Source organism: Sorangium sp. So ce124 (assembly GCF_051525235.1).
Lineage (GTDB): Bacteria > Myxococcota_A > Polyangia > Polyangiales > Polyangiaceae > Sorangium > Sorangium atrum.
This window is the reverse complement of the sequence record NZ_CP150312.1, coordinates 13,774,285-13,831,955: the sequence shown is the minus strand read 5'-3', so window position 1 is coordinate 13,831,955 and position 57,671 is coordinate 13,774,285. Positions and strand designations below refer to the sequence as shown.

46 protein-coding genes and 1 pseudogene (2 of these 47 only partly in view) are annotated in these 57,671 nt (G+C 70.2%); 9 read left to right on the top strand and 38 right to left on the bottom strand.

Annotation, left to right across the window (positions count from 1 at the left end):
* Window positions 1-1,794: the 5' portion of a protein kinase domain-containing protein gene (locus WMF19_RS51915; protein WP_437897129.1), read on the bottom strand. Its footprint begins 834 nt before the window's first position; only the first 1,794 of its 2,628 coding nucleotides appear in the window; its start codon is at window positions 1,792-1,794; the stop codon falls past the left edge of the window.
* 58 nt (window positions 1,795-1,852) lie between these two features.
* Between WMF19_RS51915 and WMF19_RS51910 the strand changes: the two genes are divergently transcribed.
* Window positions 1,853-2,782, top strand: a complete 930-nt coding sequence (locus WMF19_RS51910) for an FHA domain-containing protein (RefSeq protein WP_272096984.1) — start codon at window positions 1,853-1,855, stop codon at window positions 2,780-2,782.
* Between the two features lie 364 nt (window positions 2,783-3,146).
* Window positions 3,147-3,662 carry a hypothetical protein gene (locus WMF19_RS51905; protein ID WP_437897128.1) on the top strand — a complete coding sequence of 172 codons (516 nt, stop codon included), beginning with the start codon at window positions 3,147-3,149 and terminating at the stop codon, window positions 3,660-3,662.
* 90 nt (window positions 3,663-3,752) lie between these two features.
* Here WMF19_RS51905 and WMF19_RS51900 read toward each other — a convergent pair whose 3' ends face one another.
* The 9 genes and pseudogenes from WMF19_RS51900 to WMF19_RS51860 form a co-directional block, all read right to left on the bottom strand.
* Complete coding sequence (locus tag WMF19_RS51900) at window positions 3,753-4,601, bottom strand: mechanosensitive ion channel family protein (protein WP_437897127.1); 849 nt, start codon at window positions 4,599-4,601, stop codon at window positions 3,753-3,755.
* An 84-nt stretch (window positions 4,602-4,685) separates the two neighbouring features.
* Window positions 4,686-5,342 carry a hypothetical protein gene (locus tag WMF19_RS51895; protein ID WP_437897126.1) on the bottom strand — a complete coding sequence of 219 codons (657 nt, stop codon included), beginning with the start codon at window positions 5,340-5,342 and terminating at the stop codon, window positions 4,686-4,688.
* Between the two features lie 301 nt (window positions 5,343-5,643).
* Window positions 5,644-5,946, bottom strand: a pseudogene (locus WMF19_RS51890) (hypothetical protein); the annotation flags it as partial.
* A gap of 383 nt (window positions 5,947-6,329) precedes the next feature.
* Window positions 6,330-8,111 (bottom strand): cytochrome-c peroxidase, encoded by a 1,782-nt coding sequence (locus WMF19_RS51885; protein ID WP_437897125.1) that lies wholly within the window; start codon window positions 8,109-8,111, stop codon window positions 6,330-6,332.
* 307 nt (window positions 8,112-8,418) lie between these two features.
* Window positions 8,419-9,396, bottom strand: coding sequence for a hypothetical protein (locus WMF19_RS51880; protein ID WP_437897124.1), 978 nt, complete (start codon window positions 9,394-9,396; stop codon window positions 8,419-8,421).
* Between the two features lie 395 nt (window positions 9,397-9,791).
* A complete protein-coding gene (locus WMF19_RS51875) occupies window positions 9,792-10,019 on the bottom strand; it encodes a hypothetical protein (protein WP_437897123.1) in 228 nt (75 codons plus the stop codon).
* Window positions 10,016-10,594 (bottom strand): sigma-70 family RNA polymerase sigma factor, encoded by a 579-nt coding sequence (locus tag WMF19_RS51870; protein ID WP_437897122.1) that lies wholly within the window; start codon window positions 10,592-10,594, stop codon window positions 10,016-10,018. Before WMF19_RS51870 ends, WMF19_RS51875 begins: the two co-directional genes overlap by 4 nt.
* Complete coding sequence (locus WMF19_RS51865; protein WP_437897121.1) at window positions 10,587-11,492, bottom strand: helix-turn-helix transcriptional regulator; 906 nt, start codon at window positions 11,490-11,492, stop codon at window positions 10,587-10,589. Before WMF19_RS51865 ends, WMF19_RS51870 begins: the two co-directional genes overlap by 8 nt.
* Before the next feature lie 116 nt (window positions 11,493-11,608).
* Window positions 11,609-12,694, bottom strand: coding sequence for an RNA polymerase sigma factor (locus tag WMF19_RS51860; protein WP_437897120.1), 1,086 nt, complete (start codon window positions 12,692-12,694; stop codon window positions 11,609-11,611).
* A gap of 351 nt (window positions 12,695-13,045) precedes the next feature.
* Here WMF19_RS51860 and WMF19_RS51855 point away from each other — a divergent pair, with 351 nt between their 5' ends.
* The 3 genes from WMF19_RS51855 to WMF19_RS51845 are packed head-to-tail and all read left to right on the top strand — an operon-like array spanning window position 13,046 to window position 17,267.
* Window positions 13,046-14,038, top strand: coding sequence for a hypothetical protein (locus tag WMF19_RS51855; protein WP_437897119.1), 993 nt, complete (start codon window positions 13,046-13,048; stop codon window positions 14,036-14,038).
* A gap of 30 nt (window positions 14,039-14,068) precedes the next feature.
* Window positions 14,069-15,697, top strand: coding sequence for a hypothetical protein (locus WMF19_RS51850; RefSeq protein WP_437897118.1), 1,629 nt, complete (start codon window positions 14,069-14,071; stop codon window positions 15,695-15,697).
* Window positions 15,698-15,734: 37 nt separating this feature from the next.
* The gene (locus WMF19_RS51845; RefSeq protein WP_437897117.1) at window positions 15,735-17,267 is read left to right on the top strand and encodes a hypothetical protein; all 1,533 of its coding nucleotides are present in this window, start codon (window positions 15,735-15,737) and stop codon (window positions 17,265-17,267) included.
* 11 nt (window positions 17,268-17,278) lie between these two features.
* Here the strand turns inward: WMF19_RS51845 and WMF19_RS51840 are convergent, their stop codons facing one another.
* The 11 genes from WMF19_RS51840 to WMF19_RS51790 form a co-directional block, all read right to left on the bottom strand.
* Window positions 17,279-18,382, bottom strand: a complete 1,104-nt coding sequence (locus WMF19_RS51840) for a hypothetical protein (protein ID WP_437897116.1) — start codon at window positions 18,380-18,382, stop codon at window positions 17,279-17,281.
* Window positions 18,379-19,101, bottom strand: a complete 723-nt coding sequence (locus tag WMF19_RS51835) for a hypothetical protein (RefSeq protein WP_437897115.1) — start codon at window positions 19,099-19,101, stop codon at window positions 18,379-18,381. Before WMF19_RS51835 ends, WMF19_RS51840 begins: the two co-directional genes overlap by 4 nt.
* Window positions 19,098-19,637 carry a hypothetical protein gene (locus WMF19_RS51830; protein ID WP_437897114.1) on the bottom strand — a complete coding sequence of 180 codons (540 nt, stop codon included), beginning with the start codon at window positions 19,635-19,637 and terminating at the stop codon, window positions 19,098-19,100. The genes WMF19_RS51835 and WMF19_RS51830 overlap by 4 nt, the downstream gene beginning before the upstream one ends.
* Window positions 19,638-20,404: 767 nt before the next feature.
* Window positions 20,405-20,680, bottom strand: a complete 276-nt coding sequence (locus WMF19_RS51825; protein ID WP_437762411.1) for a hypothetical protein — start codon at window positions 20,678-20,680, stop codon at window positions 20,405-20,407.
* 322 nt (window positions 20,681-21,002) lie between these two features.
* The gene (locus tag WMF19_RS51820; protein WP_437897113.1) at window positions 21,003-21,857 is read right to left on the bottom strand and encodes a carbohydrate ABC transporter permease; all 855 of its coding nucleotides are present in this window, start codon (window positions 21,855-21,857) and stop codon (window positions 21,003-21,005) included.
* Window positions 21,854-22,735, bottom strand: a complete 882-nt coding sequence (locus WMF19_RS51815; protein ID WP_437797964.1) for a carbohydrate ABC transporter permease — start codon at window positions 22,733-22,735, stop codon at window positions 21,854-21,856. Before WMF19_RS51815 ends, WMF19_RS51820 begins: the two co-directional genes overlap by 4 nt.
* On the bottom strand, window positions 22,732-24,060 hold the full coding sequence (locus WMF19_RS51810; RefSeq protein ID WP_437897112.1) for an ABC transporter substrate-binding protein: 1,329 nt from the start codon (window positions 24,058-24,060) through the stop codon (window positions 22,732-22,734). The genes WMF19_RS51815 and WMF19_RS51810 overlap by 4 nt, the downstream gene beginning before the upstream one ends.
* Window positions 24,057-25,184 (bottom strand): ABC transporter ATP-binding protein, encoded by a 1,128-nt coding sequence (locus tag WMF19_RS51805; protein WP_437897111.1) that lies wholly within the window; start codon window positions 25,182-25,184, stop codon window positions 24,057-24,059. Before WMF19_RS51805 ends, WMF19_RS51810 begins: the two co-directional genes overlap by 4 nt.
* A 9-nt stretch (window positions 25,185-25,193) precedes the next feature.
* On the bottom strand, window positions 25,194-25,997 hold the full coding sequence (locus tag WMF19_RS51800; RefSeq protein WP_437897110.1) for an HAD family hydrolase: 804 nt from the start codon (window positions 25,995-25,997) through the stop codon (window positions 25,194-25,196).
* 243 nt (window positions 25,998-26,240) lie between these two features.
* Complete coding sequence (locus tag WMF19_RS51795) at window positions 26,241-27,572, bottom strand: aspartate kinase (protein ID WP_437326797.1); 1,332 nt, start codon at window positions 27,570-27,572, stop codon at window positions 26,241-26,243.
* A 139-nt stretch (window positions 27,573-27,711) separates the two neighbouring features.
* The gene (locus WMF19_RS51790; protein ID WP_437897109.1) at window positions 27,712-28,893 is read right to left on the bottom strand and encodes a YkgJ family cysteine cluster protein; all 1,182 of its coding nucleotides are present in this window, start codon (window positions 28,891-28,893) and stop codon (window positions 27,712-27,714) included.
* Between the two features lie 575 nt (window positions 28,894-29,468).
* On the opposite strand from WMF19_RS51790, the gene WMF19_RS51785 reads away from it, so the two are divergent.
* Window positions 29,469-30,884 (top strand): hypothetical protein, encoded by a 1,416-nt coding sequence (locus WMF19_RS51785; protein WP_437897108.1) that lies wholly within the window; start codon window positions 29,469-29,471, stop codon window positions 30,882-30,884.
* A 75-nt stretch (window positions 30,885-30,959) separates the two neighbouring features.
* Here the strand turns inward: WMF19_RS51785 and WMF19_RS51780 are convergent, their stop codons facing one another.
* From WMF19_RS51780 to WMF19_RS51740, 9 genes are all read right to left on the bottom strand, one after another.
* The gene (locus WMF19_RS51780) at window positions 30,960-32,546 is read right to left on the bottom strand and encodes an MSCRAMM family protein (RefSeq protein WP_437897107.1); all 1,587 of its coding nucleotides are present in this window, start codon (window positions 32,544-32,546) and stop codon (window positions 30,960-30,962) included.
* Between the two features lie 249 nt (window positions 32,547-32,795).
* Entirely contained in the window at window positions 32,796-33,299 is a 504-nt protein-coding gene (locus tag WMF19_RS51775; RefSeq protein WP_437897106.1) for a hypothetical protein, read from the bottom strand.
* Window positions 33,300-34,100: 801 nt separating this feature from the next.
* A complete protein-coding gene (locus tag WMF19_RS51770) occupies window positions 34,101-37,613 on the bottom strand; it encodes a DVUA0089 family protein (RefSeq protein WP_437897105.1) in 3,513 nt (1,170 codons plus the stop codon).
* Window positions 37,614-37,802: 189 nt separating this feature from the next.
* Window positions 37,803-38,444 (bottom strand): NAD(P)-dependent oxidoreductase, encoded by a 642-nt coding sequence (locus WMF19_RS51765; RefSeq protein ID WP_437897104.1) that lies wholly within the window; start codon window positions 38,442-38,444, stop codon window positions 37,803-37,805.
* A gap of 103 nt (window positions 38,445-38,547) precedes the next feature.
* The gene (locus tag WMF19_RS51760) at window positions 38,548-39,321 is read right to left on the bottom strand and encodes an endonuclease/exonuclease/phosphatase family protein (protein ID WP_437897103.1); all 774 of its coding nucleotides are present in this window, start codon (window positions 39,319-39,321) and stop codon (window positions 38,548-38,550) included.
* 236 nt (window positions 39,322-39,557) lie between these two features.
* Window positions 39,558-40,124: a cytochrome c maturation protein CcmE gene (locus tag WMF19_RS51755; RefSeq protein WP_272096963.1), complete on the bottom strand. Its 567-nt coding sequence runs from the start codon at window positions 40,122-40,124 to the stop codon at window positions 39,558-39,560.
* A gap of 474 nt (window positions 40,125-40,598) precedes the next feature.
* The gene (locus WMF19_RS51750; protein ID WP_437897102.1) at window positions 40,599-42,416 is read right to left on the bottom strand and encodes a hypothetical protein; all 1,818 of its coding nucleotides are present in this window, start codon (window positions 42,414-42,416) and stop codon (window positions 40,599-40,601) included.
* Window positions 42,417-42,921: 505 nt separating this feature from the next.
* A complete protein-coding gene (locus WMF19_RS51745) occupies window positions 42,922-43,257 on the bottom strand; it encodes a hypothetical protein (protein ID WP_437897101.1) in 336 nt (111 codons plus the stop codon).
* A 93-nt stretch (window positions 43,258-43,350) separates the two neighbouring features.
* Window positions 43,351-44,853 (bottom strand): sigma-70 family RNA polymerase sigma factor, encoded by a 1,503-nt coding sequence (locus WMF19_RS51740; protein ID WP_437897100.1) that lies wholly within the window; start codon window positions 44,851-44,853, stop codon window positions 43,351-43,353.
* A gap of 178 nt (window positions 44,854-45,031) precedes the next feature.
* On the opposite strand from WMF19_RS51740, the gene WMF19_RS51735 reads away from it, so the two are divergent.
* Window positions 45,032-46,621, top strand: coding sequence for an IS1182 family transposase (locus WMF19_RS51735; protein ID WP_437894432.1), 1,590 nt, complete (start codon window positions 45,032-45,034; stop codon window positions 46,619-46,621).
* 167 nt (window positions 46,622-46,788) lie between these two features.
* Here WMF19_RS51735 and WMF19_RS51730 read toward each other — a convergent pair whose 3' ends face one another.
* Together WMF19_RS51730 and WMF19_RS51725 are read right to left on the bottom strand one after the other, a co-directional pair.
* Window positions 46,789-47,325 carry a sigma-70 family RNA polymerase sigma factor gene (locus WMF19_RS51730; protein WP_437897099.1) on the bottom strand — a complete coding sequence of 179 codons (537 nt, stop codon included), beginning with the start codon at window positions 47,323-47,325 and terminating at the stop codon, window positions 46,789-46,791.
* Between the two features lie 989 nt (window positions 47,326-48,314).
* On the bottom strand, window positions 48,315-48,749 hold the full coding sequence (locus WMF19_RS51725; protein ID WP_437897098.1) for a hypothetical protein: 435 nt from the start codon (window positions 48,747-48,749) through the stop codon (window positions 48,315-48,317).
* 744 nt (window positions 48,750-49,493) lie between these two features.
* Between WMF19_RS51725 and WMF19_RS51720 the strand changes: the two genes are divergently transcribed.
* A complete protein-coding gene (locus WMF19_RS51720) occupies window positions 49,494-50,579 on the top strand; it encodes a hypothetical protein (protein WP_437897097.1) in 1,086 nt (361 codons plus the stop codon).
* 1,323 nt (window positions 50,580-51,902) lie between these two features.
* Here the strand turns inward: WMF19_RS51720 and WMF19_RS51715 are convergent.
* The 6 genes from WMF19_RS51715 to WMF19_RS51690 form a co-directional block, all read right to left on the bottom strand.
* Window positions 51,903-52,676, bottom strand: coding sequence for a phosphoenolpyruvate--protein phosphotransferase (locus WMF19_RS51715; protein ID WP_437897096.1), 774 nt, complete (start codon window positions 52,674-52,676; stop codon window positions 51,903-51,905).
* A gap of 340 nt (window positions 52,677-53,016) precedes the next feature.
* Window positions 53,017-53,502: a hypothetical protein gene (locus WMF19_RS51710; protein WP_437897095.1), complete on the bottom strand. Its 486-nt coding sequence runs from the start codon at window positions 53,500-53,502 to the stop codon at window positions 53,017-53,019.
* A gap of 47 nt (window positions 53,503-53,549) precedes the next feature.
* Window positions 53,550-54,059, bottom strand: coding sequence for a hypothetical protein (locus tag WMF19_RS51705; RefSeq protein ID WP_437897094.1), 510 nt, complete (start codon window positions 54,057-54,059; stop codon window positions 53,550-53,552).
* Between the two features lie 133 nt (window positions 54,060-54,192).
* Entirely contained in the window at window positions 54,193-54,477 is a 285-nt protein-coding gene (locus WMF19_RS51700; protein WP_437897093.1) for a hypothetical protein, read from the bottom strand.
* Window positions 54,478-54,633: 156 nt separating this feature from the next.
* Window positions 54,634-55,119: a hypothetical protein gene (locus WMF19_RS51695; RefSeq protein ID WP_437897092.1), complete on the bottom strand. Its 486-nt coding sequence runs from the start codon at window positions 55,117-55,119 to the stop codon at window positions 54,634-54,636.
* 698 nt (window positions 55,120-55,817) lie between these two features.
* Complete coding sequence (locus tag WMF19_RS51690; RefSeq protein ID WP_437901774.1) at window positions 55,818-56,969, bottom strand: AraC family transcriptional regulator ligand-binding domain-containing protein; 1,152 nt, start codon at window positions 56,967-56,969, stop codon at window positions 55,818-55,820.
* 498 nt (window positions 56,970-57,467) lie between these two features.
* On the opposite strand from WMF19_RS51690, the gene WMF19_RS51685 reads away from it, so the two are divergent.
* Window positions 57,468-57,671, top strand: partial view of a hypothetical protein gene (locus tag WMF19_RS51685; protein WP_437897091.1) — the start only. The gene runs 462 nt beyond the window's last position; only the first 204 of its 666 coding nucleotides appear in the window; it begins with the start codon at window positions 57,468-57,470; the stop codon falls past the right edge of the window.

Genomic DNA, 57,671 nt, shown 5'->3' with positions numbered 1-57,671 from the left:
GGGCACAACGAACGGCTCTGCGCCGCCCGGACGCACGCCGTCCCAGTGCTCGCCGCGGCCGATCTTCACGGGGTACCGCGCCTCGCGGTACCCGGGCGCGCGGATCAAGAGCAGGTAGCTGCCGCGCGCGAGCGGGACCTCGCAGAGCGGCGTGTGGCCGAGGAAGCCCTGGGGCTCGGCGCGGAGCCGGCGCTCCTGCTCGACATAGCGGAGCAGCCAGACCTGCGCCCCCTCGGGGTCGGTCCGCAGCGAGAGGGCGCCGGTGCCGCGGAGCAAGACCGCGTGCCGCTCGCGCGCGTGCGCCCTGAGGAACGCCTCGGCGCGCGCCGCGGCCTCGGCGTCGCGCGCCTCCTCGGCGGCCCGCAGGTCGGCCAGGTGCGCGTCGGCGAGCGCCGCGTGCGCTTCATCGAAGTCCGGGGCCTCGTTGAGCGCGGCGCGGAGCTTCTGGTGCCAGGTCGCCTCGTCCAGGGCGGCGGCGCGGTCGAGCGCGCGCGCCTCGTCCTCGAGCGCCCACCCCTGCGCCTTCTCGGCGGCGGGCGCGAACGAGTCGAGGCGCCCGAGCACCGCCTTCGCCTCGGCCCGGAGGGCCCGGGCGCGCGCCCGCAGGCCCTCGATCTGCGGCGCCAGCGCGCGCGACTCCTCGACGAGGGCGCGCGCCCGCTCGCGACGGCGGGCGCCGTCGAGGAAGCCGCGGATCTCCGCGGCGAGCACCTCGGCGCTCGCGTAACGCGAAGGCGGCGCGCGGGCCATCGCCCGCTCGCAGATCGCGATGAGATCCCGAGGGATCTGGTCGGGGCACCGGACGGCGAGCTGCTCGGGCGACCGCTGGACCACCTGCGCCAGGACGGCCAGCGCCGTCCCCCGGAACGGGGGCTCGCCGCAGAGGAGCTCGTACAGGACGGCCCCGAGGGAGTACACGTCGCTGGGGGGCCCGAGCTGCTCGGCCTCGCCGCGCGCCTGCTCCGGGGGCATGTAGACAGGCGTCCCCAGGACGAGGCCCGCGTGCGTGTGGTGGCCGCTGTCCGGGAGCGCGTCCGCCAGCGCGCCGCGCGCGGTCGCGCGGGCGATGCCCCAGTCCATCACGAGGACCTCGCCGAACTCGCCGATCATGACGTTGTCCGGCTTGAGATCGCGGTGGAGGACGCCCTGGCCGTGCGCGTACGCGACCGCCTCGCAGACGCGGACGAAGACGTCGAGCACGCGGCGCAGCGCCTCGGGCGAGGGGCCGGCCTCGCCCGACGCGTGGAGCGCGCGGATCAGCGCGCTCAGCGTGCGGCCGCGGACCTCCTTCATCGTGAACCAGAGCTGGCCGGTCGGGAGCATCCCGCAGTCGTGGACGGGGACGATCCCTGGGTGCTGAAGGCACGCCGTGAGGCGCGCCTCGTCGAGGAAGCGCGCCCGGCCGTCCGCGTCGTCTTGCCCCTCGATGCGCAGCAGCTTCATGGCGAGCACGCGGCCCATCACGCGATCGCGCACGCGCCGCACCTCGCCCATGCCCCCGCGGCCGATGAGCCCGAGATCGTCGTAGCGGTCCCAGGGCCACGCCGCGACCGGCGCGTGGACCGCCGGAGGCGCGGCGCTCGGGCGGTGCTCGGCCGCGACCGACGCGCCTCCGGTCTGCCGGGGCGCGCCCCCGGCCGCCGCCGGCGCGTCCCGGACCACGGTCGCCGGCAGCTCTTCCGTGAGGCTGCGCGCGGCGTGCTCGGCGAGCGCCCGCTGGATCTCCGCGCACGCCGAGGGAGACAGGTGCAGCTCACCCGCCAGCTTCCGGAGGAGTGCCGCGGGATCGCTCATGGGGGTCTCGCCTTCGACGCCGTTGATGTGGTCGGCGGCGCCATCTTACGCTGTATCCATGGCGGTCTTGAAGCATGAAGCCCACGGCCTTCGCGTGACGCTCCCGGCGCGCGCGCGGGTCGGCCGAGCGCGCGACTGCGCCGTGCGCCTCCGGGACCGCTGCGCCTCCGGCGAGCACGCCGTCCTGTTCTGGGACGGGGCGCGCTGGTGGATCCGCGACCTCGGCAGCACGAACGGCACGCACGTCGGCGGCCGGCGGCTCACGTCCGCCGAGCGGGTCGCGCTCGACGCGGGGGCGGAGCTCGTGTTCGGCGGCGACGCCGAGCGCTGGACCGTGGAGGAGGCCGGCGCGCCCGTCACGAGCGCGCGGGCCGAGCTCACCGGCGAGGTGCGCGCGGCGGAGGAGGGCCTGCTCGCGCTGCCGGACGCCGCCGATCCCCGGGTGACGCTCTTCGAGGATCAGCACGGCGTCTGGCAGATCGAGATCGACGGGGCCACCCGCCCGGCCGTCGATCAGGAGCGCATCGAGGCCGGCGGCGCCTGGGTCCTGCGCGTCCCGCCGCAGGCGCTCGACGCCGCCGTACCGACCACCGCGTCGAGCGCGGCGAGCCCCAAGCTCCTCGGCCTCACCGTCCTGCGCTTCGAGGTGAGCCACGACGAGGAGCACATCGCCGTCTCCCTGGTGCAGGGGGAAAAGGTCATCCAGCTCGCCGCGCGGGCCCACCACGAGCTGCTCCTCATGCTGGCGCGCTCCCGGCTGCGCGACCGGGAGAGCGGGCTGCCCCCGGCCGAGCGCGGGTGGCGCTACGTCGACGACCTGCTCGGCAAGCTGCGGCTCGACCTCCATCACCTCAACGTCAACGTCTTCCGCGCCCGCCAGCAGCTCGCGCGCGCGGGCGTGCTCGACGCCGGCTCGCTCGTCGAGCGCCGGACGACGTCGCGGCAGATCCGGCTCGGCACCGAGGCGCTCGAGGTGATCCGGTACTGAACATCGGGCCGCGGCCGGAGCTCGCCGGCCCTCGCGCGTGACCGCCTGTCATCGACGCCGCGGCCGGGAGGATCCAGCTTTCCTGGCGTCGACGCCGGGTGAGGCCGCGCGGGTCGCGCGTCGTGAGCGCGCGCGTGCCGCCGCCACCGGAGCGCGGGCTGGACAGGGTCCGCGCGCTGCGATCGATGCTGTCGAGATCGTCATCCCAGGAGAGAGCGCAACCATGAGCAACGATGCAGACTCAACGTTCGGTGCGCCCGCCGCCGGCGCTTCCCATTCGACGCGCAGCCCTGCAAAGGTCAAACCGGGCTCCGGTGTGATTGCCCAGATCCCGCCGGACGTGAGGCTCAGGATCTTTTCGACCGTGGATCTCGTCCGGATCGTGGCCCTCGGGGTCAACGGTGTTTCCAATGGCCAGCTCACCTTCCAGGCGCAGACCGAGTACTGGCGGTGGGCGAGCGCCCTCACCTTCGCGAACACATTGACCTTCACGTCCGAGGTGATCCCGAGCTTCACGGCGCCGGCGCTCGACGCGTTCCTGGACGTCGTGAGCCCGAGCAACCAGTTCACGGCCCCCCGGAACCCGACCCAGGGCGACTGGACGCAGGGGACGCGTACCGTCCCGGGGACCCGCACCGGGTACCTCTACCGGTTGCCGAGCCCCGACGACAGCCAGGTGAAGATGGGAGTCCTGTTCGAGAAGGACAACCAGACATCGGCCCTGATGGCGGCCGCCTGGTACGTGAAGACGCAGGCGCCGAGCAACGGCCTTGCGTTCAACAAGAAGATCTTCACGAGCACGCTGACCCGGGTGAGCGGCACGCACCCGAACGCCATCGAGGTGGGCACCTGGTACTATCTCCTGATGGGCACGCCCTGACCTCGGGCAGGGGCGAGGGGCGGCGGGGCGGGGTCGCCTCCGGGGCCTCTCGCACGAGCCGCGCGGGCCGCCTCGACCGCGCGGGCCGCCTCAGAGGAGCGGGGTAGATCGCCGCTCCGGCTCGCGAAGGGGGATATGCAGCTCGCGCTGGGGCATGGGGATGACGATCCCCTCCGCGTCGAGCCGCTCCTTGAAGTGGCGCGTGAGCTCGAGCCGCACCGGGAAGAAATCGGCGGGGAGGGTCCAGGCGCGGACGAGCAGGTTGACCTTCTCGTCCGCGAGCTCGACGACGTCGACCGACGGCGCCGGCGCCGGCAGCACGCGCGGCTCGTTCGAGAGGACGTCCCGCAGCGTGGCGATGGCGTGAGCGATGTCGGCCGTGGCGCTGACGCCGATCGTGAGGTCCATGCGCCGGCGCTCCGCCCGGGTGAAGTTCTGGATCTTGGCGGACCGGACCTTGGAGTTCGGCAGCGTGATCGGGACGCCGTCGAAGCTCGTCAGCTTGGTCTGGAACACGTCGATGGCGTCGACGATGCCGGAGGTCCCGTCGACCTCGATCGCATCGCCGACGTCGAACGGACGGAGCACGAGCAAGACCAGCCCGGCGGCCACGTCCGACAGCGTGTCCTTGAGGGCGAGGCCGATGGTCAGACCCGCGGCGCCGAGCACGGCGAACAGGCTCTTCGTGTCGACGCCGAAGCGCTCGAGAACGGCCATGGCGGTGACCGTCAATACAGTGAGTCGGCTTACACTGGCCAGCAAGGGGACGAGGGTCGCGTCGATCTGCGTCCACTGCTTGCCGAGCGACCGCACGCTCCGCGCGGCCCAGGCCGCGGCCGTCCACCCGACGACAGCGATGAACAGCGCGCTCGCGACGCCGGACCCGTGGCTCTTCAGGAGCTCGATCGGCGTGCCCCACGTCGGAATCCCCTGCTCCACTGCGCATCCTCCTCGGCTTCGACGCCGCGCGCGGCGCCGCGCGCGGCCCTGCGCCGGGCTGTCTCCGCGCGCGGCCGGCGGGCGTCAACCCGCGAACGTGACGAGGCGGCGGAGCCGCTGCGCCGCGAGCTCCACGCCGTTCGCGAGGCCCCGGAGGAGGTGGGCCACGCCGTCGTCCTTCGCCGCCCGCATGGCGCGCATCGGGCGCGCCGCGAACCACGCGAGCTCGTCGGCGACCGCCTCGACGAGGGGCCTGCGCACCGAGAGCCACCGCGCGCACCACGCGGCGAGGGGCGTGTCGCCCTCCACGGCCGCGACGTACTGGAGCAGCTCGACGAGGTCGACGCCGTGCCGCATCCCGAGCAGCGTGCCGCGGTAGGACCTCTCGGTGCTGAGCAGGTAATCGGCGAGGTGATCGCGCAGGGCCGAGAAGGCCTCGCCCACCGTGCTGCCGCCCGCGCTGATGGGCAGCTCGCGCTCGCGGAGGAGCGGGAGGATCTCCGCCAGCGCGGCCTCCGCGTGGGTCGATACCGCCCGCATGGCGTGCGCCGGCGGCACATTGCCGAGGCGCTCCGCCTCGATCCGCGGATGGATCATCGCGGAGCGCTCCGTCTGAAACAGCTCCCGAACGAGGCTCGTGAGAAACGCGCGCCCTCGCCGGCTCTCTTCCTGCGGCCCGGATTCGTCCCCCAGCAGGCCGCCCTCGCCATTCGTCGCCCCGTTGCTCTGAAGTTCCTGCATGGTTGCCCCCTCTCCCCTTCTCACCGGGACGTCAGGACCCGCTCGCGGCGCGCCGCGCTCCGGTCTTCGCCCTCGAGCTCGTCTTGCGCGAGGCCCCGCTCGCGGCGCGCCGCGCTCCGGTCTTCGCCCCCGAGGTCGTCTTGCGCGAGGCCCCTGCCCCGCCGCGGCGGGCCGTGCCCTGGGCGGCGCGGGAGCGGCCGCTCGTGGACTTGGCCGCGGTGCTGCGCGAGCGAGCGCTGGACGCGGAGCTCTTCTTCGCCCTCGCCGGCGCCTTCTTCGCGGCCGTGGACCCTCCGGCGCTCGCCGCGGCGTTCCGCTTGCGGGTCGCCGCCGCCTTCTTCGCCGCCGCGCTCTTCGCGGCAGCAGGCCGCGCCTTGGACGCGGCGCCTCCCTTGCGGCCCCCCTTCCTCGCCGGCTCCTTGTTCACGGGCTTGCCCACCCCCGAGCCCGATTTCTTCCCCCCGCCGGTCATCTTGTTGACGGTCGCCCAGGCCCGCCGCTCGGCCTCTTCATCGGGGACCCCGCGCTTCTCGTATCCCTCTTCGATGTGCTCGGCCTGCCGCTTCTGCTTGGTCGTGTAGCTCGATTTGTCGCCTCTAGGCATGGTGCCCTCCTTGCGCCTGCTCCACCTCGCGGGTCGGCGGCTTCGTCGGAGACGCCGGCTCGCCCCGTTGTGGGAGCGTGAGAATCGCGAGAACGCGCGAACGTGGGAACGTGCGGGAAAGACAGACCGTGCGTGTGGCCCGGGTCCATCGAGCCGCGATGTCGGTTGCGTCGGTTGCGTCGGTTTGGATGGACGAGCAACGGCTGTGCCGTCGAGAGCGCGGCGCCAGCCGACGGCGGCGCGTCCGGGCCGGGCGCCCCGTCACACGCGGTTTCCCCGCTCCGCCGGTTGCCGGGTGATGGGGGCTCGTATCGTGGCAATCGGCCCCGGATGTCGAGGAACGCCTCGGTCGTACCGCGCGAGGAGCGCGGCGTGCCGGAGGCTCAGAGGGTCTCGAGGTACGCGACCAGATCGTCGAGCTGCGCTGAGGTCAGGCCGGAGACGTCACCGTGCTTGTCGCCTCCGCACAGCGGATCGAAGCGATCGCGGAGCGTCGCCGCGCAGCCGTCGTGCATGAACGGCGCGCGCCCGGCGATGCCGAGGAGCGAGGGCACCTGCAACCGCTCGCCCTTGCCCACGTCCTCGTTCCGGTTGTTGGTGAGCATCGGGCCACCGTGGCAGTCCGCGCAGGCCACCTTCTTGTCATGGAAGAGCACCTCGCCCCGCGCCACGGCGGCGTCGTCCTCGGGCGGCGACGCCGGGAAGGCGGGCAGGCTGTCGAGGTAACGGGCCATCAGATCGAGCCGCCTGGCACCGGGCTGCTGGCCGCCCATGCGGGAGACGAACACCTCTCCCATCAGGCCCGCGAGATCCTGCAGATCGCCGCTCCAGTGGAGGGGCGCCGTCTTCAGGATGCCGCCGCCCAGCGCCTGCGTCCGCCGGAGGCCCACGGGATCGAAGTCCCACGTCCGCCCGTCCTCGTGCCCTTCGGGGTGGCACGACGCGCACGCCACGGCGCTCACGGCGTTCGGCGGGCGGTGGAACATCTCGTGGCCGGTGTCTTTCACGCTCTCGCCCGGAAGCGTGATGATGCGCCCGCCGAGCACCTGCAGGGCCGCAGGCTCCCGCAGCTGCACGACGATATCGCCCCGGCCGTCGAAGGCCACAGCGACCGGCTGACCGCTCACCGGCTGCGCGACGACCACCGGGCTGCACTTGTTGTTCAGGGCATCGCTTTCCAGTTGGTCGATGGGCGCGCTCACGACGACGTTGTTGCCGGCCCCCGCCACGGCCACCTGAGCGCCGTCGGACGAGACCGCGAGGTCTACCGGCAGCGAGATGCCTGGGATCGCAGCCGCGGGCTGCAAGGGGATCGATGTGTCAGGAACGTCCGCCGGATCGATCCTGCTGACCGCGCCGTGCACGATGTTCCCGCCGCAGTCGGCCGCCTGGTAATAGCCGCCCGGGCTGAGGGTGACCTTCGACGACATCGCGCGCTGGTGCACCACCATCGCACCTCCGCCGGCGAGCGGCGCCAAGCGCCAGGCCACGGACGGCGCATAGTCCGAGTTGGCGAACCCGTTCGAGTGGAAGACGGGGAGCGTGCGGCGCGAGAGCACCGCGCCGTCGGGGCCCACGACCAGCGTCTCCGCGGACCTGAAGCGGCTGACAAGGAGCCGGTCGCCCTCGACCACGACGTCGCGCAGGTCGGGGTCGAGGCGGAGCTTCCGGACGGCCGGGCCGCCGGAGGCCGGGAGCGTCACGAGCTCTCCGCCGGCGCAGGCGACATGGATGGCATCGAGCGAGGCGTCGTAGGCGACCCCGCGCGGCGCGCGGCAGACCTCCCTGCGCGCGATGACCGACCGCGCCTCGACATCGAGGGTCACCACCGCGCCGGCGCGCCGGAGCGCCACGTGGACCCGGCCGCTCGCGTCCTCGACGAGGCGCCCGGGCTCGTCGCCCCGCTCCAGCGGCACCGCCGCCGGCTCGCCGCCCTGGAGATCGACGATCCAGACGCGATCGCGGTCGGCGTCCGCCGCCACCGCCGTGCGACCGTCGCTGGCGACGATCAGCGTTCCGCCGCTGATCGCCGGCGGCGGCACCTCCGTCACCGTGATCTGCTGATCAGGGTCGTCGACATTCACCCCGGCTACCGGGTCGGGATCCCCCGGGCCGCACGCCGTGAGAGCTGACGAGAAAACACCCGCGGACAAGAGCACTGCCATGACAAGAGAACGAGAAAGGGGCAGACGCATGGGTTCCTCCGTTCGCCGCGCGCGCGAGCTCAGCAAGAAGGATTCCAGGCAGATGTCGAGATCTGGACGGCGGCGATCCCCGGGGGCGGCTGGGCGCGCAGCGCGGCACCGGCGGACGGTGCGAGAAGGGGTGTTCGCTGGCGTGGTGCGAAGGATGTCGGGCGGCGATGGTCCATCAAGGCGCCGGCGAGGGCGTGACGAATCGAATAAGGAAGAGGGCCCAGGTTGCAGCCTGAACCCTCGGTGGATGCTCGGTTCCGATCAGGGCGTTTCTGACTCAGAACGGCGCATCGTCGCCTTCGAGCGGATCCTCCTCGTCCGGCGGCGCTCCGCCGGTGCTGCCACTTCCAGCGCTGCCGCTGCCAGCGGCGCCGCCTCCTCCGCCGGGCGTCTCGGTCGCCTTCTTCCTGGTGCTCCGGCTGAAGAGCCGCCGTGTCGCGATGGGCACGAGGCGCGGAATGGTCGGATCCTGCTCGTTGGCGCGCTCGAACACCCGCACGATCTGCTCTAGGAGGATCAGGTTGATGCCGTCGGCCCGGTCGAGGTCGCCGCTCGTGACTTTCTGGCCTGCGGGGCGCGCAGCCGCCGTCTTCGCCGCCTGGGTGAGCTCCTGGGCGGCCTCTTCGAGGCGCTCGACGTAGTCCTGGTCGAGCCGCATCAGCTTGGCGCGCACGGCGACGGAACCCTTCTTCTGCGCGAGGTAGCGCTTGCCGAGCGCGGCGAGCTGGATGAGCCCGCGCGCGAGCGCGCCTGGATCTTCCGCGGTGCCGACTGCCTGCGCGAGCTGCTCGCGCGCCTCCTTGCCCGAGCCGGCGACGCCGCGCAGGACCTCGTAGGCCTGGTCGCGCAGGAGCAGCGAGCGCGAGAGCCGCTCCCGCAGCGCCGCGTCCGTCGTGGCGCGCGCCGCGTCCTTCTTCTGCCCGGCGCTCTCGTGCGCCTCGAGCAGCCGCTCCAGCGCGAGCGCCTGGTCGACCGCGAGCGCGAGCAGCTCCGGCGAGAAGCCGCGCAGCTTCTCCCGCTTCTCCTTCGACGCGCCCGACCAGCACGCGTGCGCCGTCGCGTAGAGGCGGCGCAGGTCGGTCAAGACACGTGAGGAGGCGATCTGCCGCCCTCGCTCGACGAGCTGGGATCCGGTCGTGCCGTCGAGCAATGCCTCGATGATGCCTGGCTCCGGCTTGCCGAGCCGCTCGGCCAGGGATTCGAGCGTGGGATCGTTGTCGTCGGTCTCTTCGGGACGAGAGGTAGGTTTGGCCATCAGCGCAGGCTAAAAGGGTGCGGAGCGGCATGTCGACGGAGTGGCAAGTTTTGGCCATGGCGCCAGGCCAGCCAGCGCCGGGGAGCGTGCCCGTGGATGCCGACGCGCGACGCGCAGGCGCGCGGCGCGGAACCGTCGGCATCGCGGCGAAGGGCGTCGTCATTGCGGGAAGGGGCCATCCTCATCTGACGTGGACGTCGTCGTCATCCGCCCGGGAGACATCGGCATCCGGCCGGGACACATCGGCATCGGGGCCGGGGCCCGCCGGCATACGCCCGGAGCCCATCGTCATCCGGCCGCTGCCCTTCGGCATCGGGCGTCGAGCCATCGTCATCCGGCCCTGGGACGTCGTCGTCGAGGCTGGAGCCCATCGTCATCCAGCGGCGAGTTCGTCGTCATCCGAGGTGGAACCTGTCGTCATCCGGCGGAGGCCCGTCGGCATCCGCTCGCCCGCCGGCGTCGCACTCGCCGACGCCGCCGCGACCGCCGGGGGACATGCTGCCGTCGGGACACAGCGTCACCGTGGGCAAGGCTCCGTCCATCGTGAGAGCGTCGATTGTTCGCTCGGCCTCGTCGTCGTCGAAGTCGCGCCGGAAGTGAACAACCAGGCCTTTGATGTTCATTGCGGCCCGACTCTCCGGGCGAAGTCCCCCATGGTCCCCCGAAGCGCGATGATGTCGCGGAGCGCACCGATGGCCTTTGTGCGTCGCCTGTAGAGCGTAGAGAGAGGTAGTCCCGCGTCTTCTGCCACCTGGGCCATCGGGATCCCGTCCAGATCGTGTGCCACGAGAACAAATCGCAGGTCCGGCTCGAGCTCGTTCACTGCATCGATGGTGCCGGCCCTGATGTCGTCCGATTCCATCACAGCAGCGGCGTCGGGCGCTGGATCGAGCACATCGATCCGATCGACGAGCTCCTCCTTCCGGCGCTGCGCACACCGGTGGTAGTGCGACGCGACATGGACGGCGATCGAATTCAACCAGCGTTCTGGCCTGCCGCGCGTCGGATCGAACCTGGGCCAGCTCTGCCAGGCGATGAGCCAGACTTGGCCTGCGACGTCGCCACGATGGCAGAGTGGGACCCCTAGCCACGCCAGCCAGCGCAGCACGGAACGCATCAGCATCGGACAAAACAAGCGGGCGTGCGCGGCGGCACGTTCGTCGTTATTCGAATGCGAGGCTTGGCTGCGCTCACCCATGGCTCCCTACTCCGGGGAGTGTCGTGTTCAGCGGCGAGCGCTCGGCTTCCTCCCATTCCTCCCAATCGGACCCGCTGGCGGTGCTCGCCGCCCCTTCGTCATGCTGTACTGGGAAGCTCGTCAGCGCCCCAGCGCGACGGGCGAGCTCCGACCCAGCGGCGGCGCGGACAGGGAGCGGCGACCGAAGCCGCGGCAGTGGAGGCGGTGGGAGCTTCGCCCGCGGGCTCCTGGCCGCAAGCTCGGGAGACGGCACCACGGGTGGAGGAACGTCGAGCGCACGAGGAGGCATTGTCGGCGGAAGCGGCGGCACCGAGGTCGGCCCGGGTGACGACGACGGACGCGCAGAGCTCTCGCGCCTGGTGACGGGTTCGCCGACCGGGATCACCACCGTCTCCTCCGCGTCCGCTCGATGGTCGTCGTGCAGCCGCCACAGGCGCTCCCAGTACCGAGCAGGCGTCCCGGTGAAGGCTCCCAGCTGCCGCGCGAGGCCGGGTGTCATGGGGAGGTCGCTCCTGAGCAGCCGCTCCACCTCCCTCGGTTCCAACCGCGTGCACTCGGCCAGCTTTCTCCTCCACGACGGCGTCGTCGCGCAGAACGACTCGAGGACCCTGCCTGGCCAGGGGACGAGGCGTGAGCGGGCGTCTGTCAGCTCCGCGAGCACCGCGTCGACATGACAGTCCAGGAGGCGCCGGTATCGGTCCCGCTCCCCCGCCGCCTGCTCCTTCGCATCGGTGAGGGCTGCCTTCTCGTCATCACGCGCGTGCTCGCGCGCCTCGCGAAGCCCGCGCTCGCGTCCCAGCGCTTCGCGCGCGGTGACGGCGAAGCCGATCGCGACGCACGCGATCATCGCGAGCCCGAGCGGCGAGACGAGCCACATCGCACCCAGCATGTCCTCCATGTTCCCTCCTGAACCGTGAGCATTCCTGTCCGACGCACGGCGGAGCTCGGCCTCGTGCTGCCCGACGACAGCACCGACTCCGCCGCTGGCTTAGGCGTTGATGGACAGCCGACCCGTCAGCGAAGCTGTCTGAGCATCTCTTCGCGCTCCGCGGCGAGCCGACCGCGCGGGAACTCCTCCGCATGTGCATCGAGCAACCGAAGCCCCTCGAGGTCCGCCTCTGGGCTGTGAGCCTCGATGGCCGTCCGGGCCTGGCTGATCAGGCTCCTCTCGCGCGCGCTGATCGCCTGCTTCGCGTGCGTCGTAGAGGACGGCGCACGAGGAGCAGCCATCACCGACGGAGGAGGCGTCTTGGTCGCACCGGCGCCATCCTGTCCGGCGCCGCGCTCCGCCGGGAGCGCAGCGGCCTGCGCTGCGGGTGATGCGGAGGACGTCCCCGTCTGCCCGGCGCGGCGCTCCGCGGGGAGCGGCGCGGAGGCCTGCCCCGACAGCGCGGGCCAACCGTCATCGAGAGCCGATCGAACCCACGCCTGCAGCGTGGACGAGGAGGTCACGGCAGCGACCATGGCGCTCATGAGCACGACGCTCGCCCCCTGCGCCAGGAGCCTCCAAGTCCAGCGGAGCAGGGAGCCAATCCATGCCCGGCGCGGAGTGAGCCCGAACGGAACGACGCAGGGGGTCTCGTCCCATCCGCGCGAGCGTTGCTTCGCCCTCCGGCGTTGCGCCGCCTCCTCCAGCTGCTCGCGGGCCCGCCGGTGCAGCGTCTTCACGGCGTCAGGGTGAAGCCCAAGCTCCACGGCGATCTGGGTCAGCGGGATCTCCTCGAGATCGTGCTTGATCAAGATGTCCCGGTACCTCGGCTCGACACCGGCGATGAGCTCGTGCACCAAGGCTTCCCGCTCGCGCCACCTGAGCAGCTCTTCCGGCGTGGGGTGTTCGTCGTGAAGCTCGGGGTCGCTAGACGGCGTCAGCACCTCTCGCCGGCGGCGCGCGCTTCGAACATGGTCACGCGCCTGGTTGGCCGCGATCGCGACGCGGTACGGCGCCGGGTCTCCGCCTGCCTCGATCCGTCCCTCCGCGTCGAGCCCCCGGAGCAGCGCGTCCTGCGCGACGTCCTCGGCATCGCGCGCCGGGACCCCGAAGCGCCTCGCCAGGCGCCGGAAGAGCTCGAAGCTGCTGAAGGTCCCCGCTGGCTTGCCCATGCCGGTAGCACGTCTGAGCGGCCCTTCCGGGGTCAGAAAAGTGAACGGTCCGGGTCATTTTGGTAGGACAACGTCCCCCAGCACGCCACCTGCGCGCGCGCACAGCGCTCGGCGCCCAGGTAGAGATGGCAACATTGCTAGCTCGCGCTGCAATTTCTCACGGCAAACGCAGGCGCATGGCGATTTCACCCCCCATTGACGCCGAGCAGTTGACGCAACTACCGTCGTGACATGCGTTGCGCTCCACAGTTCCTCTCGATTCTCCTTGCGGTCGGGGCATCGACATGGCTCACGAGCGCAGCGCGCGCCCAGGGCGGCCCATCGACGACAAGGTCGGGAGAGCGCTCGACGGTGAAGGACCATGTTCGCCGTGGCCAGAGGGCGCGCGCGGCGGGGCAATGGACCGAAGCACACGCCGCCTACAAGGCGGCATTCGACGCCGCAGACCCGGAGTCCACCACGGAGCGTGAGCGCGCGGAGATCGCCGGGGAGCTCGGCCTCTGCGAGGTCGCGTTGGGCAAATACCGCGACGCGGCCGAACACCTCGCGTGGAGCCTCGAGCAGCGCGAGGCGCTGCCGGCCGCTCTGCAGAAGCGATTCGAGGAAGGGCAGCGCAAGGCAACACCGCACGTCGCGAAGCTCCGTGTCTCCGTCGACCCGCCGGACGCCGAGGTGATCGTTGACACCAAACCCATCGGCCGCGTCGCACGCGTCTACACGCTGTTCGTCGAGCCCGGCCTGCATACGGTGCGGGCCCGAGCACCGGGCCGCGAAGATGCGTTCCAGACCTTGCGCACCGTGGCGAAGGCGGAGCACGAGATCTCGCTCCATTGTCCGCGCGCGTCGGTGAGCAGCGTCAACGAGGACGCGCCGGGTTCACCGAGCGAAACGCCGCGCGCCCCGCGCTCTCCGGCGGCTGCGCAGACCCGGCCAGGAAGCCCATGGGCTTCCTGGCCGGGGACGGCGCGGATAGGCGGCATCGTGGTGACGACGGCAACGGCAGCGGCCGGCGCGGTCTTTCTCCTGCGCGCTCACGTCATCCATGGCGATCTGCGCGAGCGAGACATCACGCGTCGCGCGCAGGGGTGGACGTCCCATACGTGCCGGGATGCCAGCGCACCGGCGTCTTGCGCCGGCATTCGTGACCAGGTGAACGAGCGGGATCTGTTCGCGACCCTCGGCAAGGTATCGCTGGCGACGAGCGCCGTGTTCGGCGTGGCGACGGCGGCCTCGTTCTTCACGGAGGTTGCCTTTTTCGGTGGTGCGCCCAAAGCCGCCAGCGTCCGCGTCGTGCCGGTGACGACGAACGAACGAGCGGGTGTGCTCGTCGAGGGAGCGTGGTGAGGGGGAGGCGAGGTCATGCATTCTAGGTCGATGGGTCGCCGTCGAGATGTCCTCCGTTCGCTGGCGTCCCTCGCGCTCGGTCTAGCAGGCGCGGCCGGGAACACGGGGTGCTACTCGGACAGCTGTGCGGACAGCTACTGGTGCGAGATTCCGCCGCCGGAGCCATCTCCTTGTGACGGGGATCCGAAGACGGCGACGGCGCTCGACATGTGCGGCGTGTTCGTCAGCGAGCAGGGCGACGACAGCAGCCCCGGTATCAAGGGAGCGCCGGTCAAGACGCTGCAACACGCGATCGGGCTCGCCGCGCACGGGCGAGGCCATGGCGAGGAAGCGACCCGGCGGGTGTACGCGTGCGGCGGATTGTTCGAGGAGGCCATCTCGCTTCCCCAAGGGGTCGACCTCTGGGGCGGTCGTCTGTGTGCCAGCGGCGACTGGTCCTATGGAGGGCCGCTCGACGAGCAGAGCGCGTTGACCGTCATCGCGCCGCCCGTGGGGATCCCGGTGCGGGTCATCGGGGGGGACGACGATGCGGTCATCGCGGAGGAGGATGCGACGTCGGTGATTTTCGGCGTGCGTGTCGAGGCGGCCGACGCCTCCGCGAGCGACCACAAGTCGTCGATCGCGATGATCCTGGAGCATGGGGCCAGGGCGATCGTGCAATCGAGCGTGATTCTCGCAGGCGACGGCAAGGATGGAGAGCCGGGCGAGGACGCGCCGAGTTACCGCGCGAACGCCGGCGTGGTTGGGAACGACGGCGCGGACGCCTGCACCGCGAACGTGGCGCCGGGCGCCCTTCCGGTCGTGACCGTATGCGACGACGGCATCGAGTCGAGGGGTGGCGAGGGGGGAGATGGAGGCCCCGAGATGGGCGGCGACGGGACCTCAGGACTGCCGGAACCGGTCAGGAATTCGGACGAGCAGGGCTTGGGCGGCGTCGGCGGGTCCAGCATGCCGTGCAAGGATGGGGAACAGGGAGCAGTCGGCGCCGACGCAGAGCGCGCTGCTGGAGCGGCGGGTGCTGGCCTCCTGGACATCTACGGATGGGTCGGCGTCCGCGGTAAAGACGGGGAGAAGGGCGGCGTCGGCCAGGGCGGCGGCGCGGGTGGCGGCGGCAAAGGGCGCGACGCCACGGTGGCGTGTCCGGCAGGTCGCGCCCAGGCCGGTGCGGCCGGCGGATCAGGGGGCAGTGGCGGCTGCGGGGGCAGAGGGGGCCAGGGGGGCGACTACGGCGGCGCGAGCATCGGGATCGTGGCACTGCAGAGGAGCGACCTCACGATCAAGGACAGCAAGGTCCTCGGGGCCAAGGGCGGCGATGGCGGGGTCGGCGGAACGGGCCAGTGGGGAGGCTCTGGCGTTTCCGGCGGCCTCGGAGGGAAGCACCCTTTGAACGACAGCTGGAACGCGTGCCGCGGTGGAAGCGGCGGCGACGGCGGTCGCGGGGGCGATGCCGGCGGCGGGCTCGGGGGCCACTCGCTCGGCATCGGCTCCATGGGCGCCTCCGTGGCCATCCTGGAGACGTCGACGGTCTCGCCCGGACAAGCCGGCACCGGTGGGCGCGGCGGCAATGCAATCCCGGAAAGTGAGCTCGGCCAGGGGCGAAGCGGGACCGCGGCGTTCTGGTACCGGTTCGATGCGCCAGACCCGGAGCCGCCTCAATGAACCGCCCTGTGCTGGCGTCCCCCCTCAGGAGACGTTCATGAGAAAGAGCACCGCTGCTACCTTCGTCCTTCTGTTGTCGCCGTGGGCGGCCGGCTGCGGAACCGCTCCCGGCGTGAACGACCCTGGCGTCACGCCTTGTGAAGGCACCTCGTGCGAGGACGAGCCGCCCCCGGAGTCGGTCTGCGTCGAGCACGTCGCCGCCGGTGTCCTCGACGACGGCTGCGGCGTGTTCGTCGCCGGAGCCTACGGTTTTGGCGACGACAGGAACCCTGGCACGAAGGCGAAGCCGGTGTTCACCGTCGAGCACGCCGTCGAGCTCGCGCGCGCTGGACGAGGACGCGTGTTCCTTTGCAACGATGGATTCGTCGTGGAGCAGATCAGGGTGCCCTCCGGCGTGGATCTCCTCGGGGGCTTCCACTGCCGGAAATGGGAGCGCGACCCCCTGCGCCCGTTCACCCTGTTCAATCCCGAGCGGGTCTTCGGTCCCATGGTGATCGTCGAGCCCTCGGCCCCCGGGGACACGGGGGCCGCGGACGGGGTCTCGACGCTCGCCGATCTCCACGTCCCGAGCTGGGGCCCGGTCGGTGTGCTCGCTCAGTCCAACACCGCGGTGGAGATCCTGCGGAGCGAGATCTCCGCCAACGGAGGGGGTGGAAACAGACACGGCGAGAGGTGGCCGACCAAGCAACCGGACGGGCCGGATGGCATGTTCGGTGGGGACGCATGCTCGGCGGCCGTCGTCGCCGGCGGGCCTGCGCCCGTGAACCAGTGCGAGAGCGGGCTCACGAGCGTCGGCGGCAAGGGAGGGGACGGGCTGCCCGACAGCGCCGAGGATGGAGCCGACGGGGAGCCCGCCGATGCTCCGCCCTCGGGACGCGGTGGTACCGCAGAGCAGGACAACGTCAGCAGTTGCTATCCCGGATCCCAGGGGGGCCCGGGGGCTCCGGGAACACAGGGCGCACCGGGCAAGGGCATCGGGCGCCTCACCGAGACAGGATGGGAAGGCGACACGGGGGGCGAGGGGACGTGGGGCACGCCGGGCCAGGGCGGCGGCGGGGGCGGCGGTCGTCGGGGCGGGCTCGCCCGGTGCGGCGCGGCCTCCAAGGGAGGCCCAGCAGGAGGCTCGGGAGGGGCCGGCGGTTGCGGGGGCCGAGGAGGCCGCGGGGGAGGGAACGGTCAGCCGTCCATCGGCGTCCTCGCGCTCCACGCCCGGGTGACCGTGCGCGACACCAAGATCACGGCGGACTTTGGCGGCAAAGGCGGCGATGGCGGGCCACCCCAGGACGGCGGCCGAGGCGGTCGAGGCGCACCGGGCGGAACGCTCGGGAATGAACTCGCCGCCTGTTTCGGACGCGAGGGCGGCCAAGGAGGGCCCGGCGGCTACGGCGGCCCGGGGCGCGGCGGCGACTCGATCGGCATCGCCTACCTCGACGAGGATCAGCTCACGCTGGAGGGCGTGACCATCGAGACCGGACAGCCGGGCAAGGGCGGCACCAGCTGGAACCACGATGGCAGCACGACGGTGGGAGAGAGCGGCGAGGCCCACGAGACGCTGCGGTTTCCCGAATAGCCGAAGTCACGTCATGGGAGATCGACGCGGAGATCGGCGACCGAGTCCACGGGCCAACTCGCCAGGAAGCTGGAGGCCCAAGCGACCATGGAGGCTGGCGGCTCGCCGTGACCGTCCCACGAAGCGACCAGCGCTTCGAGCTCGCGCTTAGCAGCTTCGAGCTCGCGCTTGGAAGCGACGCCGCGCGCAGTCTTCGGCGCCTCAAGGAGCATGTGAATCTTCGTAAGTGCCGCCAGTACCTCCTCTCTGTGCAGTACCCCATCTGTCGTCACCACCCGGTAAGAAGAACCGCTCTGCACATCTGACATCAGAGTCCACAAGATGTGATAGATTGCCGCAAGGACGCTTAGCACCGCGATGAGCGAATCTGTCAGGCTGCTCGCTTCGACGTCCACCCCGCCCCCCGATACTTCAGACGGCGATGGCTTCACCCATGCACGCTGGTCCGAAAACAAACAGTCGTAGAGTCTGACCTCACCGGGAAGGCGCACGCTTGTTGTCACATCCGGCACGAGCACGGTCCCGATCTCCGGCGGCATGAATTCGCAACCGAAGGCCATTTCGATATCACGAGAAATCCACTCCGCACATGGCTGTTCTTCGGGCAACAAGTCGAAGGTGACGTAGCGTTCCCTGATGTTGACGAACCTGAGACTATCGTCCGGCCGTGACACGAAAGCTGGATCGAATGGGCTTCGACGAACAATAAAACGCAAACCTCGAAATGCGACCGCGAACAGGCTGCTCGCCTGTTTCACGATCTCGACCGTGCACGGCCTGTAAACAATGTAGCACGGAGCCAAGAAACTTATTTGAAACCACAGTGGCTCACCGGTGGATTTTCGAAGATCAATCGTGAATGAATAGCAGCCATCGCAGCCACCGGCAGTGAGATGCAGCGAATGGTTTCTCAGCATACGAGGAAATCGGCCTTCGATGCGACGCAGCATGGAATGCCATCGCTCGTCCTTTGATGCCTGGATCCGAGCGGCCACGAGCCGGGCGTGCTCTTCGGTCTGGCGGATGAGCTCTTCGTCGATATCATCGGTAATTCCAACGCCACGGGGGTAGTATCGGTAGACAATGTCCAGTAGTTCGTCGAGGCTGTGTTTCATGGATTCTGGACCCTCGCACCAATACCTTTGTAAAACTCAGACTCAAAACTTTTTATCATTCTAGATTTGAACGTCTTGCAGAATATGCCAGGCGGGAGATCCTCGCCATTGTCCTTCTTGTACACGTCATCCGCTGACAGATTCGCCACATCGGCGCTAATGCTGGCTGCCCTGTCCGACGAGATCGTTCCCCACTCTTCGCTTCGCAGTGGCATCCCGATGTGAACCATACACGTCGAGTCGCCCTCATTATTATGGCCGAAAGCCAAATCGGCCTTTGCCTCCTGCCAGCCACCTGCAACGCCGGCCCCATCGTAGGCAACGATGGTAACAAAATCGAAAGCCCGCGGGTCGATCAGTTTTTTGCCTGTGCATCCCATGGTCGGAGCGCCGCTCTGCTGGCAGGGGTCTGGCGGGCTCGTCGGGCTAGCTGTCGGCTTCTCCGAGCTGTCGCTGTCGCTCGGTCTCTCCTCTTCCTCTTCCTCTTCGAGGTCCGACTCGTTGCAGGCGATCTTGCGCTCGCCGCCCCCCTGCGGGTCGGCCCCGAAGTCACCGGATGCGGCGGAGGTGAAGATGGGGCGGGGCTCCGAGCCTGGACCGGCCCCTGCCCCCGAAGTCCTTTCCTCGACAGGATAGCAGTCGCCGAACGTCCAGTTGCACGCCGTCAGCGCCCAAACCGCGATGACCAAGATCAACAATAGAGCTCTTCTCGCGTTCATTTCTCACTCCATCGAAGCACAGGACCAGCAACGAGCACGACGGACCTATAGCCCGGGAGCACCAGACTGCCCCGGCCGACCCAATCCACGTTGACGCTCACCGACACCCCCAGCGGTCCGGCGACGTACGCGTTGGTCTGCGCGTGGCCGCCCACGGCCACGCCACCGACGCGGCCGCACAAGGTGACGCCGCACGCCGGCATGAGGTAGAACGCGATAGACGGCCCCGCGCTGACGTTGCCGTCCTTCCACGCGTACCCGATATCAACCGAGGTCTGGTTGTAGATCCCGAGCCCGTCCTTCTGGATCGGGGGTAGGATCGTGCACAGGTCGTGCACCGCGAACAGAATGTCTCGCTGGATGGGCCACGATATGCCCGCGTGCGGCCCCACCGCGAGGCGCGGAATGGTACCGGCCTGGAGCCACCCGAGGCTCACACCGGCGCTGAGCTCAGACGCCTCTCCTTGCGTCGGTACGACGACGAGCGAGGGGACGACCAGGACCACCCATGGGATCCGCCGGCTTCCTGTGCCCATCGTCCCCTTCTCCCCTCTCCGAAACGGACGAGCGACGTGACGACGCGGGCGATTCTTCTGATATCAGGGATCCGACGTCAAACAGAATCCAGACGAGCACACTACAAGGACCGGGGGGCGTACCGTCCAGAGCGCAGCTACCTGCGCGGCTCCAGTGCGTATCGACCACGACCAGCTGGCGCCAGCTGCCTGTCCGCGCTGCCATGAGAGCGCACGGACGGCGATGCGCTCTGGGAGGCACGACGTCGCCCGCGTGCCGCGGCCACGACCCACCGCGACAGACAGCCTGGGCAGGCCGCCACCGCGGTTGATGGTGCGATGGGGGCCGCCGCGGCTCGAGTTCGGCGTCCATCGGCCGAGCCGAGCCCCTCCACTTGGTCTAGCGCGCAGCGGCCGGCGTCGACTCCTGCGGGCCGGTGACGGCTATGTCGTCGTGCGACGTCGGCGCGCCGGTCCGCGCCGGCCAGAAGGAGTGAGCGTCGCCTTCGCGGATGCACGCCGCGCGGTGACGGTCCCGCTGGGCTCTGCTCGGCACGCCCGTGCGGCTCGGGATCGCGCCTCCGACCCGCGCCGCAGGCTCGTGACCGAGCGGCCCCCGGGCAGCCGAATCACGGCACACTGCTGGGTGGGCGAGGCGCCGGTGGAGACGATCCTGCCGGACGGGCCGGGGCTCCTGGACCGTGCCAGGTTCGAGCGCGACGAGCGCGGCTTCGTCACGCGCTCGCGGAACGAGATCGCGATGAGCCGCCGTCCGCAGCCGGCCGCGATCAGCGGTAGTCGCCGTACCCCAGCTCGTGCTCCAGCTTGACCAGCTTGTTGTACAGGCCGATCACGAGCAGAGATGGCGCCCACTGGCCGATGAAGTTCGCGATCTGCTTCTTGCCCGCCAGCATGCAGCCGGCCGAGATCGCCATCGAGCCGATCGCCAACCCGAGATAGGTGCCGGACGGAATCCTGCCGGTCCTCTCCTCGATCTTCGTCGTGATCCTGCCCTCTTCCTTCTGCACCATCTGCTTCTGCATCATTGGTTCGGTGGTGGTCATCGTGGATCTCCTTCCGCAGCGCCTGGCCGGCGCTGCCGTGGCCGACGCTGCCGTGGCCGGCGCGAGCCGGTGCGACGACCGGGCCAGAAAACAAGGCGTCCGGACGAGAACAAACCGCGCAGCGCTCTCTTCTGCCACCGACGCCGCGGCGCGCTGTGCCCTCGAGTCGACCGCCGCCGAGCGAAGCGCAGGAGCCAGCGACAGCGACGATGGCAGGGCTCGATCGCGCCCGACGCGCACTGCCACGTCGATGCACACGCCGGCCGGTAGACCGCTCGATCGCCGGCCTCCGGCGCCGGCTCTGCTCGAGCGCCCGCGCCGTTCAGATCCGCGCCGTCACCGCGCGCAGGATCTGCCGCTGCGCCGCCGCGAACACGAGGAGCACAGGCAGGCTCAGGATCACGTTGCCGGCCATCACGAGGTGCCAGCGGACGCCGGTGCCCTGCTCACGGAGAAGGGCGATGGCGAGCGGCAGCGTGCGTACCTGGTCGTCGGTCGTCATGACGAGCGGCCAGAAGTAATCGTTGTAGTGAAAGACGAAGCTGAACAGGAACAGCGCCGAGAGCGTCGGCCGCAGCATGGGGCCGAGGATCAGGTAGACAATCCTGAGCTCGCCGGCCCCATCCATCCTTGCCGCCTCGATGATCTCGTCAGGAACCGAGAGCAGCGCCTGGCGCACGAGGAACGTGCCGAGCGCGCTCACCCCGAAGGGCAGGATCAGCGCCCCGAACGTGTTCACGAGGCCGACCGAGCCGAGCATCGTGAAGACAGGCACGAACGTCACCTGCGCCGGGATGAGGAGGCACGAGAGCACCAGGACGAATGCGGCGCTCCGCCCCGCGAACCTGAGCTTCGCGAGCGCATAACCGGCCGGGAGCGCGAGGGCGATCTGCAAGAGCGCGATCGCCGTCGCCATGAACACGGTGTTGACGAAATACCGCATCACCGGCACCGCCTGGAGCACCTCGCGGTACGCGCCCAGCTGAAAGGCCTGCGGCAAGGGGTAAGCCGGAGCGCGGGTGATCTCGGGCAGCGTCTTCAGCGAGGTGATCGTCATCCACGCATAGGGCCCGAGCCACACGATCGCCACCACGAGGAGCACGGCGTCCGAGGCGAGGCGGCGCGAGCGCGAGTTGAAGAGCCCCGCGCCGGCGCCGCCGCTCTGCCCCGCCGTCACGACGGCCGCCTCCCCTCGCGCGGCGCGCCCGCGCGGAGCGCCCAGAGCTGCAGGACCGTCAGGAGGAGCAAAAAGACGAAGAAGATCACGATCATAGCGCTGGCCCGGCCCACCCGCAGGTTCACGAAGACGTGCTCGTAGATCGCGTAGACGAAGAGGGTCGTCGCTTTGACCGGCCCTCCCTGCGTCATCACGCGGATCACGTCGAACGCCTGAAAAGAGAGGATGAGGCTCGTCGTCGCCACGAAGGCGGCGCTCGGGCGGAGCAGCGGCCATGTCACGTGGCGGAACCGCCGCCATGGGCCGGCGCCGTCGAGCGCGGCCGCTTCGTGGAGCGCGCGGGGGATGTCCTGGAGGCCGGCCAGGAAGATGACCATGGCATAGCCGGTGATCTTCCAGACGCTCACCGCCGCCAGCGCGAGCAGCGCCGAGCGGGGATCGCCGAGCCAGCTCATCGTCGGCAAGCCGAGCCCGCGGAGCGCGGCGGTAAAGAGCCCCTCGGCGTCGAGGATCCACATCCAGAGGAGCGCCACGGCGACCCACGACACGACATAGGCGCTGAACACAGCGCCCCGCACGAAGGCATAGACAGGCCCAGGTCGATCGAGCGCCACCGCCAGCGCGAGCCCCAGGGCGCCGGAGAGCGCCACCACGACGGCGCTGTAGCCGAGCGTGCGGAGCAGCGTGCCGGCGAGCTCGCCGCTCCCGACGAGGACCTCGTAGTTCCGGAGCCCGACGTACCGCGGGGGCGTGAGCAGGTCCCACGTGAAGAAGCTGTTCTTGGCCGCGAGCAGGAGCGGGATCAGGAAGAACACCGCCAGGAAGGCCGCGGTGGGCAGGAGGAGCAGGTAGGGCGAGAGGGGGTGTTTGGGCTTCATCGCTCTCGCGCCGCGCGGACGGCCTCGGAGAGGGTCTCGGCGGCGTCGCGCGGGGCGAGCACCGCCTCTTCGAGCCGGGGCTGCACCGCCTCGCGCTGGACGCGGAACAGCTCCGGAGACCAGGGCCAGGGCGCGGCGTGCGCGAGCTGGTCCACGGCCACGCGGTCGTTCGGGTGCGCGGCGTAATAGCCATCCTGCCCGAGCACCTCGAGGCCGCGGCGTGAGACGGGGATGTAGCCCGTCCGCGTCGCGAACGAGTTCGCCTGCTCCGGCTGCATCATCCAGCGCAGGAACGCGAACGCCGCCTCCTGCGCCGCCGGCGCGGCGCCCCGCGGCATCACGAACATCGTCCCGCCCGTGGGCACCGAGGCGCGCACGTCGCGCGGCAGCGGGGCCGCGCCCACCTCGAACTTCCCGGCGCCCGCCTGGCTCGCGTTGTCCTCCAGGTACCGGAGGAACGCGGTCGAGGTCCAGATCATCGCGACCCGGCCTGCCAGGAAATCGGTGTTCGTCACCTGCCACGCGTTGTAATCGCGCCCGGGCGGCGGCTTCATCGTGCGGTCCTCGTGCACGAGGGTCTGCCAGAACCGGAGGGCGCGCACGCCCGCCTCCCCGCCGAGCGTGGGCGTGCCGTCCGGGGCCACGACGTCGCCGCCCGCTTGCCCGACGAGCGCCGCCCAGAACCACCAGTCGATCGGGCACTCGAAGCCCCACCGCCGCGTGCCCGCGCCGTCGCGCACGACGAGCCGCGCGGCCGTCGCTCGCAGCTCGTCCCAGGTCGTCGGCGGCGACAGCCCGAGCTCGCGAAACACATTCCGGTTGTAGTAGGCGATCGGCGTCGATCGGTTGAACGGCAGGCACACGAGCGGGCGCTCGCCGCCGCCCACGAACGTCCCCGACTGGCCGAGGGCCTCGACCACGTCGAGATCGCCGCCCGGGGCGTCGGCGAGGAACCGATCGAGCGGCTCGAGCACGCCCGCCTCGGCCAGGTAGGGCACCACCTCGCCGACCACGTGCGTCAGGGCGGGCGCCGCGCCCGCCGCGAGCGCGGTCCGCAGCTTGGCGAGCGCCTCGAAGTAGTCGCCCTGGTACACGGCGTCGATGCGGTAGCGGCCCTGCTCGCGGTGGAACTGGTCGACCAGCGACAGGAGCACCTCGCGGTTCTTGCCGCCGTAGGCGAACCACAGCGAGCCCTCCATGCGCCCGTCGACGACGCGCGCGCGCCGCGCGCAGCCGATCGATCCCGCCGCGGCCGCGGCGAGCGACGCGGCGAGCGCCCGGAGCGCGTCGCGCCGCGAGCGCACGGCGCGGCCTTCCCCGTTCATGACGCCGCCCGCGGCGGGGCGATCCGGGCGCCGGAGCCGGCGTCGAACCAGAGCACGTCGCGCGGATCGAGCCGCGCGCGCACCGCCTCGCCCGGCGCGGGCGTCGCGAAGCCGTGCGCCCGCGCGCGCAGCCGTGTCCCGCCCGCGTCGAGGTACAGGAACGTCTCGGCGCCGAGCGGCTCGGCCACGACGACGCGCGCCTCGACCTCCACCTCGCCCTGCGCCCCGGCGTCGCCGCGCGCTCCCGCATCGTCGTGCGATCCGCGCCCCGGCGCGACGCGCAGGTGCTCGGGCCGCACGCCGGCGATGGCCCGGTCGGGGAGCGCCACCCCCGGCTGGGCGGGCAGCGAGAGCGCCGCGCCCTCGTAGCGCTCGCCGGAGCGCTCGAGCGGGAGGAGGTTGATCGCCGGCGTTCCCAGGAACCCGGCCACGAAGGTGTTCGCCGGCGCCTCGTAGATGGCGCGCGGCGGGCCGACCTGCTGGAGCTCGCCGGCGCGGAGCACGGCGATGCGGTCGCCCATGGTCATGGCCTCGACCTGGTCGTGGGTCACGTAGACCGACGTCGTGCCGAGGCGGCGCACGAGCGCCGCGAGCTCGACCCGGAGCTCGGCGCGCAGCGCGGCGTCGAGGTTCGAGAGCGGCTCGTCGAAGAGGAACGCCGCGGGGGCGCGCACGATCGCGCGCCCCATGGCGACGCGCTGGCGCTCGCCCCCCGAGAGCTCGCCGGGGCGCCGGTCCAGCAAGTGGCCGATCGCGAGCAGCGCCGCCGCCTCCTCGACGCGGCGCGCCCGCTCCTCCCGCGCGACCCCGCGCATCCTGAGCGGGAAGCCCATGATGTCGCGCGCGGTCATGTGCGGGTAGAGCGCGTAGCCCTGGAAGACCATGGCCACGTCGCGGTCCTCCGGCGCGACGCGGCTGACGTCGCGCCCGCCGATCGAGACCGTGCCGCCGTCGGGGCTGTCGAGGCCCGCGATCAGCCGGAGCGCCGTCGATTTGCCGCAGCCCGAGGGGCCGACGAGGACGAGCAGCTCGCCGTCGTCGACGTCGAGATCCAGGCCGGCGAGCGCGGGGCGCTCGGCGCTCGGGAACCGGCGGGTCAGGCCTCGGAGCGAGAGGGTGGCCATGGCAAGAGCTCAGGTGGCGAGCAGGACGAGCCCGGGGATCGAGTCGGCGACCGCGAGCAGCTTGGGGCTCGGCGAGACCGCGACGGGCACCCGGGCCGCCCGGAGCAGGGCGGCGTCGTAGGCGCTGTCGCCGAAGGCCGCGAGCACCGCGAGCTCGGGGAAGATGCGCTCGAGGGCGCGGGTCTTCCCCTCGCCGTAGGTCGCGGGCGCGCCGAGCTCGGGGGCGAGCCGGCCTTCGCGGACGGCCGGGGTCATCGCGGCGATGCGCTCGGGCGCGACGCCGAGGCGCGCGACGGCGCGCTCGATCACGGCGCGCGGCGACGCCGAGACGACGTACACCGGGACGCCGCGCGAGCGCGCCCAGTCGAGGATCGGCAGCAGCGCCGGCCGGATCCGCCCGGCGTGGCCCTTCTCCTCGAGCACGCGGTCGACGAGCGCCGCGAGCTCGTCCTCGCGCCACCCCGCGAAGGCCCAGGCCATCATCGCGAACGCCCTGTCCTCCGGGTAGCGCTCGGCGTTGAACGCCGCGTAGAGCGCGCTCGCGATCTCGTGCGCGCCGCCCTCCGCGGCGACGCCGAACGCCTCGGCCTCGCGGCGCAGCGCCGCCTCCGCCTCGGGCCGCGCGAAGCGCCCCGCGAGGAACGCCTCGAAGAGGTCGACGCCGACGTCCCCCTCCCAGAGGGTGCCGTCCGCGTCGAACGCGAGCGCGGTGCGCGTGGCGTACGTGCCGTGCGCGGCCTCGATCCTCCGCAGGATGTCGGTCGTGCTCTCGCGCGGGATCGTCGCGCTGCCGTCGAGGTGTGCCGCCGTCATGGTCTCCCCGGGCCGGACACCTGGTCCGACCGAGGCCTACGCCTACTGCGGCGCCCGCGTCGCGTCACGCGTGTCAACGTCGCGTCACCCGGCAGGAACACCGATCACGTCGAGGATCCGAGAAAACCAACAGGGAGACGGGGAGGCGAGGAGGAAGAGAAAGAAAAATCTCCCCGTTCCCTCGCCCCCTGTGAAACCTCTGCTGTCTATCGATGTTCAATCTGTTCGGCGCGCCAGGGGGCGTCACCGCGCCTTCTCGAAGAGGGAGTGGTGCAGAACGCCGACCGCCGAGGCGACGTGCGCGTCCTCGATGACCATCGACAGGTTGACGCTGCCCGTGGCGTAGCTGAGCATCTCGACGTTGACGCCGGCCTGGGCCATCGCCTCGAGCACCTGCGCGGCGACGCCCTTCTGCCTGGGCATGCCCTGGCCGACGATCACGAGGGTCGTCCGGTTGGGCAGGACCTCGCAGGCGCCGAACTGCTCGAGCTCGGGGAGCGCGCGGCTGAGCTTCCCGAGATCGTCGGTGGTCATCGAGACCGAGACCTCGGACGTGGTGATCACGTCGATCACGACCTCGTGCCGGGCCAGCGCCGCGAGCACCTGCGCGAGGAAGCCGACCTCGCCGAACATCCGGGTCGAGCTGATCTTGAGCACGACCTGCCGCTCGCGGTACGCGATGCTCGTCACGGCCGGGGACGCGGCGTCGGTGTTGAAGTCGATGACCGTGCCGGGGTGATCCGGCCGGTTCGTGTTGAGCACCCGCACCGGGATGCCCTTCTCCATGGCGGGCAGCAGCGTGGAGGGGTGCAGGACGCGGGAGCCGAAGAACGCGAGCTCCGCGGCCTCTTCGAAGCGCATCGTGGGGATGTTCCGGGCCGTCTTCACGACGCTCGGGTCGGCGGTCATCACGCCGTCGGTGTCGCTCCAGATCTGCGCCTCCTCGGCGCCGAGCCCCGCCGCGACCAGCGTGGCCGTCAGGTCGCTCCCGTTGCGGCCGACGGTCGTGATCTCGCCGGCCTCGTTGCGGCCGACGAAGCCGGTGACGATCGGCACGATCCCCTCGGGGACGCGCTCGGCGAACATGGCCTTGATGCGGGCGTCGAAGCCGGGCAACGGGCGCGCGCGGCCGAAGTTCGCGTCGGTGACGAAGCCGAGGTCCCAGACGTCGTAGGCGCGGGCCGGCACGCCGCTCCTCGCGAAGAAGTCCGCGATGCACCGCACGGCCATGCGCTCTCCGAAGCTCGCGATGTAGTCGAGGCTCCTCGGGCTGAGCTCCTTGACGAGGCTGATGCCGCGCAGCAGATCGGCGATCTCCTCGTAGAAGGGCGCGAGGAGCTCGGGCGCGCAGCCGAGCGACTCGGCGACCGCGCGCTGCTTGTTCACCGGGACGGAGGGATCGAACCGCCCCGTGGCGGCGGCCTTGGCGGCGTTGATCAGCGCGTCGGTCATGCCCTTGTGAGCGGAGCTCACCACGACGGGGCGGCGGGCCAGGCGGGCTCTGACGATGTGAAGAACCTTCTCGATCTGCGCGCGGCTCTCGACCGAGCTGCCGCCGAACTTCATGACGATCATGCGCGTGCCTCCATGGGCCAGCTGGGCCCGGTGGGCGCGAGAATAGTCGCGGCCGGCGGTTAGGCGAGCCCGGCCTGACGTTGACGCGAGGTGCTAAAAGCCTGTCCCGGTAGCGCACCCAACCATGTGGACGAGGGGCCTATGCCTCGGTCGCAAGGAGCGCCCGAAAGCTCTCACGCTTCGTGAGCAGGAGCCAGCGCAGGTTCTTCATGAGCGTGCCTTGCTCCGAGAGGGCCGCGTGGCTCAGGAGGACGAGCTCGGCGACGCTGATGCCCTCCCGCACGTCCTCCGGGGAGACCTTGACCCTGCCGTCCGCTGCGGCGCGGCAGCGGGCGAAGCGCGAGATCACGACGGTGGCGAGCGATAGGTCGAGCACGGCCGCCAGGAGGTGCCTCGGCGCCGAGAAGATGTGCCGGCGCTGGAGCACGAGGCGCAGGTAGTCCTTGACGAGGGTCCCCTCGTCGCCGGCGAGGAAGCGGTCGACCGTGCTCACCCGCTGGAGCTTGAACGGCCTGGGGACGAACAGCATATCGACGGTGCCTCGCCCGAGCATCCAGGCGGCCTTGTTCCCGAAGCTGCGCAGCGCCTGGAGCTCCGTCCAGGAGGCCTTCTCGACCCGGTGGGACTCGCGGACCCGCGACGGATAGCAGAGGTTGCCGAGGAGATAGGCGAACAACACCCGCGCATAGAAAGAGGGCTTCTTGCGGGGCGCGAGCTGCTCGGGCTCCTCTTTGCCGGCCTGCCCGAGGGCGGCGTCGACCGAGGCGTCCGTCGCGCGCCCCTGGCCCTGGGGGAGCGCGCGCTCGAAGGCCGCCGTCCAGTCGTAGAGCTCCGCCAGCGTCGACGCGGGCGACGCGCCGGTCGCGAGCCGCTCTTCCCAGTGCCTCGCGGCGCGCAGATAAAGCGGCTGCGCGAGGATCACGCCGCTCAGCGTCGCCAGCGCCGTCGACATCCGCTCCGTGTCGCCTCGCTGCTGGAGCTTCGCCTTGAGCTGGCGGTCCACGGGCTTGCCGTAGTTGTCGCGGATCGACGGGCACAGCTGGGAGAGCTGCGCGACGACGACATCCTTCTCGTCTCGGACGAACCCGAACGGGAACGCCTGGCACGATTTCGGGATGTACTCGTGGCCGAACCGCTTCTGCATGCTGCAGAGCATGTCGTCGTCGAGGAAGACGCACTGGAGCTGGCGATCCCGCTCCCGCACGGGCAGCACGCCGCGCCCGATGACGAGGGCCCCCTCTTCCCCGACGCGCTCGCGCACCCAGGGCTCGGCGAGGTACCGCCTGGCTTCGTCGCCGCCGAAGCGGATGTTCCAGGGCATCCGGCAGCACCGAGCTGGGCAGTCGCGGCACTCGAACTTCTGATTCGGGGGGTGACTCGAGGGAGCGATGAGCTTCGTCGCCATGGGGCGGCGGGACGATACAACGCTACGGCGATCTGCGCTCGATCCCCGCGTGCCATGTGTCCATCGCGCCCGGCGCGGCGCAGCGAGCCAGTGGGCTCAGGCGTGGCGACGACGACCGGCGAGACGACGACCGACAAAAAGACAGCGCCGCCGGGGCCTCAGGGGGGCGAAGGCCGCGCCGGCGGCGCTGCATCCCATGAAGCACTGACCGTGCCATCCGGACGATCCCTAAGAAGCACCCCGAATTGCGGCCATGCGTCAAGGACGTCCCCTACGGGTTTCGTTTTTGAAACGCCACGGTCTCAGCATTGAACGATTGTAAGGGTTCTTTTCTTACCACCACATTTCGCCCAGGACGTAACAATTCCAGTCAATCCGGTCTATTTTTACTGTCGTGGCAGGTTTTGCTGCGTTCCGTGATACGAGCGCTGTACCTCTATTTCAGGAGAAACAACATGCGACTTGCTCTCCCCCTGTCAGCGGTCACAGCGATGTCTCTCGCATTCGCCGCGTGCGGCGACGACGAAGAGATCGAGCCGGTGGAGGTGGCGTCCGGCGAGGGCGGCCAGGGCGGTGACGGCGGTGACGACGGCGAGGGCGTCGGGCCGGAGGGGAAAGCGGACGGCGAGGCCTGCACGGTCAACGAGGACTGCCACGGCGGGCTCTGCTTGACCGAGGAGGATTTCGGCTGGGCGGGCGGCTATTGCACAAGGCTCTGCGACACGGACCTCTTGCCCTGCGGAGAGGGATCCGAGTGTCTGCCGCAGGGCAGCTTCTCTCTCTGCCTCAAGTCCTGTGAAGAGACGTCCGACTGCGGGAGGGCGGGGCATACGTGCGTCGACGTGACCGAGGACGGGTGGACGATGTGCTTTGGCGGCTGCGACGACGACGCGCAGTGCAAGAGCGCCTGCGACGAGGACACCGCGTTCTGCGTCGCGGAGGGTGAGATCTGCGACAGCGGCGAGGACGAGGACAAGGACGGCCTGCAGGACTGCGAGGAGCGGGACTGCTCGACGACGACAGCGTGCGTCGAGAGCGTCGCCGCGGCGTGCGCGGAGGCCATCGACGTCTCGGAGGGCGGGAGGTTCACCGGCACGACGGAGGCCGGCACCAACCTGTTCGCCGCGCTCTGCCCTGGTCTCACCACGTCCGTCACGGGCACGGGCATGCGAGAGCGGGTCTTCCGGTTCGTCGCGCCGGCCAAGGGCGCGGTCCAGATCGCCGCGACGGCGACGGCGACGGAGGCCGACTTCGACTGGTACATCCGGGAGAGCTGCGACGACGAGACGACGCTGCTCGGCTGCGTCCCTGCGTTCGGACCGGAAGACGCTCCCCTCGAGCTCCTCACCGAGGCCGGTCAGACCTATTTCATCTTCATCGAGGGCAAGAACGGGATGGACGCGTCGTATACGCTCGATGTGTCCTTCGCGGAGGAGATCTGCGGGGACGGAGCGCGCGTCGGCACGGAGGAGTGCGACGACGGAGACACCGTGGCTGACAACCTGTGCAGCAACGCGTGCCGGGTGAACCTGGGGCCCCTGTGCGCGGCCGCGGCGACGCTCACGGAAGCGACGACGGTGGGCGACACCTCCGAGGGCACGCAGGGCGTCACGGCGTCGTGCGGCGGCGAAGGCGGGGAGCTCGTGTACCGGTATACCCCGGAGACGAGCGGCAATCTGACGATCACCGCGACGCCGGAGGGCCACTCCGATATCGTCCTCTACGCGCGCAGCGACTGCGCAGCCCAGAGCAGCGAGATCGCCTGCGCGGATGATCTCTTCGAGTCCGACTGGCCCGAGTCGATCACGGTGGAGGCGACGGCAGGCCAGCCGATCGACATCTTCGTCGACAGCTACAACGCCGCCTCCTCGGGGCCGTTCACGCTGACCATCGCCCCGGCGGAGTGACCTGAAAACGCGGACCGGCCGTCCAGGAGGCTCCGCCTCCGGACAGCCGGGAGATCGCCGCCTGCGGTGCGCTCGCTACCGCAGCGGGAGCTCGGCGTCCTTGCCCTTCATGCTGGGCAGGTCGATCACCTGGAGATCCGCGGTCGTGACCTCGCCCGGCTTCACGTGCACGCCGGTCCCGATGCTCGTCGACTCGACGTTGATGATGTAGCCGCCCGTCGGGAGCCCGGAGGCGCGGAACGAGCCGTCCTCCGCGGTGACGGGGTAGAACATGCCGATCGCGCCGTCGTCCCCGATCTGGGTGGCCAGCATGAGGCGAGCCCCTGGGAGCGGCTTGCCGCCCACCGTGACGCGGCCGCGGATCTCCCCGGTGCCCCGAGGCGCAAAGGAGATGTCGTGCTGCGCGCTCTTCCCCTCCTCGATGCCGACCGCCGCGAGCATCACCTCCTCGCCTCGCCGCATCATGACGCGGAGCTCGCCGGGCGGGACCTGGTCGAAGTGAAAGCTGCCATCCTCGTCGCTCACCGTGTTCACGAAGCCGATCGGGCGGTGCATGAGCGTGAGCTTGGCGCCGGCGATGGGCTTGCCCTCGGCGTCTCGCGCCACGCCGGAGAGGCTGCCGCCGGGCGACATCACGAGCCTCACCGGCTTCAGGCCGTCGCAGCTCGCGACCTCGATCTCGGTCGAGCTGACGGCGTTGCTGCCGTCATAGCCGCGGACGACGATCGTGCCCTTCGGCACGTGCGGCAGGCTGAAGGAGCCGTCGTCCTCCGTCTGCGCCTGCGCGGCGGCCTCCATGGCCAGGCTGCTCAGCTCGCCGACGGCGAAGAGCGACTCGGCGTCCACGTACACCCCGGGCAGCGGAGCGCCGGACGAGTCCACCGCCTGCCCCGTCAAGGTACATCCCTTCGAGAGGGTCAGATCCATCTTCTCGACGTCTCCGGCGCGCACGTTGACGTTCGAGGAGAACGCGGGCGCGAACTCCGCCGCCGTCGCCCTGACGACGACGTCCCACGAGGGCAGCTGATCGACGCGGAACGAGCCGTCCGCGCTCTCGAACGTGCGAGAGAACAGGGGCGGCGTCGCCGGCGTCTCCGCCGTCACGGCCGAGAGGACGTCGATCGAGAAGCGGCGCACGGGCTCGCCCCGCTCGTCCAGCACGCGCCCCTCGATGACGCCGCTCTTCGGCAGCACGAGGCTCACCGCCTCGCCGGGGCGCGCCGTGGTCGACGTGGTCCCGTACCCATCGACGCTCGCGCTCAGCTGATAGGTGCCGTCCGGGAGCGTGAGCTCGAACCGCCCGGCATCGTCGCTCTTCACGGAGCCCGCGGTCGAGAGCACGTTGCCGGCGACCTCGAAGGTCATGGCGACGACGGTCGCTCCGGCGAGGGTGTTCCCGTCCGTGCCATAGACGAGGCCGCTGATGGTGGGCCGCGCCTCCTCCTTCGCCGCCGGCGCCGCGCCGCGCACGAGCGCCCTGTTGCGATAGCGGACGTGCTTCTCGGCTCCGGCGTCCGGGCCCCTCGCCCCGGCGGTCTGCTCGTCCCCGGAGCGGAAGGCGAGGAATAGGGCGACGCCGGCGAGGGCGGCCAGGAGCAATCCGGCGGCGATCCACAAGGGCCGGCGCGAGGGGTTCCGTTGCGACGAACTCGGTTGCATCATTGTTCCTCCAGACAAGTTGACCTGGCTAGAGCGCTGCGGCCGGGAGCTCGGCAGAGGCGGAGAAGAGAAAGGGGCTACCGGCGTTCCCGCCGGCGCCCCCTCCTCACTCCGCACGACGCGTTCGACGAGCGCCTCCCCGACCTGCCCGGGGCCGTTACTAAGGGCTTTCTGCAGGGAGGCTCTCGCCGATCGGTCGGACGCCGGGCGCCGTCTCAGAGCCCAGTGAAGACCGGTCTCAAAGGCACGCCGTCAGTAGCAATGCGGGGCGAACGTGACCGGCACGGGCATCGACAGCGAGGAATAGAACTGAAGCGTGGCCTTGATCGTCCCGGTGAAGTCGTCCTCCATCCCCACGAAGTTGCACAGGGGCGCCTTCTGGAGCCGTGAGGTGATGCCGGAGCTGGGCGGGAACGCCACGGTGCTGGGCGGGATCGGCACAGTGGGCAGGAGCGAGATGCTCCCGTCCGTGAAATAGAAGGAGTTCCAGTCGCAGTCGTTGTTCCCGATCGTCGTCTGCTGGCGAAGGAAGATGTTTGCGGCGACGGCGGCGCCCGGGGCCGCCACGACTCCCCACTTGCCCACGTAGCCGCACTCATCGTTGAACGGGGTGCCCGCCTGCTCGGCCAGCTGGAAGACGGTCGTACCGACGGGCACCTTCCTCAGCCCGGTCTTCATCGACACGTTGTAGAGACAGTCGTTCCGGATGGCCAAGGCGCTGCCCGAGATCGACGTGACGGTTGCGAAAGCGAGCACCCAACGAGCGATATTCTTCATGAGAAATACCTCCGAGGAATCGAATCTGTGGTGAAGTTTGATGCAGATACCTATCCAGATCGTCACCCAAGGGATGCATTCCCCCGGGGCGTGCGCCACGAGAGCGGTGCCCGACGGGAACGACGCACGTCGTCGTCGTCCCGTCACGGTCACGCTCCCGGAGGAACCCGCCCCGAGGTCATGACGCGAACAACAGGAGACTATTCTCCCCGCGGTCTCACGCAAGCACTTTTGACTGGCATCTTTTCGGTCGAAAACACGACGGAGTTAGAACCATGGATAATACCGGCACTCCTCGACTATGAACTCATGCCCTCTGCCTTGAACGCACCCCTCGGGCTCCTACATCCGGCCGAAGTATCACGCACCCGCGCCGAGAGAGGCGGTGTAGGGCGGCGCCGCGAGGCGCGGCCGAGGGCGCGAATCGCCGGGGAACGCCAGGGCGGGCGCGCGGGGGGGCGCAGGCGAGGCACAAGGCAGCTCCGCGCCGCCCCCGGCGCTCGATCTACCTACCTACCCACCGAAGACCACCGGAGACACCCCGCGAAGGCGCTTGTGGGTATGGCCCTCCGATGCGGCTCCGATGAGCACCGCGGAGCCACACCGCGCGGCGGCGCGACGGAGCGCGGCAGTCTCGCGATGATGGGATATCGAGACATCGAATCGCCGCGCGGCGGCGGGTGCGTCCCGGCCTCCCGGCGGCGCCCGGCGCCGGACGCGCGGCGTCCCGGCCGGATGGGGCTACCGGCGATCCCGGACGTCCGGCGGCGTCCGCGCTCCTCAGCGGAGCGTGACGGCCAGCCGGTAGTCGAAGAGGGCCGCGGTGCCCGAGGCGCCAGACGCGGCGCGGACGCGGAGGAAGTACCGCCCCGCCGGTAGCGCGTGAGCCCCGGGGTGGCGCGGGGCGTCCCCGGTGCCGTCGAGGATCGAGCAGTTGCCCCGGCCGCTGTCGTCGTCGTCCGCGATGAGCGAGCCCCCGGCGTCGAGCAGCGACAGGCGGCTGTCGATCTCGAGCGACTCGCACGTCTCCTCGCCGCCCTCGATGATCTCCGCGCGGATCGACCGGCCCTCCGGGACATCCACGGCGTAGAAGTCGAAATCGTCGGTCGTCCGCGCGCCGGCGATGAACACATCGGAGCCGACGGACCCGCTCGCGGTGGCAACGGTGCCATTCGGCTCCTCCTCGGCGCCCGCGGGGGCGAGGATCTTGGCCTGGAGGAGGTAGAGCGGAAACTCCGCGCCGTCCTCGCGCGCCGCGACCTCGACGTCGTGGTCGCCGGAGGGCAACGCCACGACGAGCGCGGAGCATCCGCCGATGCCGCCCGCGTAGGCTGCGTCGGAGAGCCCCTCGTCCGTCGCGACCGTCCCGCCCGCCGCGTCGAGCACGCGGAGCGTCGTGAGGAGGCCTCCCTCGCAGCCGGCCGCGGTGCCGTCGAAGACCTCGAGACGCACGACCGAGGCGACAGGCAAGCTCAGGCGGAACACGTCCCTGTCGCCGCCCGCGGCGAGGCTCGCCGCGAGGAGCGCGTCGCCCGAGATCACGAGATCGTTCGCCCCGGCCTGCGCGGGGGTGTCGTTCGGCTCGATCTCGGCGGCCACCGCCTCGAGCTGGCAGGCGGCGCTGCACCCGTCGCCGCCCGCGGCATTGCCGTCGTCGCACCCCTCGGGCGCGTCGAGGAGGCCGTCGCCGCAGACCGGGAGCCTCTCGCAGCGGGCGCTGCACCCCGCGCCGCCGTCGCACTCCTCGGCGCCCTCCCTCACGCCGTCGCCGCACGAGGCGTCCAGCGAGACCCGCAGCGTGTAGCGGGCCCCCGGCTGCTCCGGGAAGCCGCTGACACGGACATGGTATGTCCCGGGCTCCAGGTGGCGCGCCGCGGCCCCGCCCGGGCTCCGCGAATCGAGGAGCGAGCAGGCGCCGATCCCGCCGTCGTCGTCCGAGGCGAGCACCGTCGCCCCGTCCGACGAGAGGAGGGAGAGGACCGTGTCGACGCCCTCGGCGCACCGCCCGGGGCCGCTCGAGTCGAAGGTCTCGAGCCGGAGATCGGATACGGTCGTGAGCCGCAGAGCGAAGAGATCGACATCGCTGTCCGGATCGATCGCGCCGGACACGAGCGCTCCCGGCGCGACAGCGCCGTTCGCCTCGGCCTCGGCAGGGGTCGAGTTGGGCTCGATCTCGGCGATCGCCCCCTCGATCCGACAGGCCGCGTCGCAGCCATCCCCGCCTGCGGTGTTGCCGTCATCGCAGACCTCGGGCTCGTCGACGAAGCCGTCGCCGCACACAGGGATGCGCTGGCACGTCGCCCCGCACGCCGCGCCGCCGTCGCACTCCTCCAGGCCCTCGACCACGCCGTCGCCGCAGACGGCCGTCGTCCGCGCGCGCAGGGTATATCCAGCGATGGAGTCTCCTCGAGCGTCCTGGACGCGCACGTAATAGCGGACGTGATCGACGCCCGGCGCGGTGACGGAGGCGCGGATACGGGAGCACCTGGCCTCGCCGCCGTCGTTGTCCTCGGCGATCACGGCGCCGTCGGGCCCGAGGAGCTGCAGCGCGGTGTCGATGCCGCGGCAAGAGGTCGGGCCGGTCGCGTCGAAGGTCTCCACTTCCAGCTCGGCCAGGCCGGGGACGTCGACGGCGAAGAAGTCGACCTCTCCCGGCGGAGAGATCGACGCGGCGAACAGCGCACCCGCCGCGGTCGCCTGCCCCACGGTGGCCTGGCCTCGCGCGTCGTTCGGCTCGATCTCCGGGAGGGTCCCCTCGAGCTGGCACGCGGCGCTGCAGCCATCTCCGCCCTCGGTCCCGCCGTCGTCGCACGTCTCGGCGCCGTCGATGGCACCGTCTCCGCACAGCGCGATCCGCGCGCACTCCGAGGAGCACCGCTCCCCGCCGTCGCACGCCTCGCCTTCCTCGATCACGCCATTGCCGCAAAGCGAGGTGAAGGCGATGAGGAGGTCGTACCCGGGGATGGAGGCGTCGTTGTCGAACTCCTCGACGGTCACATAATACGTGCCCGGCTGGAGGCGGGTCGCCCTGTCGTCGACGCTCGAGTCGATGAGCGAGCAAGCATCGGGGCCGCTGTCGTCGTCGCTCGCCAGCACCGTGGCGCCGTCGGTGTCGAGCAGTTGGAGGAAGGTGTCGACTCCCTGGACGCACTCGTTCAATCGTCCGGGGCTGAACGTGGCGAGCTGGACGTCCGCGAGGTTCGGCACCTCGAAGGCGAAGACGTCGATATCGCCGACGGGCTCGATCGCCGCCGAGACGAGCACGTTCGGCCGGAGCACGGCGCTCCCGTCCGCCTCCGCCGCGGTGTCGTTGGGCTCGACCTCGGGAGAGCGGAGCTCCAGCTCGCACGCGGCGCTGCAACCGTCACCGCCCGTCGTGTTGCCGTCGTCGCAGAGCTCCGGATCCTCCAGCACGCCGTCGCCGCACACCGAGGTATCCAGGGTGAGCGAGAGCGTGTAGTCGAACGTCGCGGGCTCCGCTTCAGGGGAGATCTGCACGCGGACGAAATACTCGCCGGGGCTCAGCTTGCGCAGCGCCAGGAAAGAACAGTAATCGTCGTCGGCGACATCGTCGTTGTCCTCGATGCTCGCCAGGCTCGCGTCGAAGATCGTCACATGGGTATCGACGCCGAGGGAGCTGCACGTCGTGCCCAGCGGGCCATCGAGCGTCTCTGCCTTGATGCGCCCGACCGACCCTTCGGGGACGATCACCGAGAACACGTCCACGTCGGATCCGGGATCGATGAACGCGCGGATTCGACCGCCGGGCGCGATGGCGAAGGCGTCGTTGGCCGAGGTGAATTCGTCGTTCGGCTCGACCTCACAGCCGGACTCGATCTGACACGCGCGCGAACAGCAATCGCCGTCCTTGTCGCCGCCGTCGTCGCAGGTCTCCGAGCCGCCCAGCGCGCCGTCGCCGCACCCGCTCGTACAACGGCTCGGCGCGCCGGCGCACGCGAACCCAGGCTCGATCGCGCAACCCGGATCGCACCCGTCGCCAGCGGTCCGATTCCCATCGTCGCACATCTCGGCAGGAGCGCTGACCGCTCCATCGCCGCACACCGCGCCTGGCGCGCCGCCGTGTCCGCCGCTGCCGCCTTCTCCGCCGTTGCCGCCCTCTCCGCCTCTACCTCCCTCTCCTCCATTGCCGCCCTGTCCGCCGCTGCCGCCCTGTCCTCGACTACCACCCTCTCCGCCGCTGCCGCCGACCGCGGGCGCATCGATCTTGCTGCGGTCCGGTGCGACGAGCAGCTCGCACCCGGTCAGGGCAATCGGCGCCAGACCGAGGAACAATGGGAGAGCCGTCCTGGGAAAGGAGATCATGGTTTCTGAGGCCTCTGCTCGGCAGCGTCGCGGGAATCACGGTGATCGCGGCATTCATGGCGATCACCCCAGGCGCGCCGCAGGCTGGCCACGACGGCGGGGGCGGCAGCAGACCGATGCTCCGCGGCTGCGTCAAGAGATGACGAGCGCGCCGCGCTCTCAGTACGTCACGACGATCGCCTTGCGGAGGTATTCGTCGCTCTCCAGCTGGGAGAGCATGAAATACGCCAGGTCCTCGCGCGAGATCGTGGGACCGCCGAAGAGGTAGCCCTCCGGCGGCGAGGGGTCGACTTCGGCTCGGCACTCCTTGGTGAGCCGCCCATCGGTGAGCTTGGGGACACGCACGACGGTCCAGGCCACATCGCTCCGGCGGAGGGCCTCTTCCATGCGCAGCATGTCGGAATACCTGTTGCGGAGCATCGGTTTGACGAGGAGCCGGAACCAGAGCGCAGGCTGCTGCTCCTCGCCGACGCCCGCGGCGGTGACGGCGATCAGGCGGCGGACGCCATGCTCCTTCATCGCGCGCAGGACGTGGACGATGCCGTCGGAGTAGACGCGCGTCGGACCCAGGCCACGCGACCCCAGGGCCGAGAGGACGGCGTCGTGGCCGGACACGGCGCGCGACACCTGCTCGGCATCCATGATGTCGCCGCGGAGCGCGCGCAGCCGCTCATGGTGCGGGACAGGGATGGTGGCGGGCGTGCGCGCGAATGCCGAGACCTCGTGTCCGGCTTCCAGCGCCTGACGGATCAACGCGGCGCCCGTGCCGCCGGTCGCCCCCAAGATCAGCAGCCTGCTCATGGGCCGCCAGCCTACCCGGTCCGCCGCAGCGGGTACAGTTTGCGCGCGAACGCCTCATCCATCGATGATCCGCTGGAGATCCGGGCGAGCGTGGCCCCGCCCGTCAGGCGCCGAGCCGCAGCCACGCGGCCACGCCGTGGTGATCCGAGCCGGAGAACGGCGCCCGCTCGCAGCGCGTGATCGCCCACCCCTCCCCCGGTTGAACGAAGACATAATCGATGCGGCGCAGCGGCAGGCCCGCGGGCCAGGTGCCGCCCGCCTTGCCGGGGTGCGCCTGCGTCCAGGCGTCGAGCCAGGAGCCGTTTCCGGCGCTCGCCTGGAGATAACAGACCGCCTCCTCGCTGGGGAGCGCGTTGAAGTCGCCCATCAGCACGGCGCCGTGGCTCCCTGACTTCTGGCGCTCGCGCGCGGCGAAGCTCACGAGCTCGCGCACGGTGCGCGCCCGCGCGCGCTTCGACAGCGAGAGGTGCGTGACGAGCACGTCGACAACCGCGCCGGCGTGACGGATCGCGGCGCGCAAGACGACGCGCTGGCTGTCGCGCTCGAACGGATCGTCGCGATCGAGCGTGAGCGCCTCCACGGAGTGGTCGAGCACCTCGACGTCCTCCCGGCAGAGCAGCGCGACCCCCTCGCACTCGCCGCTCGCGGCGACCCTGCCCGGCGCGAACCAGGCCCTGTATCCGCCGGCGAGCCGCGAGAGCTCCCCGGCCTGGCCGAGGTCGCCGCTCGCCGCCTGCGCGTGCACCTCCTGGAGCCCGATGAGGCCGGGGCGCAGATCGCCGATGAGCCTGGCAAGCATCGTCCGGCGCCGCTCCCAGAGGGCGACTCCCCCCCAGATGTTCTGCGTCAGGACGACGAGATCGCGATCGTGGCTCAAATGCCTCCTCCTCGGGCGTCGGTCCGGGGATGTCTCTTAACCAGCTTGTCCAGGAGGCTCAAGGTCCCGCGAGCGAGCCAGTCAGCGGCCCGCCGGGGAGCGGGGAGATCGATCCGGGCGTGTCGGCGCCGCGCGGCGGCGCTTTGGGCGTGTCGGCGCCGCGCACGGCGCCGCGCGCGGCGGCGCCTTTGGGCGTGTCGGCGCCGCGCGCGGCGGCGCCTTTGGGCGGGGAGCGCTCAGTTGAGCGAGAGCGGGCCCGCGCCGGGCTGGGCGCCGCCCTTCATCTCGTGCGAGTTGGGATCGTACTTCGAGGTGCACTTGGCCATCACGAGGCTCGCCTCGAAGTCGCCGCCCTGCGAGAGCGCGCCCTCGACGGTCACCTGGACGCCGCCGCTCGGGACGTCGCGGAAGGTGTCGGGGATGACGCACTGGGCGTAGCGCACGGGCAGCGCCGCCTGCGTGCCGTGGATCTGGAAGCGGTACTCGCAGGGCGAATCGCGCTTGACCAGCGTGCCGGGCACGAGCTCGCCCTCGACCCGGACCTTGCGGCCGGCGAGCTTGTCCTTCGACGCGAGCAGCTGGTCGACCGGCGTCGCGTAGACGGCCGCTTCCTTGAAGCCGACGAGGAACAGGGCGACGAGCGCGCCCACCATGACGAGCAGCGTCGCCAGCAGGCCGAGGCTGCGCGAGGGGCGCGCCTTCGGCGCCGGGCTGGCCGCGGCCGGCTTCACCACCGCGGGCGTATCCTGCTGCTCTGCGAGAGACAGCGCCTGGGCCAACTCGTCGTCCAGCTTCTTGCTCATCGTGGGTCCTTCCCGCACAGGCTAGCCCGCGCCCCACGGCCGGTCGAGCACCACCTGCATGGCCTCGGGTCCGGCCGGCGGCATCCTCCGGCTGCGGCGGACAGCCCGACCGGAGTTCTCCCTCGCGAGCGGACCCGACGAACCCGTGCGCCCGCTCGCGGAGGGTCGAAGCGCCGGCGGTGCCGTCGGACGCGATGGCCAGCGGAGGCCGCCCAATGCTGGCCTCGCCCGTACGGAGCGGCGTCGTCGTGCACGCCGACGAACAGGCGCCCCCCGTCGCCGTGCGCACACCTCTCAGCGAACCGGACGCGTGCGGTTCATCTCTGCCTCTTCAGGCGTGCCCGACGGCCGACGGCGCTAGCACCAAACGCTCCCGCATCCTTCCCACTGCCAGAACTGCCTTCCGCCACTTCTGGCAGCCCCCCGCGGTCGTGGTGCCCCGATATCGGGATGGACCGAGCGGAACGGCGGAGGTCAGGGGGGGCCCGAGCGAGAGAAGAAATACGCCGCACCATCGAACGAATCGTGGCCAAACGCTCCGACGAGCGTCGTGACCCCGCCGACCGCGACCGCAGCTCCGAACAGGTCGCCTGCCTCGCCGCCGCTCGCGGTCAGCTCTTGCCGCTGAGTCCACGTCCCGCCTGCATGACTGAAGACGTAGGCCGCGCCATTGCCCGACAGGGCGTTGAGCGCCCCCACGACTGCCGTGTTCCCGCTGACTGAGACTGCAGCGCCGAACAGGTCGCCGCCCTCGCCGTCGCTCGCGGTCAGCTGTTGCTGCTGGGTCCACATCCCGCCGGCGCGACCGAAGACATAGGCCGCGCCCTGACGCCCCGAGAAGCCGGTCTCCCCCACGAGCACCGTGTCCCCCTGCACTGCGACCTCTGCGCCGAAGTTGTAGAAGGGCTGCCCGTTGATGTTTGTCAACCGTTGTTGCGGAGTCCAGAGCCCACCGGAGGAACGACCGAAAATATAGGCCGCGCCCTGGAACAGGGAGAACGTCGGGAACTCGGTGGTCGGATAGCCCGGAGAGCCGATGACCACCGTGTCCCCCTGCGCCGCGATCGCATTGCCGAAGTCGTCGATACCGGTGCTGTCCGGCGCGGTCAGCGTTTGCTGCAAGGTCCACGTCGCCCCCGTCCGGGCGAAGACATGGACCGAGCTCGGCCCGAGGTTGAGATCACCCACGAACAATGTATTCCCGGTGACCGCGAGCGACCAGCCGAACCGCGCGCTCGTAGGGCCACCGTTCGGCGTCAGTGTCTGCTGCAGGGTCCACCTCCCGCCCTGCCGGGAGAAGACATAGACCGCGCCGCGGTCCGCAGCGAAGATGGCCCCCACGGCCACCGTGTCCCCGCCGAGCGCGACCGAAAAGCCGAACTCGGAGTCCGCTTCGTCAGGCGCGGTCAGCACCTGCTGCAGCTTCCAAAACGAGCCCCTGTGGGCGAAGATGTAGACGTTGCCTCCTCCCTGCACGAGCGCCGTGTTTCCGTCCATCGCGACCGCCCGCCCGAACTCGCCGGTTCCGAGCAGCTCCTGCTCTTGCGTCCAGAGCAGGGGATCCACCTCGATCGGGTACACCGCGCCGGCATCGTCGATCTCGATCGACAGGCTCTCCGGTGCTCCTCCGAGCCTGGCGGCGAGTTTTTGCCCCGTCGCGTCGACCACGTAGAGGTCCGAATAGCGCAGCACCTCGGCGCCGCGGGCGTCACGCAGCGCTGCCGTGTCGCCTCGCGCAGAAACCTCGGCGCGCAGATCGGCGCCGTGCCCCAGCTCGATCACCACGCTCCCCCCGCCGCTCTGGCACGGCGACGCTTCCAGCGTGAAGCCCTGCTCCAGCCCGAGCGGGCCGTTGAGGTACCACGCATGGAGACCCGGGTGCGCATAGTCCACCCGGTTGCCCTGAGCCTCGGGCGGGACATGCGGCACCTCCGCGAGGCTCCCCTTGCACCCCCAGCGAGATGGCGCGAGTTGGAAGGTCCAGCTCCCTATTTCGGGCATGACCGCGACCCCCCGCGGGGTGAAGTCGGCGCGGAACCCCTGGTCCGTGGTGGTCGCGCGAATCGCGCCGCCCGTCTGCGCGACGCGGTAATCCGCCGAGGCGTTCGTCTGGACGGCCGCGATGTAGGCCGAGCGTAGCGCCGCGGGCGCGGCGGCCTCTGCGGCGCGCGGAGACGGATCCGACGCGGGCGCGCGCTCGGGATGGAGCTGATTCGATGGTTCGCTCGAGCCGCAGGCGGCCACCCCGGCCACGATGACGAAGAGCCACGGTACCCATGCTCGTGCTTTCATGATACCTCCACTTTCGACGCCACGCCTGCCAGCGCCAGCGGGCGACGGGCCATCAACAGGAACTCGGCGAGCCGACGACGACAGAGAGGCGCCCCGTCGGCGCCTCCGCGACGGGCCTCGTTGCCCGTCGAGTCACGGTCCGGACGCACCTCGAAGATCCGCTCCCGCGCTCGCTCATGTGCACGGCACGAATCGCCCCATCGTGTACCCCCCGCTCGGGGATCGTGGATCGAGATTGATTCGGACAAGAGCAGAGGAAAGGGGCGCGTCCTCACGCCGGCACCTTGTCACGAGACGACGCGGCGGCCAGTCCATTTTCCTCCCCTCTGCCTGGTTCTCGGGCTTTGCCCCAAGCGGACAGCGGGTTCCACGCCCCAGACGCTCGCCAGGCGGGAGTCCTGGGTGAACGCTCCGAAGGGCTTCGGGGCGTTTGATGCTAGCCGTCGAGCAGCGACGGACCACGAGCGCCCCATCCCCGCGCAGCTCACCGGCCCCTCTCGGCTGCTCAACGGCGCGATCTCGGCGCGCCGACGAGGCTGACCAGCGCACCGACGCCCCCGAGCGGGACCGCGAAGAGCCCCGCCGCCCCGCAGTTCATCAACCGTGCAACGGTTTCCGCCAGGAGCCGGGCCCTGGTCGCAGGATCCACGCTGTTCGACGCGATGGCCGACGCGAACACGGCGGGCAATACGCCGCACCCGATGCCTCCCGTTACGGCGATGAGGCCGAGCGTCCTCCCGCGACCCCACCGGCGCTGCAGCAGGGCACGAAGGCCAAGCACAGCTACGCCAAGCGTGGCCAGCCCGAGTAGGAGCATCAACACCTCCAGCGCCTGCGTCATTGTAGCTTCCTACTCCGCTGGATAGCGCTCATTGCGGTATCAGAGCTCCTCCTGGCGCTGGCGGCGCGGCGCCGCGGCTCGGTGCCTGGGCCCTCATGGGCTGTTCACGGCCGCCTCGATGGCGGGGAGAAACACGGCGTGAGGGAACGCCGCGCGGAACCGCTCGGCTCGCGCGCGGGCGTCGGCGCGCCGCCCGGCCTGGACGAGGGCTTGGATGGCCAGCGCCTCGCGCAGCTGGGCTCTCGGGCTGCGCGGGTAATTCCGCTCGTGCAAAGCCAGCACCTCGAGCGCCTCTGTCGCCTTCCCTTCGCTGAGCGCAACGCCGGCGCTGCTGAGCAACGCGCTCTCCTCGGTCGTGTCGCTCGGGTCGTGCCCGCTGGGCGGAGCCGCCTTGCGGGAGGGGGCGCGTGACGGCGCCGCGGCCGGCATCTCCACGGCAGCCGACGGCGCAGCGTTCACGACGGTGTCGGCCACGGCGAGCCCGCCCGCGGCGCGCCCGTCGCGCCCGGCCTCGGTGCGCCCGTCTCGCCCCGCCTCGGCGCGCTCGGCTCGTTCGGGGGCGGCGCCTTCGACCTCGGCGTGGACGGGCATCACCGGCGCCGCAGCAGGCGGCGGGAGCCCGGCGTACACCACGCCGGCGCCCACCCCCGCTCCCCCGAGAAACAGCGCGGCGCCCGCCTTGATGAGCCTGGATCGCGCGATCGTGATGACCGGCGGCGTGCGCTTCTCCCCGGCGGCGCCGGCGGCCTCCACCGCGTTCGCGGGATGGCGCCGGTGGGGCGGGGAGGCGCCTGCATGGGGCCGTGCTGCAGGGCTGTCGTAGAGGCCGTCCGTGCCGCGGGCCAGCCCTCCGGTCGAGGCGAGCGACCGCTGGAGCCGCGCCCACAGCGACCCGGTGAGCTCCTGCGAAAGGCCGAGCCGGACCCTGCCTGCGTCAAGCAGCATGGGCCTGTCGGCCAGGGCGAACGGCGCCAGGGCGAAGCGCAGGCCACGAAGGCCGAGCGCGTCCGGGTCCCGCGCGGAGAGGCGTTTGACCGCGGCCGTGAACTCGCTGCGGGCGCGTCTCAGCCGATCCCATGCGGTGTTCACGGGGATCTGGAGGGCCTGCGCGATGTCGCGCATGTCGCTTCCCTCGAGGTCGTAGAGCACGAACACCGCTCGTCGTTCCCTCTCCATGCGCTGGATGAGCTCGCGGACGATGCGCTGGGTCTCGGCCTGTGCGACCCGGCGCTCGGCGTCGAGCCCGGGGTCCGCGAGCTCGATGGGCTCGGAATCGTCGAGCGCAAGCAGCTCCCGCTGGTTCCGGGCGAGCGCCCGGTGGCGAAGGGCGATATTGGCGCTGATCCCCGCGATCCACGGTTTGAGCGACAGGCGAGGATCGTGGTCCTCGAGGCGCCGGTGAACGACGAGAAACACCTCGTGAGCGACATCGTGAAGATCTCGAGACGCAACGCCGAGCCGCCAGAGCACCACGAGGACGTAGGGGAGCAAGGTCTGATAGACCTCCTCGAACGAGGGCCGCAGGGGCGGGCCGATGGCGGGCGCAGGATCCCGAGTGGGTGCGGCGGCGGGCTCTGGGTCGGGCGCAGGCGTCATCTCCGGGGCGGGAGCGGGCGCCGCCTCCGGGGCAGGTGCAGACGCCGGCGCCGGGTCGGGCGCAGGAGGGGGCGCTAGAGGACCGATCAGTTTGATTTTGTGGTAATCCCGAGCGCTTCGATGGAAGGCTCGACGGTTTCGGCGGGCCATGATCTCGTCCGCGCCTGGAGGTGCACGGATGGAACGATGGTTGCCGCCGGTGGAGCTGTCGCGGCAGGAACAGGCGCTCATGAAACGGTTGACCCGGGTGCGAGCCCTGTTCGGCTTTCTCAGGCTGCACCGGCACGAGCTATTCGACGAGACGTTCCAGGAGCAGTTGGAGAGCATGTACCGGACCACGGGAGCAGGTGAGCCGCCGCATCCGCCGGCGCTGATGTGCATGGTCACGCTGCTCCAAGGCTACGTCGGCGCATCGGATGCCGAGGCGGTGGAGCTGTCGATCGTCGACCTTCGCTGGCAGATGGTGCTCGGCTGCCTGGGGGCGGCCACGCCCGCGTTCGCGCAGGGCGCGCTGCAGGCGTTCCGAGAGCGGATGGTCGAGCATGAGATGGACCGGGTGCTGCTGGAGCGGACCGTGGCGCTCGTTCGGTCGGGCGCGATGACGGCGAGCGAGAAGCGGGCGGTGTCCAAAGCGCTGCGCGTGGCCATCGATAGCCGCCCTTTAGCGGGAGCCGGGCGGGTTGAGGACACGATCAACCTGCTCGGCCATGCAGCACGCAGCATCGTCCGCGTCGTGTCGAAGATCACGGAGCGCCCGCCCGAGGAGATCTGTCGCAAGGCGGGCATCCCGCTGCTTCTGGCTCCCAGCATCAAGGCCGGGCTCGATCTCGATTGGAGCGACCCGAGACAGAAGGCGGCGGCGATTCAGATCCTGGAGCGGCAGGTCTCGTCCCTGCAGCAGTGGGTGGACCGCCATCTGGACGACGTTGTCGAGCAGCCGCTCCGCTTCTATCTGGATGCGGTCACACAGGTTCGGGACCAAGACCTGGAAACGGCTGAGGATGGGACCGTTCGCATCCGTCAAGGTGTTGCAGCTGACCGCCGTGTCTCCATTGAGGACGCCGAGATGCGCCACGGAAGAAAGAGCCGCTCGAAGAGGTTCGATGGCTACAAGGAACATATCGCACGCGACCTGGACCTTCCCGTCATCGTCGCCTGTGCGGTCACGCCAGCGAATCGCCCCGAAGAAGAGGGGGCCGCACCGATCGCCAAGGACATCCAACGTCAGCGGCTGCGCCTCGGCGAGCTCCATATCGATCGCGCCTATGTGAACAGTCCCGTCGTTGACGACGTGATCCGCGACGGTGGCCAGGTGTTCTCGAAGCCTTGGGGACAGCGTGCTCGCAGACCCAACCTGTTCAGCAAGCGCGACTTCAAGATCGACCTGCGCACCAAGACGATCACCTGTCCGGCGGGACAGGTCGAGGTATTCGAGCCGGGCGACACGGTCGAGTTTGATCCTGAGGAGTGCGGCGCGTGCCCCCTCCGAGCTAGGTGCACCCAAGCCGCCTCGGGACGGGGGCGGACCGTGTCCATCGCGGAGGACGAGGCTCTGCAGCGCAAATTCCGGAAGCTGCAGCAGACGGGGGCAGGTCGCGCCGTGCTCCGCCAGCGGGTGGCTGTGGAGCATGCGCTCGCCCACATCGCGGCACGGAAGGGCCACACTGCACGCTACATCGGCGCCAGGAGAAATCTGTTCGACCTCCGGCGCGCAGCAGCGATCCAGAATCTCGAGGCGGCCCAACGCCTGATGCAGCAGGCAGCGTAACCTGCCGTAATTTAATCGTTTTCAATGTGTTCGCCGCTCTAGACGTGCTCGGGGTTCTTTCATGGATAGGTAATCCGGCGAGGCCGCCCGGATCGTTGCAAAATCGTACACGGGCTCGACGCGACCGGCCGAGCGGGCACCGAACGGAGGCACCATCGGCGACGGCGTCACCGGACGGCGCCGTCACCGGTCGGCAGCCTCGGTGAGGCGAGTCTCTCGGCCAGCGCCCTCCTGGCGCGACGCAGCCTGCTGGCAGCGGAATTGGGGTTCATGCCGCACGCTCGTGCCCAGGCGACGAGGCTCAGAGCCCCGGCCGCCGCGAGGAGGACCTCGCGATGGCCCGCGGGGAGCGCGGCGACCTCGCGGAGCGCGGCGCGGGCGAGGAGTTCTCCCTCGATCTCGACAGGCGACTGGTCGGCGGGCGAGAAGGGCGCGCTGCACAGGATCTCGCAGCGTACATAGGCACTCTCCCGGTAATGGGACACCTGGCGCCAGGCAACGCCGTGCAGCCATGCGCGCAGCGCCGCGCGCGGGCGCCGCCGTGGGTCCGGGCGGTACCTGCGCGCGCGGATGGCTTCCCAGGCGCCGACGAGCACCGTCTGGAGGAGATCCTCTCGGTCGCGGGCGGAAACGTGGAGGGCGCGGAGCAGGATGGCGACGAACGGCCGCTCGGCCCAGAGGGCCTCATTCGAGGGCGAGACCACTTGGTGGAGCGCGTCTCTCGGCGCGCTGCGTGCGCGGCGGCGCATCCGGGATCCCGGCGCATCGGAGGACAGGCGGCAGCCCTCCCGCTGGGGAGGGGTAGGCAATGGGGTCTTCATCGGAGCGCTATCCGGGACCGCCCCGCTTCTCGCTGCACAATCGACGAGCACGTGCACGCAGGGGGCGCTAGAGCTGTCGTTCCGGCGGCAGGCGGGGGACGGGCGCACAACGGGGACAGCTCGGGCCCTCATGGGAGCCGACGCGAGCTGTCGCCTGACGAAAGATGAGAAAAATATCTCTCTCTTGGTAATGCGATCGAACCGGAGGTGCTCTGCCCCGGAGTTGGTCTGGCGGCGCCCTGGGGGTCCCTGGTAACGTGGCGGCACCTGGCGCAGCTCTGCAGATCATGAGGGGAGGTGACGGCGAGGCGGGCGCGACGTTGGTAGCACAAGGTGCCACTACTGCTGGTTCTCCTCGTCCTCCAACCCCAGAATGGACGCTAGATGCCCCTACCGCATGGCACCGTCCCGCTCGACGGACGTGGGCCCGCTGCTTGCGTCGGTCGCCGGTACCATGCGAATGGCTCCAACGGTCGCCGCCCTCGTCTCTCTCCAGGGAGTCGCTCTATGTGTTGCATCTTGTGTCATGCACCCATCGGAGACTTACTCTGAGACGGAGATCGATATACCAACAAGCGCTCCAGAGGCCGGCGGCATGACACTTGATGACGAAGCGGAGGACGACCCCACCACCGAAACGGAGGCGATCGGCACGGCCAAGATCATCCGCTGTAAGAGACATGAGCACGGCGCCGAATGCATGGCGCGGTGCGCCGACGCAGGAATATCTTGCCCAGCCGGACGAAAACACCCGTGGAAAGACAACGTCAAGACTGGACTGCTGTGGCAATGCAGATACCTCGGCCTGGCCAGCAGCTGCTGGTACTATTACGAAAACGGAGATATATGTGTATTCCTCGGCATGGTTCCCCTTAGGTGCGTCTACGAGGGTGGAACTCCTGATTGAGAGCGCGCGCGTAGAACGCGGCTTCCCGCGCCACGCTCTTCCAGTCCCGTCCGCACAGAGACTCCATGCACCGAAGGGCAAGCGGACACAGCTCGGGCGACCGCTCACCGCCCGAGAGCGCAGCGGAACCCAGTCCGCGCAGTCGCCGCATCCGCTCGACGTCTTCCAGGGTGATGGCTGTAGGTCCGTGCAGGCGACCGCGAATCTGCTCCATCATCGCCCCCTCGACGGCGATCAGGGTGTTGTCCCATGCCGCGGGATCCACCTGGAAATCGGCATCGCCGCGCTCGATTGCTTCCGCGAGGATGCGGATGTAACCGACGGCGTAAAAAACGGCCATCGACGCCCATTCGAGCAGATCCTCCTCTTCTTCCGGGATGAGTTGGTCCGGGTCAGGCATACCCGGAGTCTAGTTCAGTCTCACGATGCGGAAAGGTGCGGCGGCGTCGCCTCGTCCGAAAGCGGTCTGGAGCGCGATAAGAGAAAGTTACCGAGCGCCAGACCGCGGCTGGCTCCCCTCGTCTGTTGGTGGGGGAGCGCGGCCAGGCGGGCTCCTGGCCCCGCACCTCGCTCGATCCGCTCGCCCCTCGTGCGGGACAGACACCCTGGCATGAGCTCGGAGGACAGGCGACGGCCCTCCCGCCGGGGAGGGATTGGCAACGCGGTCTTCATCGGAGCGGTTTCCGGGACTGCGCCGCTTCTCGTTGCACAATCGACGGGCCCGCGTAACCGTGGGGCGCCAGAGCGCTCATTCTGGCGGCAGGCGCAGGACGGCCGCTCGACGACGGGGAAAGGTCGAGCCCTCATGGAGGGCAACGCGGGCTGTCGCCTTGCGAAAGATGAGAAAAGTACCTCGCTCTTCGTAATGTGATCGAACGGGGGTGGTCTGCCCCAGGATGGATCTGGCGGCGCCCAGGGGTCCCCTGGTAACGTGGTCGCGCTTACCGCGGCGCGTCCTCGACGACGCCGCAGATCAAGAGGAGAGGCGATGGCGGCGCGGGCGCGACGTTGGCAGCGTGAGATCGTGGCGGTTTGCTGTGCGAGCACGCTCGGGCTCGGGGTCGCATCCGGTGGATGCGGGAACCCGACCACGTACCTGTGCCCGTGGGATGAGAACCAAGGACCCAAGGGAACGCCTTGTGAGGTGCTCGAGCCCCCGGATGCCGGCGGAGCTGGCGGGTGCGGCGGTGCCGGCGATGGCGGCGATGACTGCGCGGCCGAGGACGACACGGACGTCGCCATCGCGTCCGATTTCGGCGATCTGATCCCGGCGGCAGAGGTCTGCGCAGGGCAGTGCGTACCGAAGGAGCCCCTCGGGTGGTCCCAGCCCGCACTGCTCTGGATCGGCTCCCCCGATGGCGTGCCGAGCTGCCCTGCGACCGCGCCGATCATCGGCTACGAGGGCTACGCGGATTTCGCGGCTCCAGCCCCGCACCAGTGCCCCGCCTGCACGTGCGACCCGCCCGAGGCGACGTGCGAGGTGCCGACGGAATGGCGGGCCTACGCCAGCTTCCCGTGTGGCGGCCCCGAGGCTCCCGCAACCTCGTTCGCTGCCCCGGATGGGTGGGACGGGGCCTGCACCTCGGTGAATTCCGTCGAGGCAGGGCGGACCTGCGATGGCGTCCCGTGCGTGCAGTCGCTCGCGATCCAGGCGCCTCGCGTCGTCTCCGCAGGTTGCGCACCGAGGATCGCGGAGGCACCGGAGAACCCCGACGAGCCCGCAACGGCGGGGAGCTTCGCGATCGTCGCCCGGGCGTGTACCGGAAACGCGTCCCCCCCATGCGCGGATCCAGGCATGACCTGCACGCCGGCACCACCGATCGGCGACGCCGCGCCACCGGAGGGGTTTCTCACGTGCATCCACCACGAAGGAGAGCAGGACTGCCCCGCCACGTACCCGGACCGGCACGTCTTCTACGCCGGTGTGGAGGACACGCGCGGCTGCGCTCCGTGCGGCTGCACCGAGCCCGCCGGAGCGACCTGCAGCGTGCTGGCCTCCGCGTTCAGCGACGCAGGGTGTTCGCAGCTCGTCGCGGGTCAGGTGATCACCTCCGATGCCCCCGACTGCGGTACCGTCGCTTCCGGGACAGCGCTCGGGAGCAAGTCGGTGCGCGTCGTCAGCCTCGATCCCGGACGATGCGAAGCGTTCGGCGGCGAGCCGGTGGGCAGCATCGCGCCGACCGCGGCGGCGACGTTCTGCTGTCATCGCACCAGCTCTGTACCGGCCTGAGCCGACGGCTCGTTCCGGGCGCAACAGCGGCCTCTCCAAGGGGCGGCAGGCCGCGAGGGGCGCACCCACGACCCCCCGCGCACTGCACGCGCTCGCAACCGCCTCATGGGAATAGCTTCCGCAGGCCCGTCCGATGCTTCGCGAACCGCACAAGGTTCAGAAGAAAGCGACCAGGCGGAGAGCCACCGCCTCCGAGACGGGCGCAGCGGACCACCCTTCTCCATGGAGCGGTCGAGCGTGCGGCCGAACTGTGCTGAGCGAGAGGTCGCCGGTGAGCTGCCCGGCGACGCGGGCCGAAAGTGGCACCTCCAGCCCCGCACGAAGCCCGAGCGCTGCGTAGGGCAGCGCGTCCTCAATGCCGGTGCTGTCCCTGACGTGCCACACCCCGCCTGCCGTGGCGACGGCGCAGCCGAAGAACCAATCCGCGTGACCGCAGGGAACGAGCGAGCCGCTCAGCACCGACACGCTGATGGTCCAGCCGCGGTAGGGCTCGGCGTCGATCGGAAGATCCCCGCGGGCCTCCAGCGAGAGCGAGAACCTCTCCCAGCGGGCACCGGCGAACCCCGAGAACCCGACCGCCCCCCGGCGCCGACGGCGGCGGCGACCCTGACGGCGTCGGGTTGGGAGCGCTCCGCGGCGCAGGCCCTGGTGGCAGAAACGGGCGCATGAAGGCGCTGAGGGAGACGCCGATGTCCTCCACGAGCACGCCACAGATCGGGCTCGAGAGCCCCTGGCGCCCGAGCGCCCGGCCGTCGCGGTCGTGAAGCGCGATCTCTCCCTGGAACGCCGTCCCCTTGCGCCGGATAACCACCTCGATGAGCCACGCGCCGTCGCTCACGAACGGGTCGACCCCGCCGAGCTGGCTCGCGACGATCTGCCGGAGGCTCGGCTCCTCGGGGCACCCCTCGGTGCCAGGCCCCCGCGAGTAGGACAGGCGCGCGCCGCGCGGCGGAACCTGCGCGAGCGCCACGGGCGCCGCCAGGAAGAGCGCTGCGGCGAGCGACAACGCGGCGCGAATCATCCTCCGGATCCGGCCGCGGGCGAGGAGCGAGCCGGACATGAGCGGATCTCCCTCAGCGGTCATCCGACGTCGTCCGTCGTCATCCGTACGATTTCCGGAAAGGTCTCCCGGCTTGTTGCGAAATCGTGCGCCGGCACCGAAAAAGAATGCACGAGGTTTAGCGCGACATTTCTCCCGAACCTGGAGAGATGTCACCTGGAATTGGGACCGGAGCGGCGTTGCGAGGTGACCGGCGAACGGCGCCGTCCTCGCGCCATGGTGGGATGGCCGGTCGCATGCCGGCCGGCGTGCGAGGAGCAGCGCTATCCGATCGGCTCAGGCTCGACGTCGGCCTTCTTCCTGGCGCTGGCGGCACGGGCCCGCTGGTCGGCGCGCCGCTCTTCCTCCGCCGCGTCCTCGTAAGGCGAGAGCAGCCGATCACGGAGTAGCGCGTGCGTCTCGTCCTTGTCGTCGTCGTACTCGGCATGGGCCTGGACCAGGAGCGTGCCGTAAGCCTCGTGCCACGCCTCGACCGCCTTGACGGCCGGATCTGCGGCCTTCGCCTCGGTGACGCCGAGCTTCTTGCCGTACAGCTCCGTCCAGCGCTGGAGGCGGCCTGTCTCAGCCGAGAGCCCGAGACGCTCGACCGCCGCCTTCACGTCCTTGCTCTCGAGCGCCTTGATCATCGCGCTCATGCGCACCCACTGCTGGGAATAGACGAGGCGGATGAAGTCGGTGCCCGACGACAGCACCTCCGAGCGCACCAGCAGCGCATCGCGACGGCGCGCCGCCTCGTCCTCCGTGAGCGGGAGGATGTCGTCGTGATCGAACGCGCGCTCGATGCTGGCGAGCTGGCTGCTGAACGCTCCGATGCACCGGTCGGTGCCGCGATCGATCTCCACCATCGTGGCGTCGATGCTCCCGAGCGCCTCGAGGGCCTCGGTGGACGCAATGACGGACTGGACCGCTGCGTCGACCTTGGGAGACAGCTTGATCTTCTTCGACTTCAGGGCCTCCCGGTGAGCGGCGAGCTTCGTACCTGCAACAATGCACCCGCTCGGCGTGAGCCGGCGGGCGAGAAATGCGGCTTTTCCCATCAGACCTGGCTATCGGGCGCGAGATGACCCAGCAAGGCGGCAGCACGTAGTCGACGCACCGCAGCACACCGGCGGCGTCCCCCCACGCACCGCCGCACGCCGGCTGGCGTCCCCCCACGCCCCGCAGCATGCCGGCCGGCGTCCCCCCACGCCCCGCAGCATGCCGGCCGGCGTCCCCCCACGCCCCGCAGCATGCCGGCCGGCGTCCCCCCACGCCCCGCGATCCGGTCCCCGCTCGAGGTCCGCCCCGCTGGCGTTACGGCCTCTCCTGTGCGACGTGAGCCCACGTCCTGTGGGCGCACACGGCGCGCGCGACACGCGACGCACGCTGTGATTCCCATCAAAAGCGATAGACGCCCTCGACGGCTATGCTGATGGAGATCCCGGACCAGGCGATGCCTGGGATATACGCCGTATGTACGGTGCCTCTGCCGCCAAGCCGGCTTTCCAGTGCCGGGACCAGCATCGCGCCCAGATGCACGGCCGGCGCCAGGCCGTGCTCCCGCTGGCACCACGTGTCGGCGCAGAGCGGCACGGCGAACACGTCGATGCTCGGACCGAGCTCCAGCGTGAGCTCGCGGTGGTGGATCCCGAGCACGGCGGCGTTCACGTCGATGACGCCGATCCAGCGCAAATCCTTCAAATTGAAGAAAGAGACCGCATCGCGGTAATGAAGGCTGCCCCATTCGGCGAACCGCCAGCCGAGCGCTACGCTGGGCTGCAGGGTCATCCCTCCCGTGGCGCGACGCTCGCCCAGCGACGTGAGGCCCACGCCGAGGCCCGCCTCCAGCTCGAACTCGCCCGCGCGGGCGACTCCGGGGAGCAAGGTGACGGCGACGGCGGCAACGACCCGGCACCGCGAGAGGCCGTCGCTCAGAAGTCGCCTCCGCCCGGCGGTGGGAGCGGCGGAGGGAGGTCGCTCGCCATCGGAGGAGCGTCGTCGCAACCATCGATGTCGTTCGGACAGCTGCGCACCGGCGTCGGTGGCGGCGACCTGAGCGGGGTGCCGTGGCAGCGCACTTCGTCGACATGGAAGCTCATCTTGAGCAGCACGCGATCCGCCGCCGACAATTTGTCGCTCAATTTGCCGAGAAGCCATTTGGGAAAGTAATACTCGCTGTTGCTGATGCAACGCGCCACGACCTCGGCCCAATCGACGCCATCTACTTTGAAGGCTCCCAGCACTTCCCGAGAAGTCCACCGATCAACACGCTCGTACTCCGTCCACGTTCCGCTCCCAGGGGGCTCTTCGAGGTTTCCGGTGCACCGAACCTCGACCACATCAGCGTCCGGATCGAGGGATTCGAGCCACGCTCGGACCCGACCAGATGCATCATCATCGGGAACAGAGCAGCCCAACAAAGCCAACAGGAACAACAACACGCATCGTCGCATCACGCACCTCCGATACCGCATGCGCGCCTTGCCTGCGGATTCGCCGCCAGACTGGATGGGTTCACTTTACGTGGATGAGCCGGTCGAGACCGAGCGTTCGGGCACGCTCGCGAGGGAGGGCTCATGAGTCGTCTTCGGTCGGGACGGGGGGTAAGCCGAGCTCTACCCTGATCGCGTCCCTGGCGTCACGAAGCTCGCGGGTGATCTCATTCTCCGGTTCCGCATCCCTCAACCTCTCCAACGTCGCCTCCAACTCGTCTGGAAATTTCTCGTCCTCGAACGTCTTTCCGCCTTCCGTCATCCGCAGAATCGTTTCCCACTTGGCCTGGCGCCACCGCTTCTGGGCTATCGACAAGTCGTAGACGGTCCTCGCGCGTTCGTAACGCAGAACCACCTGTTCGCTCACGCCAAACTCCTCGGCGAGAGCGCGCCGCTCCTCCGCCGACAAGCCACCAGAGTGCGTCTTGCGGGCTATGCGCCAGATAAGAAGGATGTCTTTCGTCCATTCAACGTTCATACCCGTAGCCCGGCCCACGCCTTGCGACCAGCGAGAGGATGCCGGTCACCGCAGAGGAGCATCGTTGCAGTCCTCGACGCCGTCCGGACAGTGGCCCGCCGGCGCCGGTGGCGGAGACATGAACCGTTTGTCGTCGCAGCGCACCCCCTCGACCCAGACCCTCATCTTGAAGGCGAGAACCTTCACCCCCCTGATCTGCTCGCTGATGGTGCTGGACAGCCGACCGGCGAGGTCGTTTCGGGCTGCTTCGCGGCGTGCGGCGCGGCGACGCGCCGCGATCTCCTCGTGGTCGACGACCTTGCCATTGATGACGACCACCGATTCACGAGCGAACCATCGATCGAGTTGCTCGGTCTCCTCCCATGTCCCGCTCTCGGGTACCCCCTCGATCTCCCCTGCGTACGGGGCCTCGATCACCCCGGCATCTGGACCGACCGACTCGGGCCACGCTTGCCTTCGAACGGACGCACCGTCCTCGGGGAGAACGCACACCAGCAGAGCGAGCGGCAACAACGAGACGTATCGTCGCATCACGCACCTCCGGCGCCAGAGACGCGCCAGATCGTCCACATCCCTGTCGACCCCGCTGAAGCCGGCCGGCGCAACCGCACACGCGCCCCTGTGGAGGCCGAGCAATCCGGCAGCCTCGGCGCGCCCAGGATCCGTCCTTGTGACATCAGGTGCTGCATCGGGCGCTCCTGCTCGTGGACGGCCTGCAGGTCGGTCCACCGGTGAGCGTCGCACGCGCTGCGTTCGCGACCAGGCGGGTCGCTGACCTCCACGCCATCGCGCCGGTTGGGCGCAGGAAGGCTGCCCGCCGCTTTGGTGCGTCGATGGCGAAAAACGCGGGGCCGAGCATCCGGCGCACCGATACAATCGCGTCCCCCACCGCACGAGACGACGGTACCTGTAGCGATCGCTCGGCGTCAACCTGGGTCAGGCACGGACCGGTGGCGTGGTGAACGGTTCAGACCGGGAGCCTGGGTTGCACCCGGACGGAAGGGGAGCCTGGGTTGCGTACGTCGTAGAGGACCCACGACGGAAGAGCGCTGCACACGATCTTATGAATCGTGCAAGCTTCGGTCCGTCGAGCGGCTCATGATTGAGGAATCAGGGAGGTAGCGCGTAATAAGCAACGCGAACGCGGTTCCCTTTCCGCTTGATGCTCAGGACGCGTATAATGGCTCGCCGCGCCACGCTTCATCGCGCAGCAAACCGCCTTCTTTTACCTACGCGCCGCGCCGCGAGGCCATCACGGTCTCGTCATCGCGCACCATGCACTCTCGTGGAGCGGGCCGCGTTTCGCCGTTCTGACAAGGCGTTCCTTCACGTGAAGCCGTGGGGTTGGACGGTGTGCCGCGGCGATGCCCGCCTGTGTCGCAGATGGACGTGCCGCCCCGTCCCGCCGGCGGCGAGGCGGCGCCCTCGGCCACGGCGCCGGGGGTCAGCCCCGTCCACCGCTTGAACGCGCGGTGGAAGGCGCTCGGGCTCGAATAGCCGAGCTCGTGAGACACGACCTTGGGCTGGACGGCGCCCAGCGCCCGCCGCGCCCGCTCCAGCCGCAGCTCCTGCAAGAGCTCGCGGTGGCTGACGTGCGCCGCGGCCAGGCGGCGCTGCAGCGTCCGCGCGCTCATCCCGAAGCGCTCGCCGATGCGCGCCAGGCCGGGGTCACCCGCGTCGAGCGCCAGCGCCAGGGCGTGCCGGAAGGCAGAGACGAACTCGGTGTCATGCGTGATGCGCTCGCGGACGTCGAGGAGAGAGAGCGCCTCCTCCGCCTGCACGACAAGGATGCTCATGAGCCGCGGATCCCGGCTGGCGATCGGCGCTTCAGCGATGGCGCGATCGAAGACGATCTCGTCAAAGCGGCCTCCGAAATGCACCGGGACGCCGAGGACCTCTTCATACGCGCTCGCCGCGGCCAGGGGCGCGTGCGCGAAATGGATCCGGCGCGGCGCGTGGGCCGGACCGAACAGCGCCCGGGAGCGCGCGACGATCAGCCCGAGCAGCAGCTCCGAGAGCGAGGGGACGCCGCCGGGAGCGTCGTGACGGAATCGGAAGCTCTTCCCGTCGGATTCGGTCCAGACGCGACCGGCATCGGCGAGCAGCGGCAGATACCGCGTCAGGTGCGCGAACGCCTCCGCGCCGGTCGTGCTCGCCACCGTGAGGTAATCCAGGATGTCGAGGCTCCCCAGGGGGAGCTGCCGGGCAGCGCGGAGGCTCAGGAGAGGACCAGCCGCCCGGTGGTCGGTGAGCGCGCTCCACACGCGGCGGACCATGGCGATGGATACGCGAGCGCCCCGCTTCTCCAGAAGACCGCTGGGGAGGGCCATCGCGCGCCGAACCTCCTCGGCCTCGAGCCCGTCTCGTGCTGCCGCTGTCACCAGAGCCCGCAGGAGCTCCGTGGATCCCGAACCTTGAGCCGGCACGATCGCTCATTATGTGGGCGTGTCGCGAAATGTAAACCGTCGCCAGCGACGCGATCCCGGGGTGCTGCGCCTGCAACGACGACGCAGATTGCGGTTGCGGCAGCGGCCTCCGCTCCAGGAAGGGAGCGCGAGATCGAAGCAGCGTGGGTGCAATTTTGCGATATCGCAACACGATGACGCATTCTGTACATCGCCTGTCGCGAAGTGGAACTCGAGCCCTCGCGAGCGCGTGCTACAGCTTGTCGTAGCACCGTCTCGGCCGAAAACGCTCGCCGCGAGCAGGATGCCTGGATAGGTCCGTTCACCGCAGCAGTCCGGCGGCGAGCGGCGCCTGTTGCCTGCTGAGCGCTCGGCGGAGCCGTGTGGAATCGCGCGGACGCCCCGGCGCGCCGAGCGCACCGCGGCGATGGCGCCGGGCGGCGCTGCAATCACGAACCCTTCGAGGAGATCCGAATGAAGAAGAAGCTTGCTCTTGCCCTGTCCATGCTGATCGCGACGCTCTCCGCAGCTTGCGGCTCGGGCGACGCCACGGAGACGGAGGTCGACGCGCCCGCGCCGCAGGCCGAGGCGACTTCGGCCGTCACGCCCGACCTCTTGCTGCGGACGGTGGAGAACATCGGCGCCGAGCTGGAGGCGCGGCAGGCCTCCGGGACGCTC

Excerpts from the sequence above, each read along its gene's own strand:
- WMF19_RS51725 (WP_437897098.1), bottom strand. The coding sequence starts at position 48,749 with ATGCCTGACCCGGACCAACTCATCCCGGAAGAAGAGGAGGATCTGCTC.
- WMF19_RS51740 (WP_437897100.1), bottom strand. The coding sequence starts at position 44,853 with ATGACGCCTGCGCCCGACCCAGAGCCCGCCGCCGCACCCACTCGGGAT.
- WMF19_RS51860 (WP_437897120.1), bottom strand. The coding sequence starts at position 12,694 with ATGGGCAAGCCAGCGGGGACCTTCAGCAGCTTCGAGCTCTTCCGGCGC.
- WMF19_RS51810 (WP_437897112.1), bottom strand. The coding sequence starts at position 24,060 with ATGAACGGGGAAGGCCGCGCCGTGCGCTCGCGGCGCGACGCGCTCCGG.
- WMF19_RS51755 (WP_272096963.1), bottom strand. The coding sequence starts at position 40,124 with ATGAGCAAGAAGCTGGACGACGAGTTGGCCCAGGCGCTGTCTCTCGCA.
- WMF19_RS51805 (WP_437897111.1), bottom strand. The coding sequence starts at position 25,184 with ATGGCCACCCTCTCGCTCCGAGGCCTGACCCGCCGGTTCCCGAGCGCC.
- WMF19_RS51885 (WP_437897125.1), bottom strand. The coding sequence starts at position 8,111 with ATGGCAGTGCTCTTGTCCGCGGGTGTTTTCTCGTCAGCTCTCACGGCG.
- WMF19_RS51895 (WP_437897126.1), bottom strand. The coding sequence starts at position 5,342 with ATGCAGGAACTTCAGAGCAACGGGGCGACGAATGGCGAGGGCGGCCTG.
- WMF19_RS51780 (WP_437897107.1), bottom strand. The coding sequence starts at position 32,546 with ATGATGCAACCGAGTTCGTCGCAACGGAACCCCTCGCGCCGGCCCTTG.
- WMF19_RS51875 (WP_437897123.1), bottom strand. The coding sequence starts at position 10,019 with ATGAACATCAAAGGCCTGGTTGTTCACTTCCGGCGCGACTTCGACGAC.
- WMF19_RS51815 (WP_437797964.1), bottom strand. The coding sequence starts at position 22,735 with ATGAAGCCCAAACACCCCCTCTCGCCCTACCTGCTCCTCCTGCCCACC.
- WMF19_RS51830 (WP_437897114.1), bottom strand. The coding sequence starts at position 19,637 with ATGGGCACAGGAAGCCGGCGGATCCCATGGGTGGTCCTGGTCGTCCCC.
- WMF19_RS51750 (WP_437897102.1), bottom strand. The coding sequence starts at position 42,416 with ATGAAAGCACGAGCATGGGTACCGTGGCTCTTCGTCATCGTGGCCGGG.
- WMF19_RS51840 (WP_437897116.1), bottom strand. The coding sequence starts at position 18,382 with ATGAAACACAGCCTCGACGAACTACTGGACATTGTCTACCGATACTAC.
- WMF19_RS51785 (WP_437897108.1), top strand. The coding sequence starts at position 29,469 with ATGTCTCTCGCATTCGCCGCGTGCGGCGACGACGAAGAGATCGAGCCG.
- WMF19_RS51695 (WP_437897092.1), bottom strand. The coding sequence starts at position 55,119 with ATGCGACGATACGTCTCGTTGTTGCCGCTCGCTCTGCTGGTGTGCGTT.
- WMF19_RS51845 (WP_437897117.1), top strand. The coding sequence starts at position 15,735 with ATGAGAAAGAGCACCGCTGCTACCTTCGTCCTTCTGTTGTCGCCGTGG.
- WMF19_RS51880 (WP_437897124.1), bottom strand. The coding sequence starts at position 9,396 with ATGGCCAAACCTACCTCTCGTCCCGAAGAGACCGACGACAACGATCCC.
- WMF19_RS51835 (WP_437897115.1), bottom strand. The coding sequence starts at position 19,101 with ATGAACGCGAGAAGAGCTCTATTGTTGATCTTGGTCATCGCGGTTTGG.
- WMF19_RS51825 (WP_437762411.1), bottom strand. The coding sequence starts at position 20,680 with ATGACCACCACCGAACCAATGATGCAGAAGCAGATGGTGCAGAAGGAA.
- WMF19_RS51745 (WP_437897101.1), bottom strand. The coding sequence starts at position 43,257 with ATGACGCAGGCGCTGGAGGTGTTGATGCTCCTACTCGGGCTGGCCACG.
- WMF19_RS51735 (WP_437894432.1), top strand. The coding sequence starts at position 45,032 with ATGGAACGATGGTTGCCGCCGGTGGAGCTGTCGCGGCAGGAACAGGCG.
- WMF19_RS51910 (WP_272096984.1), top strand. The coding sequence starts at position 1,853 with ATGGCGGTCTTGAAGCATGAAGCCCACGGCCTTCGCGTGACGCTCCCG.
- WMF19_RS51850 (WP_437897118.1), top strand. The coding sequence starts at position 14,069 with ATGGGTCGCCGTCGAGATGTCCTCCGTTCGCTGGCGTCCCTCGCGCTC.
- WMF19_RS51800 (WP_437897110.1), bottom strand. The coding sequence starts at position 25,997 with ATGACGGCGGCACACCTCGACGGCAGCGCGACGATCCCGCGCGAGAGC.
- WMF19_RS51865 (WP_437897121.1), bottom strand. The coding sequence starts at position 11,492 with ATGGAGGACATGCTGGGTGCGATGTGGCTCGTCTCGCCGCTCGGGCTC.
- WMF19_RS51870 (WP_437897122.1), bottom strand. The coding sequence starts at position 10,594 with ATGGGTGAGCGCAGCCAAGCCTCGCATTCGAATAACGACGAACGTGCC.
- WMF19_RS51790 (WP_437897109.1), bottom strand. The coding sequence starts at position 28,893 with ATGCCCTGGAACATCCGCTTCGGCGGCGACGAAGCCAGGCGGTACCTC.
- WMF19_RS51715 (WP_437897096.1), bottom strand. The coding sequence starts at position 52,676 with ATGGGAAAAGCCGCATTTCTCGCCCGCCGGCTCACGCCGAGCGGGTGC.
- WMF19_RS51765 (WP_437897104.1), bottom strand. The coding sequence starts at position 38,444 with ATGAGCAGGCTGCTGATCTTGGGGGCGACCGGCGGCACGGGCGCCGCG.
- WMF19_RS51795 (WP_437326797.1), bottom strand. The coding sequence starts at position 27,572 with ATGATCGTCATGAAGTTCGGCGGCAGCTCGGTCGAGAGCCGCGCGCAG.